44 protein-coding genes, 1 pseudogene and 1 other annotated feature (1 of these 46 running past the window's edge) are annotated in these 50322 nt (G+C 52.7%); of the genes and pseudogenes, 6 read left to right on the top strand and 39 right to left on the bottom strand.

Translation table 11 applies throughout. The annotated features are described in order from the left end of the window. The 3 genes from JOD24_RS05030 to JOD24_RS05020 all read right to left on the bottom strand — a co-directional run. Nucleotides 1–184, bottom strand: a 184-nt coding sequence (locus tag JOD24_RS05030) for a hypothetical protein (RefSeq protein WP_429246440.1), incomplete at its 3' end; no start/stop codon positions are given. Between the two features lie 96 nt (nt 185–280). After that, nucleotides 281–1129: a diaminopimelate epimerase gene (gene dapF / locus JOD24_RS05025; RefSeq protein ID WP_380164231.1), complete on the bottom strand. Its 849-nt coding sequence runs from the start codon at nt 1127–1129 to the stop codon at nt 281–283. Between the two features lie 137 nt (nt 1130–1266). Then, the gene (locus JOD24_RS05020) at nt 1267–3972 is read right to left on the bottom strand and encodes a calcium-translocating P-type ATPase, SERCA-type (RefSeq protein ID WP_380164233.1); all 2706 of its coding nucleotides are present in this window, start codon (nt 3970–3972) and stop codon (nt 1267–1269) included. 216 nt (nt 3973–4188) lie between these two features. On the opposite strand from JOD24_RS05020, the gene JOD24_RS05015 reads away from it, so the two are divergent. The 3 genes from JOD24_RS05015 to JOD24_RS05005 all read left to right on the top strand — a co-directional run bounded on the left by JOD24_RS05015 (nt 4189) and on the right by JOD24_RS05005 (nt 7628). Next, nucleotides 4189–5898, top strand: a complete 1710-nt coding sequence (locus JOD24_RS05015) for an Rqc2 family fibronectin-binding protein (protein WP_429246439.1) — start codon at nt 4189–4191, stop codon at nt 5896–5898. Nucleotides 5899–6021: 123 nt separating this feature from the next. Then, nucleotides 6022–7113 (top strand): N-acetylmuramoyl-L-alanine amidase, encoded by a 1092-nt coding sequence (locus JOD24_RS05010; RefSeq protein ID WP_380163974.1) that lies wholly within the window; start codon nt 6022–6024, stop codon nt 7111–7113. A gap of 140 nt (nt 7114–7253) precedes the next feature. Beyond that, nucleotides 7254–7628: a DMT family transporter gene (locus tag JOD24_RS05005; protein ID WP_380163976.1), complete on the top strand. Its 375-nt coding sequence runs from the start codon at nt 7254–7256 to the stop codon at nt 7626–7628. Between the two features lie 30 nt (nt 7629–7658). On the opposite strand, the gene JOD24_RS05000 is transcribed toward JOD24_RS05005, so the two are convergent. From JOD24_RS05000 to JOD24_RS04925, 16 genes are all read right to left on the bottom strand, one after another. After that, entirely contained in the window at nt 7659–8261 is a 603-nt protein-coding gene (locus JOD24_RS05000; protein ID WP_380163978.1) for a pentapeptide repeat-containing protein, read from the bottom strand. A gap of 59 nt (nt 8262–8320) precedes the next feature. Continuing rightward, nucleotides 8321–9259, bottom strand: coding sequence for a polysaccharide deacetylase family protein (locus JOD24_RS04995; protein ID WP_380163980.1), 939 nt, complete (start codon nt 9257–9259; stop codon nt 8321–8323). A 214-nt stretch (nt 9260–9473) separates the two neighbouring features. After that, nucleotides 9474–9884 (bottom strand): hypothetical protein, encoded by a 411-nt coding sequence (locus tag JOD24_RS04990; protein ID WP_380163982.1) that lies wholly within the window; start codon nt 9882–9884, stop codon nt 9474–9476. Between the two features lie 888 nt (nt 9885–10772). Next, nucleotides 10773–11363, bottom strand: coding sequence for an orotate phosphoribosyltransferase (pyrE, locus tag JOD24_RS04985; RefSeq protein WP_380163986.1), 591 nt, complete (start codon nt 11361–11363; stop codon nt 10773–10775). Then, nucleotides 11356–12105, bottom strand: a complete 750-nt coding sequence (gene pyrF / locus JOD24_RS04980) for an orotidine-5'-phosphate decarboxylase (RefSeq protein WP_429246438.1) — start codon at nt 12103–12105, stop codon at nt 11356–11358. The genes pyrE and pyrF overlap by 8 nt, the downstream gene beginning before the upstream one ends. Continuing rightward, complete coding sequence (gene carB, locus JOD24_RS04975; RefSeq protein ID WP_380163990.1) at nt 12102–15326, bottom strand: carbamoyl-phosphate synthase large subunit; 3225 nt, start codon at nt 15324–15326, stop codon at nt 12102–12104. The genes pyrF and carB overlap by 4 nt, the downstream gene beginning before the upstream one ends. 323 nt (nt 15327–15649) lie before the next feature. Further along, entirely contained in the window at nt 15650–16945 is a 1296-nt protein-coding gene (locus JOD24_RS04970) for a dihydroorotase (RefSeq protein WP_429246437.1), read from the bottom strand. Between the two features lies 1 nt (nt 16946). Next, nucleotides 16947–17864, bottom strand: a complete 918-nt coding sequence (locus JOD24_RS04965) for an aspartate carbamoyltransferase catalytic subunit (RefSeq protein ID WP_380163994.1) — start codon at nt 17862–17864, stop codon at nt 16947–16949. A gap of 157 nt (nt 17865–18021) precedes the next feature. Continuing rightward, nucleotides 18022–19386: a uracil permease gene (gene uraA, locus JOD24_RS04960; RefSeq protein WP_380163996.1), complete on the bottom strand. Its 1365-nt coding sequence runs from the start codon at nt 19384–19386 to the stop codon at nt 18022–18024. A 139-nt stretch (nt 19387–19525) separates the two neighbouring features. Next, nucleotides 19526–20059: a bifunctional pyr operon transcriptional regulator/uracil phosphoribosyltransferase PyrR gene (gene pyrR, locus JOD24_RS04955; RefSeq protein ID WP_380163998.1), complete on the bottom strand. Its 534-nt coding sequence runs from the start codon at nt 20057–20059 to the stop codon at nt 19526–19528. Nucleotides 20060–20223: 164 nt separating this feature from the next. After that, nucleotides 20224–21156, bottom strand: coding sequence for an RluA family pseudouridine synthase (locus JOD24_RS04950; RefSeq protein WP_380164000.1), 933 nt, complete (start codon nt 21154–21156; stop codon nt 20224–20226). After that, entirely contained in the window at nt 21156–21662 is a 507-nt protein-coding gene (gene lspA / locus JOD24_RS04945) for a signal peptidase II (protein WP_380164235.1), read from the bottom strand. Before lspA ends, JOD24_RS04950 begins: the two co-directional genes overlap by 1 nt. Before the next feature lie 331 nt (nt 21663–21993). Then, on the bottom strand, nt 21994–22365 hold the full coding sequence (locus tag JOD24_RS04940) for a hypothetical protein (protein ID WP_380164002.1): 372 nt from the start codon (nt 22363–22365) through the stop codon (nt 21994–21996). Between the two features lie 1555 nt (nt 22366–23920). Then, on the bottom strand, nt 23921–24616 hold the full coding sequence (locus JOD24_RS04935; RefSeq protein ID WP_380164004.1) for a TraR/DksA C4-type zinc finger protein: 696 nt from the start codon (nt 24614–24616) through the stop codon (nt 23921–23923). Between the two features lie 19 nt (nt 24617–24635). Then, a complete protein-coding gene (locus tag JOD24_RS04930) occupies nt 24636–24962 on the bottom strand; it encodes a DUF5665 domain-containing protein (protein WP_380164006.1) in 327 nt (108 codons plus the stop codon). A gap of 245 nt (nt 24963–25207) precedes the next feature. Beyond that, nucleotides 25208–25399 (bottom strand): alpha/beta-type small acid-soluble spore protein, encoded by a 192-nt coding sequence (locus tag JOD24_RS04925; protein WP_380164008.1) that lies wholly within the window; start codon nt 25397–25399, stop codon nt 25208–25210. Nucleotides 25400–25867: 468 nt separating this feature from the next. On the opposite strand from JOD24_RS04925, the gene JOD24_RS04920 reads away from it, so the two are divergent. Together JOD24_RS04920 and JOD24_RS04915 are read left to right on the top strand one after the other, a co-directional pair. Then, nucleotides 25868–26101, top strand: a complete 234-nt coding sequence (locus JOD24_RS04920) for a ferredoxin (RefSeq protein ID WP_380164010.1) — start codon at nt 25868–25870, stop codon at nt 26099–26101. 76 nt (nt 26102–26177) lie between these two features. After that, nucleotides 26178–27410, top strand: coding sequence for a cytochrome P450 (locus JOD24_RS04915; RefSeq protein ID WP_380164012.1), 1233 nt, complete (start codon nt 26178–26180; stop codon nt 27408–27410). Between the two features lie 714 nt (nt 27411–28124). Here JOD24_RS04915 and JOD24_RS04910 read toward each other — a convergent pair. After that, a complete protein-coding gene (locus JOD24_RS04910; protein WP_429246436.1) occupies nt 28125–29060 on the bottom strand; it encodes a TetR/AcrR family transcriptional regulator in 936 nt (311 codons plus the stop codon). A gap of 536 nt (nt 29061–29596) precedes the next feature. Here JOD24_RS04910 and JOD24_RS04905 point away from each other — a divergent pair. Then, on the top strand, nt 29597–30358 hold the full coding sequence (locus JOD24_RS04905; RefSeq protein ID WP_429246435.1) for an SDR family oxidoreductase: 762 nt from the start codon (nt 29597–29599) through the stop codon (nt 30356–30358). A 280-nt stretch (nt 30359–30638) separates the two neighbouring features. Here the strand turns inward: JOD24_RS04905 and ileS are convergent, their stop codons facing one another. The 19 genes and pseudogenes from ileS to murD form a co-directional block, all read right to left on the bottom strand. Further along, a complete protein-coding gene (gene ileS, locus JOD24_RS04900; protein WP_429246434.1) occupies nt 30639–33389 on the bottom strand; it encodes an isoleucine--tRNA ligase in 2751 nt (916 codons plus the stop codon). Between the two features lie 41 nt (nt 33390–33430). Then, nucleotides 33431–33654: a binding site (T-box leader), on the bottom strand. Between the two features lie 498 nt (nt 33655–34152). Then, nucleotides 34153–34683, bottom strand: a pseudogene (locus JOD24_RS04895) (DivIVA domain-containing protein); the annotation flags it as partial. Nucleotides 34684–34809: 126 nt separating this feature from the next. Continuing rightward, nucleotides 34810–35589 carry a YlmH family RNA-binding protein gene (locus JOD24_RS04890; RefSeq protein WP_380164020.1) on the bottom strand — a complete coding sequence of 260 codons (780 nt, stop codon included), beginning with the start codon at nt 35587–35589 and terminating at the stop codon, nt 34810–34812. Next, nucleotides 35589–35855 (bottom strand): YggT family protein, encoded by a 267-nt coding sequence (locus tag JOD24_RS04885; protein ID WP_380164022.1) that lies wholly within the window; start codon nt 35853–35855, stop codon nt 35589–35591. The genes JOD24_RS04890 and JOD24_RS04885 overlap by 1 nt, the downstream gene beginning before the upstream one ends. 4 nt (nt 35856–35859) lie before the next feature. Next, entirely contained in the window at nt 35860–36273 is a 414-nt protein-coding gene (locus JOD24_RS04880; RefSeq protein WP_380164239.1) for a cell division protein SepF, read from the bottom strand. Between the two features lie 25 nt (nt 36274–36298). Then, a complete protein-coding gene (locus JOD24_RS04875) occupies nt 36299–37006 on the bottom strand; it encodes a YggS family pyridoxal phosphate-dependent enzyme (RefSeq protein WP_380164024.1) in 708 nt (235 codons plus the stop codon). Further along, on the bottom strand, nt 36990–37826 hold the full coding sequence (gene pgeF, locus JOD24_RS04870; RefSeq protein ID WP_380164026.1) for a peptidoglycan editing factor PgeF: 837 nt from the start codon (nt 37824–37826) through the stop codon (nt 36990–36992). Before pgeF ends, JOD24_RS04875 begins: the two co-directional genes overlap by 17 nt. 61 nt (nt 37827–37887) lie before the next feature. Beyond that, on the bottom strand, nt 37888–38193 hold the full coding sequence (locus JOD24_RS04865; RefSeq protein WP_380164028.1) for a YlmC/YmxH family sporulation protein: 306 nt from the start codon (nt 38191–38193) through the stop codon (nt 37888–37890). A 99-nt stretch (nt 38194–38292) separates the two neighbouring features. Next, nucleotides 38293–39072 carry an RNA polymerase sporulation sigma factor SigG gene (gene sigG / locus JOD24_RS04860; RefSeq protein WP_380164031.1) on the bottom strand — a complete coding sequence of 260 codons (780 nt, stop codon included), beginning with the start codon at nt 39070–39072 and terminating at the stop codon, nt 38293–38295. Between the two features lie 447 nt (nt 39073–39519). Next, nucleotides 39520–40242: an RNA polymerase sporulation sigma factor SigE gene (gene sigE, locus JOD24_RS04855; RefSeq protein WP_380164033.1), complete on the bottom strand. Its 723-nt coding sequence runs from the start codon at nt 40240–40242 to the stop codon at nt 39520–39522. A gap of 55 nt (nt 40243–40297) precedes the next feature. Beyond that, nucleotides 40298–41206, bottom strand: coding sequence for a sigma-E processing peptidase SpoIIGA (gene spoIIGA / locus JOD24_RS04850; protein ID WP_380164035.1), 909 nt, complete (start codon nt 41204–41206; stop codon nt 40298–40300). 221 nt (nt 41207–41427) lie between these two features. Continuing rightward, nucleotides 41428–42537 carry a cell division protein FtsZ gene (gene ftsZ, locus JOD24_RS04845; RefSeq protein ID WP_429246433.1) on the bottom strand — a complete coding sequence of 370 codons (1110 nt, stop codon included), beginning with the start codon at nt 42535–42537 and terminating at the stop codon, nt 41428–41430. A gap of 40 nt (nt 42538–42577) precedes the next feature. Next, on the bottom strand, nt 42578–43813 hold the full coding sequence (gene ftsA / locus JOD24_RS04840) for a cell division protein FtsA (protein WP_429246432.1): 1236 nt from the start codon (nt 43811–43813) through the stop codon (nt 42578–42580). Between the two features lie 162 nt (nt 43814–43975). Beyond that, nucleotides 43976–44710, bottom strand: a complete 735-nt coding sequence (locus tag JOD24_RS04835) for a cell division protein FtsQ/DivIB (protein WP_429246431.1) — start codon at nt 44708–44710, stop codon at nt 43976–43978. A gap of 140 nt (nt 44711–44850) precedes the next feature. Continuing rightward, complete coding sequence (gene murA, locus JOD24_RS04830) at nt 44851–46122, bottom strand: UDP-N-acetylglucosamine 1-carboxyvinyltransferase (protein ID WP_380164043.1); 1272 nt, start codon at nt 46120–46122, stop codon at nt 44851–44853. 14 nt (nt 46123–46136) lie between these two features. Beyond that, the gene (gene murB / locus JOD24_RS04825) at nt 46137–47045 is read right to left on the bottom strand and encodes a UDP-N-acetylmuramate dehydrogenase (RefSeq protein ID WP_380164045.1); all 909 of its coding nucleotides are present in this window, start codon (nt 47043–47045) and stop codon (nt 46137–46139) included. 117 nt (nt 47046–47162) lie between these two features. Then, entirely contained in the window at nt 47163–48278 is a 1116-nt protein-coding gene (gene murG, locus JOD24_RS04820; protein WP_380164047.1) for an undecaprenyldiphospho-muramoylpentapeptide beta-N-acetylglucosaminyltransferase, read from the bottom strand. 187 nt (nt 48279–48465) lie between these two features. After that, nucleotides 48466–49563: a stage V sporulation protein E gene (spoVE, locus tag JOD24_RS04815; protein WP_429246430.1), complete on the bottom strand. Its 1098-nt coding sequence runs from the start codon at nt 49561–49563 to the stop codon at nt 48466–48468. 42 nt (nt 49564–49605) lie between these two features. After that, nucleotides 49606–50322, bottom strand: the 3' portion of a protein-coding gene (gene murD, locus JOD24_RS04810) for a UDP-N-acetylmuramoyl-L-alanine--D-glutamate ligase (protein WP_380164051.1). It continues 651 nt past the right edge of the window; the window shows 717 of its 1368 coding nt (coding positions 652–1368); its start codon lies beyond the right edge, outside the window; its stop codon occupies nt 49606–49608.

Here is a 50322-nt window from a genome sequence, read left to right as displayed (position 1 = left end):
TAACTTCAAATTGTAGTGCCTGTGGCGCATCCTTAACTTCAAATTGTAGTGCCTGTGGCGCATCCTTAACTTCAAATTGTAGTGCCTGTGGCGCATCCTTAACTTCAAATTGTAGTGCCTGTGGCGCAAAGGTCGCTTTGGCAGTACACGACTCCCTTCCGCCACCCATTTTCCGGTGAATCAACAGCCCTGGAGAAATGTAAAACCGGGAATCACCCCATCGAGAGCCGAAAAAGCAAAAACTTGTTTGATCGAAAGAAGATCAAACAAGTTTTTGCTATCAATGGATTCCTTTCGATCCCTCGTTCCACTCGCCTTCAAAGACCATCTGAGCGGGACCGGTCATATAGACCCGATCCTCCGCTTCCCGCCATTCGATTTCCAGATCGCCGCCCTTGAGATGCACCCGAGCCCGGCGATCGGCGATTCCGTTCAGGACAGCCGCGACGAGGGAGGCACAGGCCCCTGTCCCGCAGGCGAGGGTGGGACCGACGCCCCGTTCCCACACCCGCATCTCCAGTTCCTGGGGAGAGTGAACCGTCACAAACTCCACATTGGTTTTGTTGGGGAAAAGCGGGTGGTTCTCCAGCCGAGGACCCCAAGTCTCCACTGGAAATGCGGCGGCATCATTCACAAAGACCACCGCATGGGGATTGCCCATGGAGACCGCAGTCAAGCGGAAACTCTCTTTCTCGATCTGAAGGGGATGGTCCACCACCCGCTCCCCTTCCCTAGCCACTGGAACCCGATTCGCCTCCAGAATCGGCTGCCCCATATCGACGCAGATACTTTCCACCTGGCTCCCGTCGGTTTGCAGCCAGATCCGTTGTAGACCTGCCTGCGTCTCCACGGTGATCTCCTTTTTCGCCCCGGAAATCCGCTCATAATAATACTTGGCTACGCAACGAACTGCATTTCCGCACTGTTCCGCCTCGCTACCGTCGGCATTCAGAATCCGCATGCGAAGATCCCCCGTCTGGGACGGGAGCAGGAAAACCCAGCCGTCGGCCCCGACTCCAAAACGACGGTCACACAGACGGCGCGCCAGTTGGGGAGCCCCCTCTGGCAAGGCATCTGCTGTAACCACGATAAAATCATTGCCCAATCCGTGCATTTTTGTAAATCGCATCATTGACGGCGTCTCTACCAAGCGCCTATCTTCCTTTCCGGACAAGAAGAACCCGATGGCACCGAAGCACCATCGGTCTCTCCCCTTTCCTGGGATATGCATTGAGCATACCCCAGAGACACACTTTTTTCAACGACTCATCCAGGGTGAACCGGCTGCCGGATCGGACGGATGAGATCAATCAATCCCGCCAACAAGGTGGGCAACGTCGATGCCGCAACCACCAGAACCCATTCTCGGAAGCCGAGGGCCACTGTATGGAAGATCGGTTGCAGCGGAGGATAGTACATCACCACCAGCAACAACAGAGCCGAGGAGACGACAGCCAATAGCAGTGGAAGATTGTTCAAAGGGTTGCGATGAAAGACCGACTGGTTACTGCGACAATCAAAAACATAAACCAACTGGGCCAGCACCAAGGTGGCAAAGGCGATGGTCTGAGCCCGTACCAGGTCATCCGGCATCTCATGATAAGCCACCCAGAACGCGCCTAGGGTGAAGGTGCCGATCAGCAGACCCCGGGAGACGATTTTCCACCCGACCCCTCGGGCAAAAATACTTTCGCGGCTGTTACGGGGCGGTCGGTCCATCGTATCGTCTTCTCCCGGATCCACTCCCAGAGCCATGGCCGGGAGCCCATCGGTGACCAGGTTGACCCACAAAATCTGGATCGGGACCAAGGGCAAGGGCATCCCAGCCAACATCGCCAGAAACATGACCAGGATCTCGCCCACATTGCTGGCCAATAGGTAGCTGATAAATTTGCGGATATTGTCGTAGATATTTCGCCCTTCCTCAATCGCCGAGACGATCGTGGCAAAATTGTCATCGGACAAGACCAGAGAGGAAGCCTCCTTGGACACATCCGTCCCTGTCATCCCCATAGCGATCCCGATATCCGCCGCCTTGATCGCCGGTGCATCGTTCACCCCGTCTCCAGTCATAGCCACTACATCTCCGTCCTTCTGCAGGGCTTTCACGATCTTCAGTTTGTGTTCCGGGGACACCCGTGCATAAACCTGGATGTTTTTCGCCTTCTGTTCAAACTCCTGGTCGCTCATCCGCTGCAAATCATTGCCGTTGGCCGTGAGCCCTCCCTCTCTCAAAATCCCCAACTGTCGAGCGATAGCTACGGCGGTGGTCTGGTGGTCCCCGGTGATCATCACGGTACGAATCCCAGCCCGGCGACAGGTGCGGATCGCTTTTTTCACCTCTTCCCGAGGCGGATCGATCATCCCGGCCAGCCCGACAAACACCAACTCTCGCTCCGCTTCAGATTCCCCGCCGGGATCGGTTCCCTTCCATTCGCGATAAGCGAAAGCCAGGTTGCGAAGGGCCATCGCCGCCAGCTGATCGTTATGGGAAAGAATTTTCTCCCGCAACGCCTCCGTGAGGGGAACCGGGCGTCCCCCTTGCAGGAAGTGTGTACACCGGTTCAGCAACACGTCAGGGGCCCCTTTGGCCATCAACAGGCGCTGTCCTTTCCCCTTTTCCACGAGGACCGACATCATCTTCCGCTCTGAATCAAAGGGGAACTCCCGCACCCGCTTCCACTCTCTTCCCAGGTTTTCCCCGGTGTGCCCTCCCTTCGCCCCGACCACCATCAGTGCCCCTTCCGTGGGGTCCCCGTCTACCCGCCAACTCGCCTGTTTGCGTCTGAGCATGCCCTCCCGGTTACTTTCCCGGATCAGTCTCGCATTATTACAGAGAACCGCCACTTCCAATAGACGCTTTAATCCGAGGTCTCTGTCGGGATTCACCTTGTGGCCGTCAAAACTGAACTCCCCTTCCGGCTCATAGCCGGATCCTGATACCTCCAAGCGGCGCCCGTCCACCCACAAGTGAGTCACCGTCATCTTGTTCTGGGTCAAAGTCCCGGTCTTATCCGAACAGATCACCGAGGCACAGCCCAAGGTCTCCACAGAGGGAAGTTTGCGGACAATGGCCCGCCTCCGGATCATCCGTTGCACTCCGAGGGCCAGAGCGACGGTGACAATCGCTGGCAACCCCTCAGGGATCGCGGCCACCGCCAGACTGACACCGGCGAGGAACATTTTGTAGGCGTCATGCCCGTGAACGATCCCGGTCAACACCACGACCGCCGTCAGGAACAGAGACACGACGATCAACACTTTTCCCAGCTGTTCCAGCCGATTCTGCAGCGGGGTCTGCATCGACTCCGTGGTTTGGATCAGGTGGGCGATCTTTCCCATCTCCGTCTTCATCCCGGTAAACACCACCACCCCGATCCCGGTGCCCCGGACAGCCATCGTCCCTAGGAAGGCCATGTTTTTGCGATCTCCCAGAGACACTTCCTCGCCTCCGCGAATAGCGTCGCCGGTCTTGCTGACCGGTACCGACTCCCCGGTCAGAGCTGATTCTTCAATGTATAGATTCTCCCCATGGATCAAGCGCAGATCGGCGGGAATCCGATCTCCGCTCTCCAGGGAGACGATATCCCCCGGCACGATCTCCGCCGCCGGGATCCGCTTCCAGGAACCGTTTCGCTTCACTCGAGCCATGGGAGCGGACAATTCCTTCAGTGCCGTCAAGGATTTCTCTGCCCGGAATTCCTGAATAAATCCGAGGATGGCGTTCAACAGGACAATGGCAATGATGGCGATCGCATCGGTATATTCCCCCAGAAGTCCGGAGACCAGTGTAGCCGCCAATAACACCAGCACCATAAAGTCCTTGAATTGGTTTAACAACAAGGCCACCGGGGACAATCTTTTTCCCTCGGCCAACTGGTTGGGCCCCACCTTTTTCTGTCGTTTCTCCGCTTCCGAATCCTCCAGCCCTTCCGCTGGATCCACATCAAAGTGGGCAGTCAACCTCTCCATGTTCCAATCCAGATAACGGCTGCCTTCCGACACGTTCCCTCCCCCTTTGTCCCAAAAGCGTCTTATGATCACTCTATTCAGACAGGCTGTGAATCATGCCCAGAAGAAAAGGGGGGAAGGCGTGAGATCCATCTCCGGATCATCACAGGAGGTCTTCTTTCGTGCTATACTGATAGATAGATTTTTTGCCCGTTGCCAATGAGAGGTGAAGCACCGATGTCTATAGATGGAATCGCAATTCGAGCTGTGGTGCATGAGCTGGAGGAATGTCTGGTCGGCGGCCGGATCGCCAAGATTTATCAGCCGGGGGAAGCCGATCTGGTCTTGCACATTCGTACCAAAGGCAAAAATCGGCGACTGTTTCTGTCGGCCCACCCCGCCTATCCTCGCCTTCATCTGACAGAACAACCCCTGGACAATCCCCTGACCCCGCCGATGTTTTGCATGCTGTTGCGAAAACATTGTGAGGGGGGCGTAATCGAGGGGATCCGCCAGGACGGGATGGAACGGATCGTCCATATGGATCTTCGCTGCCGAGATGAGTTGGGAGACGAAGTGATCCGCCGCCTGGTGGTGGAAGTGATGGGACGACACAGCAACATCATCTTGATCGATCCCGCCTCAGGAAAAATCCTGGACGGCATCCGCCGGGTCACCCCGGATATCAGCCGTCACCGTCAAATCCTGCCCGGCCTCTTCTATCAAACCCCACCGGAACAAAACAAAAAAGATCCCTTGGCGACCGACCGGGGAGAATTTCTGCGCTCTCTCCACTTCAATCAAGGAAAGATGGATCGACAGATCGTGGCCCAGTTTGCCGGGATCGGACCCCAAACTGCCCGGGAGATCCTGCACCGAGGCGGTCTGGGAGATCGGGAACAGCTGGGGGCCGCCTTTCACACTCTGATGGAGGAGATCCGAGATCACCAGTACCATCCCCAGATCGTATATGCCCGCAAACCGTCTTTCTCTGTGATCCATCTCACCCATCTCCAAGGAGAACGGAGGACATTCGACTCGGTCAGCCGCTGCCTGGAATCCTTCTTTTACGGAAAGGCTGAACGGGACCGAGTCCGGCAACAAAACCATGATCTGATCCGCAATCTGAAAAACATCCTCGACAAAAATGAGACCAAGATTAAGAAGCTGACACAGGAATCAAAGGACAGCGAAAAAGCGGAGACCCACCGGATCTACGGGGAGCTCCTTACGGCTTATATGCATCAGGTGAAGCGAGGGGACTCGGTATTAAAAGCCATCAACTACTACGACCCTGAAGCACCGGAAGTGACCATCCCTCTCGACCCCCGGTTCACTCCGTCGGAAAACGCCCAGCGCTACTTCCGGCTGTACAATAAAGCCAAATCCGCCCGCAAATGGAACCGGGAGCAAATCGAAAAAACCCGCCGGGAAAATAAGTACCTGGAATCCGTTCTGGTCCAGTTGCAGAATGCGGGACCCCGAGAAGCGGAAGAGATCAAAGAAGAACTTCAAGAAGAGGGCTGGCTCAAGACGAAACCGCAAAAAAAACGTAAAAAACAAACCCGTAAACCCGAGCCGGACACCTACTTTTCTTCGGAAGGGATTCCGATTCTGGTGGGACGGAACAATAAGCAGAACGATCTGCTCACCCACCGGATCGCCTCCCCCACGGACACCTGGCTTCATACTCAAGAGATTCCAGGCTCCCATGTGGTGATCCGAGGGAAGAATTTCGGAGAGGCGACTCTCCGGGAAGCGGCGATGCTGGCCGCCTGGCACAGCAAAGCCCGGGAATCCAGTCAGGTTCCAGTGGATTATACCTTGGTCAAACATGTGAAGAAGCCATCCGGCACCTCGCCCGGCTTCGTTATCTACGAAGAACAGAAAACACTCTACATCACACCGGAGGAAAGCCAATTGCAAAAACTAAAAACCAAGGAATAACTTTCATGGAGGTGCGGATCGCCTCCTTTTTCATTTTCAAAAAAATTAAAGAAGGAAATTCCTACTCCTGCTAGAACGGAATAAATAGACAGTAAATTCCGTCTATTAGGGAGGGAATTTGTAATGCTCAAAAGAGGCAGCAAGTACTTACTGGTCATCATGCTGGTCACCACTCTTTTGATCTCCCCTCAGGTGTCGGCCACTGAGAATCCCCACTCTTTGCAGCGCGCTTTCGAAGAAGCGGCAGCGGAATTCGATGTGCCGGTCCAGTTATTGATGGCGGTCAGCTATGCAGAAACCCGCTGGAATGATCACCAAGGCCAACCCAGCCACTTAAATGGGTATGGGGTGATGCACTTAGTGGATCATCCCAACCACCACACTTTGGATCAAGCCAGCCGCTTGCTCGACGAATCACCGGAACGTCTCAAAACAGAGACTCCCCTAAACATCCGGGGCGGTGCCGCCGTTTTGGCTCGGATTGCCAAGAAGCAGAACAACCATCACTTGCCCGAGAAGCTTGGACAATGGTATACCGCAGTGGCGGAGTACGCTGGATATCAAGATGAAGCCGTCACCCGCCTTTACGTCGATGAAGTCTTCAAGGTGATACAAAAGGGAGCCAAGAAAAAGGTGAAAGGGGAAACTCTCCTTTTATCCCCTACACAGGTCAAACCCAACAAAGGAAAATATGAGAAAGCAACCACCCCCATCGGGAAAAAAGCCACCCCGGATTACCCCAACGCCCATTGGGTCGCCGCTCACGGCAATAACTACACCGCCGCCAACCGAGAGAGAGATGGGAACCAGATCCAGTATGTGGTCATTCACACGACCCAGGGTTCCTATGCTGGCTCGATCAGCTGGTTTCAAAATCCCAGTGCCAGCGTCAGTGCCCACTATGTCATCCGCTCCAGTGACGGAGACGTCACCCAGATGGTTCAAAACCAGGATATCGCCTGGCATGCGGGCAACTGGGATTACAATGTGCATAGTATCGGCATCGAACATGAAGGCTACGTCGAGGAGGCGGGATGGTATACAGACTCCCTCTACCGCTCTTCCGCCGCCCTTACCCGCTGGTTGTGTGACACCTACGATATTCCCCGGGATCGGAAGCACATCATCGGACACAATCAAGTTCCCGGCGCCACCCACACCGACCCCGGTCCATTGTGGGATTGGGACTGGTATATGAGTTTGGTCAATCAGTAAATCTTGTCCGACCTTGAACAAGCTCTTTCAGGAGGCGATCTGCCTCCTTTTTTAAATGAAAAAAACCAGGCGTATTGCGATAGCCTGGGGAATCATATACCATCTATTATGACTCGCAGACAACAAAGGACGTGAAATCAATGCCCTGGATGTATTTGATCTTTGCCATCCTTAGCGAAATCGCCGGCACCGTGTCGATGAAGCTGTCCTATGGACTTACCAAACTGTGGCCTTCTCTATGGATGGTGTTTTTTTATCTGTTGGCTTTTGCCAGTTTGAGTTTATGCTTAAAGCATATACCCGTCAGCGTCGCATACGCGATCTGGTCCGGCTTGGGCACAGCAGCCATTGCCATCGTCGGATACTTAGTTTTCCAGGAATCGATGACCTGGCTAAAAGCCGGTTCGATTCTGCTCATCGTTCTCGGAGTGATCGGGCTCAATTTAGGGGGAGGGTCTCCATCGGAATCATCAGATGCAGATCCACATCCGGTGGAGACCGTCGACGCGGAGTGAGGTGCCAAAGGGTCCAGCTCTCTTTGCTATTCATTCCACCCGTGCCCCTAGGGATTGTGCCAGGGCAATCGCCTGAGTCAAATCGATGCGCGTTCCCTCCAGGTTGAGCTCCTTCCACGGGACCCCCTCCATCACCGCCTCCCGCAGATCTGCTCCCTGCAGACAAACCCCATCCAGAGTAGCATAGGAAAGATCCGCTCGCCGCAGATCCGCACCGGTCAAATCGCATCGATATAGATCAGCCTCCCGGAAATGAACGTCGCCCAGTTGAAAACCACTAAGATCCTGATTCGCCAGTCGGGTGAAGGACCAGTCCCCGCCGGAGATCCTCATCCCCTCCATGCGGGCTTCCTCAAATCCGGAACCAGTCATTTTGCAGGATGCGAACCGAGATACATAGAGATCGGCCCCTTGGAAACGACAATTGAAAAACGCCGTCCCTTCATGATGGGACGCATTCAGCTTCGCTCCGGTAAAATCGCAGTCTTCAAAGACAGAAGATCGGGTCTTCCATTCCTTCAAACCGGCCTGCCCAAAACGACAACGGATAAACCGACACCCTTCCCATTCCGCCTCCTCAAATATCCGATCTTCCCAATCCTCATCGATGAACTCTTCTTGTTTCCACAACAAAGGGGGATCCCCCTTTCATTATGATAAATCCGGCTCCCAAAGGAGCCGGATTGCTTGCTTCAGTTTATGTAAGCAGGGATATCCAACAGTTGATCCACCGTCACAAACTCATACCCTTGTTGTTTCAGATCGCGGATGATCTGTGGCAGAGCCTGGACGGTTGCAGAACGATTGCCTCCACCGGAGTGCATCAGGACGATACTGCCTGGAACCACTTGCTCCTTCACCGTCGCCAGGATCTGTTGGGAGGAGCGTCCCGGCCTCCAGTCATTGGTATCCACGTCCCAGTTGATAATCCGATGTCCCGTCTGGGCGATCCGCTTTTCTTTTCCCTTCACCGCTCCGTAGGGTGGACGCATCAGGGACATCTCCTTGCCGGTCGCCTTTTTCACGGCTTGGACAGTGCGAATCAGCTCCGCATCGACAAGTTTGTCCGACTGACGAGGCAACTGCAGATGATTCCAAGTATGGTTGGCGATCACATGGCCTTCGGAGACGATCCGCTGGGCCATATCACCGTTTCGGTTCACTTCTTTCCCGACAACAAAAAAAGTAGCCGCCACTTTTTCTCGTTTAAGAATATCCAGAATTTGGGGAGTATAAATCCGGTCGGGACCATCATCGAAGGTGAGAGCCACTCGTTTCTTTTTATTCGGTCCCTGGTAAACCACCACAGGGAGATCCGCCTTCTTCTCCTCCTTCTTCGGATCCTTTTCCCTATTCTGGGCGATCTTCTCCTCATCGGGTGGTTTCTGCCCCTCCTGTTGCGATTTCTCTATCGGAGCTTCCTTTTCCGCCTCGCGTACAGTCTCTCCTTCCTTTTTCCCCGATGACTCTGACTGGGAAGATGCCTTGACCGTCTCTGTGGATTTCTCCTCCGGGACAGGTTGGAATCGTGTCCCCGCTTGACTCGCATAGGAAGCATTCCAGGCTGTGGAGAAACCGACCCAAGCAGCCATAAACAAAAAGAGCCCCGTGCGCAACAAGGTCCTCTTCATAACTGCGTCCTCTCCCATTCTCTCTCTGTTGATCCCACAAGTACTGATCCTCTCTGTTCAGCAACGAGAATTCCCTGTACTCATGAAAGGATCTTTTATTAAGAGAGTCTCACAGCTTCCAAAACTTTTCAAGGGGAATTTGACTCTGGACACGAAAAATATCGATTCTCCGCTGATCCATCTGCCATGAAACCCGTCGAAGCCTCATCCCCACTCAGGGAGTCTGTCGCTTCTTCAAGCTCGGGTGGTCCAGTGCAAACACCATCCCCACCATCAGGCCCAGGTTGAGCCAGGTCAACAGGCTGAACCAAATCCCGTCGGAAGAAAACAAAATCGACAACGTATGCCGGATATAAGGGATCACTCCATGGACATAAAGGATACCTACTTCTTGGGAATAGAGTGACAAATCCAACCCCCACCAGCTCACCCCCGCCGCGATGATGAGGGGAATCAGGTAGAGAGATTGCACCGCCGAAGGGGAGCGCCATACCCGCTTTCCCGCATAGAGTGCAAACATCGCACCTGCTGCCACATGAAGCGCCGTTTCCAACCAGAGCCCCATCAGCATCCAGACAAAAACCCCTGCCCCTAAGAGAGGGATGGCTCGAAACCAAGGGATCATCTTTTCAACTCCCGTTCCGTTACAGTGTTCATGGTTCAGTATACTGGGCACAGGATGGCAACATACCGGCGGAAGGGAACAAAAAACTGTCCCCGAGGATTCGCCTCAGGGACAGATGGGATCAGGCGTGTTGATCATCCATATTTAAGGCAGGAAATCAGGTCGGGATGGTGGGACTTTGATTCGCCTTTGCGCTCTTGGCAAGAGATCGTAGCCGTCCCACCATCCCCGTCCCCTCAAGCAATAGTTTACGATGGGGCAATGGGAAGAGCGAAAGATCGATTTAGTTTCCTTCACCTATTTACTGGTTAATCAACAGCCCTGAGTTGGGATGCAGCTCTCAGACGTGTTGATTCGCCCTATTTTGGGTGGGGAGATCGTGTTCACCCACGCGACCGTTGCCATCCGGCAAGGAAGTGAAAACTGGCCGCTCCAAATCTGACCATCGGGCAGGGGCAAAGCCTTACGGAAGCAACACAGGGAAGAGGTTGCCCCTAAACGCCCTCCCTCTAGACTCTCCGCTGGGTAGGATGGCAACCTTGCTATCGAGATTGTAGTGCCTGTGGTGCTACCTTCATCTAGAGCTTCAGCTCCTTTGGATTGTAGTGCCTGTGGTGCCACCTTAATCTAGAGCTTCAGCTCCTTTGGATTGTAGTGCCTATGGTGCTACCTTTATTCCAGGGCTTCAGCCCATCGAGATTGTAGTGCCTGTGGCGCATCCTTAACTTCAAATTGTAGTGCCCATGGCGCATCCTTAACTTCAAATTGTAGTGCACATGGCGCATCCTTAACTTCAAATTGTAGTGCCTGTGGCGCAAAGGTCGCTTTGGCAGCACACGACTCCCTTCCACTGCCCATTTTCTGGTTAATCAACAGCCCTGTGCAGCTCTATACTTTTTCCGTCTGCCGACTGCCTGGCTTTTCCACAGGCAGTCCCTGTTTGCAGAGAGGGCAATCGGCGGGATCAAAGCTTTCAATAGATTGTTGCAGCAAGGAACGGAAGGGAACCCGAAAAGGATTGTGACCACCACTGCGGTCGACGAGGGAGGCAATGCCCACCACTGTGGCATCTTCGGTTTGCACCAGGTCAGCCACCTCCCCCACGGAGCCGCCGGTGGTAACCACATCCTCCACCAACAGTACTCGCTCCCCCCTTTGGAGGGTGAAGCCCCGGCGCAGGGTCATCTTCCCATCTTTCCGCTCAGCGAACAGACAGCGTACTCCAAGGGCCCGTGCCGTTTCATGAGCGATAATCACTCCACCGAGGGCCGGGCCGACTACCACATCCACCCCTTCCTCCCGGAACAATTCCGCCAAGGCCCTTCCCGCCGCCTCAGCTTCCTCAGGATATTGAAGCAACTGGGCACACTGCATGTATTGGGCGCTGTGTCGGCCTGAGGAGAGGAAAAAATGCCCTCTCTTCAGCACCTTCCTTCGTTCCATCGCTTCTTCCAGTTGCCACCTTTGACTTTTATTCATCGTAATCCCTCTCCTTCCATTGGATCTGTTTCATCATCCCTTCATAGGTAGCCACTGGATCCGAGGATCGGGTGATGGAGCGCCCCACCACCAACAGATCCGCCCCGGCACGAACCGCCGCTTTCGGGGTCATCACCCGTTTTTGATCCTCCTGCTCCTCTCCTTCCAACCGAATGCCAGGAGTGACGGTCCACATCTCTCGGGAAACCCGCTCCTTGATCATTCCCGCCTCTTCTCCGGAGCAGACGACTCCGTCGATCCCGGACTGATGAGCGAGACGGGCCAGGTGAAGGACGGAATCACGGACCGAACCGGGAATGCACAGCTCGTCATTCATCATCCGTTGATCGGTACTGGTCAATTGTGTAACCGCCAGCAGACGGGGGCCCCCCCCTCCAGAAGAAGTCGTGGCTGCCTCCTGGGCCGCTTCCATCATCTCCCGGCCTCCAGTAGCATGGAGGGTGAGCAGGAGAACCCCCAAACCCGCGAGGGAGCGGACGGCACCTGCCACCGTATGGGGAATGTCATGTAATTTCAGGTCGAGAAAAACCGGATAGCCCTCTTCCACAATTCCCTTTACCCAGTCCGGACCCGCCGCGTAAAAGAGCTGCATCCCCACCTTGATGAAGGGTTTTTCCCTGTCTCTCCAGTGGGTAAGAAAACGATCCGCCTCCACCGGCGTGGAAAAGTCCAAGGCGATGATCACCTGGGAAGCGGCTTTCCTTTGGATCGGATGGATCATGCCTTCACCTGCTTCCTGCGGATCTCTTTCACCGGGGGATCCATGGGTTCTGCGGTCATGTAGATGGAGTCCAGGGTGGAAAGAAGAGCCTCCACTGTATCCAGGGAAGTGAGACAGGCGATGCCGTGCTCCACTGCCTCCCGCCGAATCCGGAATCCGTCCCGTGCGGGGGTTTTTCCCCGGGTCCAGGTATTCACAACCAAATCCACCCTTCCCTGCCGGATCCGATCCAGAATATGAGGGGAACCCTCCCGTAACTTGTTTACCCGCTCCACTGGGAGCCCGGCGCCCTCCAGAAGCTCCGCTGTGCCGCTGGTGGCGAGGATCCGGTACCCCAGCTGGTGGAAACGGCGGAAGAGAGGCACCGACTCCTCTTTTTCCTTATCGCTGATGGTGGCAATCACGGTACCAAACCGGGGCAGCGAGATCCCTGCGGCCAACAATCCTTTATAGACCGCCCGGGCATAATCTCGGTCCCGTCCCATCACCTCACCTGTCGACTTCATTTCAGGTCCCAAAGTGACATCTACTCGGCGCAGTTTGGCAAAGGAGAAGACCGGTACCTTCACCACTGTCTCTCCTTTCTCCGGCCATAATCCTTCCGGATACCCTTGCTCCGCCAGGGATTCTCCTAGCATGATCCGGGTGGCGACCCGAGCCATGGGGATCCCCGTCACTTTGCTGAGAAAAGGAACGGTACGGGAGGAGCGGGGGTTGACTTCCAGAACGTAAAGTTCCTCCTCATGCAGGACGAACTGGATATTGATCAGCCCTCGGATTTGAAGGGCCTGGGCCAGCTCCGTCGTCATGTGGACCAACCGCTGTTTCTGTTCATCCGTCATCGTGGGAGGCGGATAGACCGCGATGGAATCCCCGGAGTGAACCCCTGCCCGCTCGATATGTTCCATGATTCCCGGAATCAGGACCCCCTCCCCGTCGGAGACGGCATCGACTTCGATTTCTCTTCCTTGCAGATAGCGGTCGATCAGCACCGGGTGGCTGGGGTGGAGATGGACTGCTTCCGCCATGTAGTTCTTCAGTTCATGCTCACTATCAACGATTTCCATCGCCCGTCCTCCCAACACATAAGAGGGTCGGACCAAGACAGGAAAGCCCAGCTTCCGGGCCGCCGCCAGCGCCCCTTCTTCGGAAGTGACCGCCATGCCCGGTGGCTGGGGAATTCCCACTTCTCCCAATAGCCGTTCAAACTTTTTCCGATCCTCGGCGCGGTCAATCGATTCCAGGTCGGTTCCCAAGAGGGGGACCCCCTGCTCCTTCAAATCTCGCGCCAAGTTGAGAGCCGTTTGTCCCCCGAACTGAACCACCACCCCCAGGGGACGTTCCCTTTCGATGATGTTGAGGACGTCTTCGGTGTATAGAGGATCAAAGTAGAGGCGGTCGGAAATATTGAAATCCGTGGAAACCGTCTCGGGATTGTTATTGATGATGACTGCCTCCATGCCGGCAGACCGAATCGCTTGGATGGCGTGAACAGTAGCGTAATCAAATTCCACCCCTTGTCCGATGCGAATCGGACCGGAACCGAGCACCACCACCCGGGGGGGATCCATCGCCACCTTTTCACCCCTTTTTTGCCCATAGGTGGAGTAATAGTAAGGAGGGGTCGTCTCAAATCCTGTTGCACAGGTGTCCACGCTTTTGTAGACAGGACAGATACCCGCTTCCAGTCTCTGTCTCCGCACTTCGGACTCCTCCCGACCCGTCAGCCTGGTGAGGGTCGCATCGGTCAGGCCACTTCCCTTTGCCTGTTCGATCCAGGACAAATCCCAGGTTTTCATGGCACTTAGTGCCTGCTCCAGATGGATGATCCCTTCTATCTTCCGCAGAAAGAAAGGAGCGATCTGGGTCCAGGTGTGAGCCTCTGTCACTGAACCGCCTCGGCGGAACCATTCCGCCAACAGGAACAGGCGCTCATCATCAGGGACGGCCAGCCGTTTTTGCAACTCTTCCACCGGGATGTCCACCGCCTCTGGGAGTTGCAAGTGATCCACTCCGATCTCCAGAGAACGAACCGCCTTCAATAGGGACTCTTCCCAGGTCTGTCCGATGGCCATCACTTCTCCCGTCGCCTTCATCTGCGTCCCCAGCTTCCGATTAGCCCCTGCAAATTTGTCAAAAGGCCAACGGGGAATCTTGGTCACCACATAATCCAGTTCCGGTTCCAAAAGGGACCGGGTTTCTCCTGTCCCCTGATTGGAGATTTCGTCCAACTGGTAACCGATGGCGATTTTGGCAGTGATGCGGGCGATGGGAACCCCTGTCGCCTTGGAAGCCAGAGCACTGGAGCGGCTCACCCGAGGATTGACTTCAATCACATGATATTGAAGGCGGTCCGAATCGAGGGCAAACTGCACATTGCATCCGCCGCGAATATCCAAAGCACGAATGATTTTCAGGGCGGAGTTGTGCAACATCTGCTGCTCTCGCTGGGACAAGGTCTGGCTGGGAGCAAAAACGATGCTGTCCCCTGTGTGCACTCCGACGGGATCGAAATTCTCCATATGGCAGACCACGACCGCCTGGTCCGCGGCATCCCGCATCACCTCATACTCGACTTCCTTCAGCCCGGCGATGCTCTCCTCAATCAGACACTGTCCGATGGGACTATGTTGAATTCCGTTTTCCACCGTTTCCCGCAGTTCCGCTTCCGTTTCCGCCATCCCGCCGCCGGTACCGCCCAATGTATAAGCCGGGCGAACGATCACCGGAAAACCAGCCCTCTCAGCAAACCGAACCGCCTCCTCCACGGAGTGGACAATCTCACTGTCCGGAACCGGTTCCCCTATCTCATGCATCAGCTTGCGGAACTGCTCCCGGTCCTCGGCGCGGGTGATCGCTTGGAGGTCGGTTCCCAACAACCGCACCCCTTCCCGCTCCAAAACCCCGGCCTTTGCCAGTTCCACCGCCAGATTGAGAGCGGTCTGCCCCCCCAAGGTAGGCAACAGACCATCAGGACGTTCCTGACGGATCACCTGGGTGAGAAACTCAGAAGTCATCGGTTCGATGTACACCTTGTCCGCCACATCCGTGTCTGTCATGATCGTGGCCGGATTGCTGTTGACCAGGACCACCTCCACCCCCTCTTCGCGCAGGGATTGGCAGGCCTGGGTACCTGCATAATCAAACTCCGCCGCTTGGCCGATCACGATCGGACCGGAGCCGATCACCAGAATTTTTTTCAGCGTATGATCTTTAGGCATGTGCTGTCCCCTCCCAAAAATTCGTGGACATCTTAGCAGCTTCCATCTTGGACACAGAGCTGTTCATTAACCCATAAAGTGGATAATAGACGAAACGATCTTTTCGCTCTTCCCATGCTCCCATCGTAAAATATCGTTTGAGGGGACGGAAAAGTCATCTCCGTCCGACCCGTCTGTCGGGATTTGATATTCGCTAGCCATCGCGGTAAGAATTTCCCCGCAATCAAATGCTCCTCTTTATCTCGTCGGTATGGAAAATTCCTTTACCCCCTTTGTCCCCTTCCCCCATCAACTCCTCTGACTTCCCCCTGTGTTCGCGATGTTCACCCTAGCTCCGGATCCCTGTAAATGATCTCCCCCGCTCTCAGAGTGATCACTGGCCACCCTTTCAACTTCCATCCTATAAAAGGAGTGTTTTTCCCTTTGGAAGCAAACTCTTGCGGGTTCACGACACGCTCTGCCGCCAGATCCACCACCGTCAGATCGGCGATCCCACCCTCTTTCAGCACACCCCAGGGGAGACCAAAGGCACGGGCCGGGAATCGGGTCATCCGCTCCACTAGTTGAGCCAGGGTCAGCTCTCCTGTCAACACCAAGTGGGTGTACAACAGGGGAAAAGCGGTCTCCAGACCTACGATCCCAAAAGGAGCTTCCCGGATCTCTTTTCTTTTCTCCTCCGCCGTATGAGGGGCATGGTCTGTGGCGATAAAATCAATGGTTCCGTCCTTCAGTCCTTGAATCAAAGCCTCCCGATCCTGGGAAGATCGGAGCGGCGGATTCATCTTGAACAGCGGATCCGGCCCTGGAATATCTTCCTCACACAATATCAGATGATGGGGGGTCACCTCGGCGGTCACCCGCTGTCCCCTAGCTTTCGCTTCCCGTACCAGCCGGAGGGAAGACTCTGCACTGATATGACAGACATGGTAATGGACTCCGGTATCTTCCGCCAACAAGAGATCCCGACCCACATGGATCGATTCTGCTTCCCCCGGAATCCCCGGCAGATCGTGGCGGCGGGCGAAATCTCCGTCGTGGACGCAGGCGCCGGGGACCAGCAAATCTTCCTCTTCACAGTGGGCTACCACCGGAAGGTCGACAAGGGCAGCACGGCGCATCGCTGCCTTCATCACCCGCGGGCTCTGCACCCCTACTCCGTCGTCGGAGACCGCCAACGCCCCTGCTTCCTTCAGCCCCGCCATATCGGTCAACTCACTTCCCGAGGAAGCTTGGGTGATTGCGGCGATAGGTAGCACACGTACCCCGCACCCCTGTCGCTCATTCATCTGAAGAATCCGACGAACTCCAGCGGGGGTATCCGTTACCGGCCGGGTATTAGGCATGCAAGCGACCGTGGTATAACCTCCCCGTGCCGCCGCTTGGGTACCGGTGGCGATCGTCTCCTTCTCCTCCCAGCCGGGCTCCCGCAAGTGAATATGCAGATCGATCAGGCCTGGAATGACCAGTTTACCAGCCAAATCCAGCACTTCATCGGCTTCTCCTAGCAGGTCTCCTCCGATTCGCTCCACTTTTCCCTCCCGCAGTCTTACATCAGCGGTATACCTGGCGCCAGTGGCAAAATCCAGTAGCTGACCGTTTTTTAAAAGCATAGTTTTCATTTTACAAACCTCCTTCGATGGCTCGTTCCAATACTGCCATCCGGATCCAGACTCCGTTTTCCACCTGATCAAAAATTTTGGACCGGGGATGCTCCACCAGTTGCCCGTCGATTTCCACTCCCCGGTTGACAGGACCGGGATGGAGGATCACCCCATGGGCAGGCATTCTCTCCAACCGCTCCGAGGTGAGGCCGAATTGTCTGTGGTAATCTGCCGGTGAAGTGAACAATTCTTCTTGGTGTCGCTCCAGCTGAATCCGCAGCAACATCACCGCATCGGCTTGCCGCAGTGCCTCATCCAAAGGCAGGTACGGGGCCTCCTGCTCCAACGCTGGATCTCGCATCGACTCTGGACCACTCAACACCGGCTGGGCGCCAAAGGCCCGCAACGCACACAGGTTGGACCGGGCCACCCGGCTGTGGCGCAAATCTCCCACAATTGCCACTAACAAACCAGATAAAGCGCCAAAGTGTTGATAGAGGGTGTACAGATCCAGCAAGGCCTGGGTAGGGTGACCGCCTTCCCCTTCCCCCGCATTCACTAGAGCTATCCCAGGGGAGCGCTTCACCATCTCCGCCAATAGCCCCCCGCCGGAGTGACGGATGACCGCCACATCCACCCCGACAGCGGACAGGGTGCGAAGAGTGTCATAGAAGGACTCCCCCTTGACTGAACTGGAGCGCCCTTCATCCAAACACAGCACCTCCATCCCCAACTTTCGCTCCGCCACTTCAAAGGAGAGACGCGTCCGCGTGCTGGGTTCAAAGAACAAGTTGGCGGCTAACCGCCCCTCATATCCTCCTCTGTGGGCGGGAGAGCGGCGAAAGATGCTCGCCCGTTCAAACAACGCCTCCATCTCCCCCCGAGTCAGTTCCGTGTCGATCAGGTGGCCAGTTTGACCGGTTTGGATTTGAATCATGTGAACCCCTCCTTTAGTAATAAAAAGCTCCTTCCTAGGGAAGGAGTCGAGGATGTAAGCAGGTCTCAGCCCGGCCGGGCAAGGCCCGACCCATCCAAACACTTCCTTCCACAGCCTCACGGGGCTGGATTTAAAGGTTGTGCTTCATATTCAGTGATCAGGCAGCGGGAGTGGTCACCTCCGGCTTTCCCTTGTCTTCCCTGGAAGGGGGCAGGATCAGGTTGAGCAGAATCCCGGTGAGGGTGGCCAGTGCCATCCCTTCTACTTCAAAATTGAGACCCGTAAATTTGAGGGCCGCCCCGCCGACACCGATGACGAGTACTACTGAGGCGATCACCAGATTTCGTTTATCATCGAAGTCCGTCCGGTTTTCCACCAGCATCCGCAGACCGGCAGAGGCGATGATCCCGAAGAGCAGAATGGAGACCCCGCCCATCACCGGTGTGGGGATGGTGGAGATCAAGGCGGACAATTTTCCGATGAAGGAGAAACTGATGGCGATGACTGCCGCCCCTCCGATGACCCAGACGCTGAAGATGCGAGTGATGGCCATGACGCCGATGTTTTCTCCGTAGGTGGTATTGGGCGGTCCACCGAACAGAGAGGCAATGGAGGTAGCCACGCCGTCTCCCATTAAGGAGCGATGCAATCCAGGATCGTGGGTCAAATCCCGACCCATAATGTCACTGGTAACCATCAAGTGACCAATGTGTTCGGCCAGCGTCACCAAGGCGACAGGGAGGATCACCAGGGCCGCTGTCCAGGAGACTTCCGGTGTCGTAAATTGAGGCAGGGCGAACCAAGGCGCTTCCCGGACTGGGGAGAGATCTACCATCCCGGCGGCCAGGGCGGTCAGATAGCCACCAACAACCCCTAACAAAACCGGAATCAGATTGAGAAAGCCCCGCAAGAACAGATTGGCGATCACTGCAATCGCCAACGTGGCCAGAGCAACGCCGAAGTGTGGCAGCGAATATACTTTCAGTGTGACGGTGCCTGCCTCTTCATCGATGCTTTCCACTTGGCCGGGAAGCGCCTGAAAATCTTTCACATCCTCCGGCAAGGCCTGGGTGATCTGATGAGTACTAGCCATGTCCACAGCGGTTCCTGCCAGAGACAAGCCGATGACAATCACCACCGAACCGATCACCACTGGCGGCAACATCTGATGCAACCAGTCCGATCCGAAACGGGTAATGATCAGGGCAACCGCCCCGTAAACTAAACCGGCTAGAAAACATCCGAAGAGCGCAGCTCCCACCCCTTCGTTCGTTGACACACTGATGATCGGAACGATGAAGGCGAAGGAGGAACCCAGGTAAGCCGGGATTTTTCCCCGTGTGATGATCAAGTAGGCGAGAGTCCCCACCCCGCTGGACAAAAGGGCGACGGCTGGTTGCAATCCTGTCAATAACGGGACCAGGATCGTCGAACCAAACATGGCGAACAGATGTTGCAGACTGAGGGCGATCCATTTCCATGCTTTCGGCTTTTCGTGTACATCGAGAACTATGTTTTTCACGCTGTTTCCTCCTTTTCCGCATTAAAAAACCTCTCCGTCTACCGACAGAGAGGTGGATCCTCGTGCGCATTCCAAAGCACACCAGGTACCGCCGCCTCTTGTCGGTCTCACGGGACCGCCTTAAAGGGCGAACATCCTTTTATTTGGTGATAATCACATGTTCTTGCTGATCATACTCCGATACTGCCACATGGACGATTTCATTTTTAGATGTGGGCACATTCTTTCCGACATAATCCGCTCGGATGGGAAGTTCCCTATGCCCTCGGTCTACCAGGACCGCCAGCTGAATCATGCGGGGGCGTCCCCGGTCGATCAAAGCATCCATAGCCGCGCGGACGGTACGCCCTGTATAGAGCACATCATCTACCAAAATGACTGTTTGACCGTGGATCTCCACCGGGAGATCGGAATCCCGGACTTCGGGTTGCCCCGTTTTTTCCGTCAAATCATCCCGATACAAGGTGATGTCCAGTTCCCCGACGGGGATCTGTTCTCCCTCAATCTGATGAATCCGTTCCGCCAGCCGCCGGGCCAAGTAGATCCCCCGAGTGCGAATCCCGACGAGAACACACTCCTCCACTCCTCTGTTCCGCTCCAAAATCTCGTGGGCAATCCGAGTCAAGGCTCGTCGGATCGCAGCTTCATCGAGAATGGTCTTTTGATACGACATCAGGCTCCCCCTTTTTTTCATAAAAAAAGCACTTCCCGCCCAGATCGGCAAGAAGCGCACACGTCTCCCCATACGTTCCCTTGCCAGCCTCTCCGGACTGAATTAAAGGTTCCTGTTCAATTGCTACCATTATGGGGGATGAGCAATTGATTGTCAATGCCAAATTATAGGGACTCCCGCCGAAATCCCGCCACCAGGGACTGCATGTCCTCTGGCATCTCCACTTCTCGACAGATTCGCTCCCCAGTTCGGGGATGATCAAATCCGAGTAGGCGTGCATGAAGGGCTTGTCCCTTGATGGGAAAAGTATGAGAACGATGGCTGTAGATCGGATCTCCCACCAGCGGATGGCCAATCGATTTCATATGGACACGAATCTGATGCGTACGTCCAGTCTCCAATCGACATCGGATCCATGTAGCTCTGGAAAATCGCTCGATCACTTCAAAATGGGTAACAGCCGCTTTTCCGTGGCTGTGTTCCACCGCCATCCGCTTGCGATCATGGGGGTCCCGACCGATAGGAGCGTCCACGGTCCCGCGGTCATGGGGAATATTCCCTTGAACCAAAGCCGTATATTCCCGATCCACCGTATGATTCTTCAATTGGGTGACCAAAGAACGATGAGCCGCATCATTTTTGGCAACCATGATCAACCCGGAGGTATCCTTGTCAATACGGTGTACAATCCCTGGCCGCAATTCTCCGCCGATCCTGGACAGGTGGTCACAATGGGCCAACAAGGCATTGACCAGGGTGCCTGAGGGGTTTCCTGGAGCAGGATGGACCACCATGCCCCGAGGCTTGTTCACCACCATCACATCCCCGTCCTCAAAAACCACCTCCAGCGGAAGCGCTTCCGGTTTCACTTCTGGCTCTTCTGGCGGCGGGACGGTTACCTCCACCTGCTCACCACTCTGTAAGCGATAGTTGCTTTTTACCAACCGGCCCTCCACTCGGACCCGATGTTCCCGAATCCATGATTGGACGACCATGCGGGACCAATCCGCTTCTTTTCCCGCCAGAAATTTATCTACCCGTTCGCCGCGATCGGACTCCTCCACTTGCCAGGAATGAATCTCTCCTTCGGCAGTCATCAGAGATCCTCCGCACCTTTCGCGAGGGGCTCCTCTTTTTCCTCGGGTTGCCGCAGAGTATAGAGGAGCATGATGCCGACACCTACTACAATGGAGGAATCCGCCACATTAAAGATCGGGTAATGAATCCATCGGAAGTCAAGGAAGTCCACCACTTCACCCCACCGGATTCGATCCAGCAGATTTCCCAAAGCCCCTCCAAGAATCAGGGCAAGGGACCAGGACAGAAGGGGCTGACTCTTTTTCAACCGGACGAGATAAACCAAAATCCCCACCACGACCAACACAGTAACCAAGATAAACAGCCACTGTTGATTCTCCAGAATCCCGAAAGCTGCCCCGCGATTCCGATGAGAGGTGATATGAAAGACATCTTCCCACAAGGGGATGGTCTGATAAAGGTCCATTTTGTGAACAACCAGCCATTTTGTCCATTGATCCAAGGCCAGAATGACAAATGCAACAAGAATGTATCTGAATATGGTTGGCTCCCCCTTCACCGACATCCGGATACCGTCTTCTTCCAAGACCACATTGTAGCACAGTCCTCAGGGGCACACAACTGAAGGGATTGGAAGCACTGGAAGGGTAGTAATATTGCGCTTTAGGAGTTCGGTGGGATGGGGTTCATATTTCGCTTCTGTTGTGCTGAGTGAACCCACCCTCCCTGCATAGACCGGAAACGGAGTGACCCAAGCGAGACTTGTGCTGGTGAGTGCGTAGCGAGACCGAGAAGCCAAGCGATCTTGGGCACTACTTATATCCTCAGGGTATGACGACTTTTTCACAACGTTTCTGGCAAATGATAGAAAGATCTTGGTTCTTCCCATAGGTCATCTAAGCACGCTTCTTTGCCATGTTTATTAAAAATGCCGTGATAAAAATAACCATACCTATATAGATAATAATGTAACTGGATTTAATATAGTCGTAACCTAGACCGATCCATATAAGTAAGCCGACTCCCAGGAGTAGATAAGACCATAAAAGCGACCCTAACATCACCTTTTGTGAAACTGCGTCTGTTCTTTCATCCCGATCGGGCACACCATTTTTTTGCAATTTTCTCTTCCTGATCACTGATATAATGAAAACCGCTAAGACTCCAATCAATACAGGAGGAAAAATGTCTAAACGATTTTCCATAACATATACAACTAAAGCACCCGCCAAGAAAGAAACAAAGAAATAAAGATCCCTTTTACTCAATTGATTCCCTCCCATCTGGATCTAACCAGAAAATATTTTCGACTGTCATATCAACGTATACTGCGATTTTGCAAGCCCGTTCGAGGCTTGGATTATAACGTTTTTTTCAATAGAAATAACAGTCTGCCGGGTTATTTGTAAGTCCTTTGCCATCTGCAATGGTGTGATCTTTTTTTACTCCCAACTTTCCTCGACCCGATTATTTACCAAATGAATGGCCCCTGCTCACACCTCGACGTAAGGCAACCTTTACACCAGGATATAGCAAGGTATCATTTTTATAAAGATTTAATGTAAGAGAAGCTCTTCGCATTATCCAGGGCTGTTAATTAACCATAAAGTGGATGGTGGGACCAAAACGACTCTTTCGCTCTTCCCATTTTTGCCCCCATCAAAAAATATCGTTTGAGAGGACGAGGATGGTGGGACGGATCCGATCTCTTGCAAAAAACGCAAAGGCTCTTCACCGTTCCACCATCCCGACCTGGTTTCCTACCTAAAATAGGGCTAATCAACACGCCTGGTCCTGTATATAAATACTCACTTTCAGGCGTGTTGATTAGCCATATTTTGGGTGGGGAGATCGTGCCCACGCGACCGTTGCCATCCGGCAAGGAAGTGAAAACTGGCCGCTCCAAATCTGACCATCGGGCAGGGGCAAAGCCTTACGGAAGCAACACAGGGAAGAATGTTGCCCCTAAACGCCCTCCCTCCAGATTCTCCACTGGGTAGGATGGCAACCCTTAATCTAGAGCTTCAGCTCCTTTGGATTGTAGTGCCTGTGGCACAAAGGTCGCTTTGCACCCATAGGGCACAAGTCTCGCCAGGGTCGCTTCCGCTCCCAGGTCTCGCTTTGGCAGCACACGACTCCCTTCCACAACCCATTTTCCGGTTAATCAACAGCCCTGACTCACTTTATCTCTCAAGGATCTCACCGCTATTGGATTGAATTTCGCCTTTTGCTTCCTCGAAGTTACTAGAGTTATAAATGAACTCTTTCACTTGTTTACGCTCTTCCGGGGTGCCCTTGGGAAGATCCACTTCCTCTTCGCTACATGCTGGACAGCTTACCTGTTGCAATTTTTCTTGCTTCGTCTGAGCAAGTACGTTTGAAACGACCACCTACAATACCATTATGGAGTGCCGTTGAACTGTAGGTTATTTATTATTAAGACCCATGGTATTACCTTGGCGTTCGTATATGGAGTTATAATTCTATTTCTCCCATATTAAAAGAAAAGAGCCAGGTTCATACCTGGCTCAACTTACATACGACATCAATGGATTTTTCACAGATTCCAGTCGCTATAGTAGGCATGCTCTTTTCCCTTGGGTTCCTCTTTATTATTAAACCAGCGGAACCTATCCAACTACCCATGGTTGAGTGCCGTTTGAGTCTAGTGCCCCTTCAGGCAACTTTGATCTTGTTTTTCAGCAAGGCGGAGGCAGGATGGTGGGGCGGCTCCGATCTCTTGCAAAAGAGAACGCAAAGGCGAATCAAATCCCACCATCCTTACCTTTCTGTGATTTTCCACACAATGTTCTCTGAGGGGCACTAGGAAGACCGTTGATCCTCCTCTTCTTCTTTGCGCCGGGTGGCGTCATTGCGAGTAATCTCCGCCGGGTTGTCCACCGGGCGTCCGTCCATCCCCGCCAGGGCGATCTCCTCCACATCCTCTACATAGCCTCTTCGCTCATCGTGGTCGATGTTCAGTTCATTATAATTGCGCCCTTCCCGGAAAAAATCCGGCGGGTTGGAAGTTCCATACTGGGCCACCTCTTGCCAAGTATCTTCAGCATCGTAGAAATTGGCATCCGTCTGATCGTGAAAATGATCCCCATAGGGCGGGGCAATGATCTTTTCCTCTGCAGGGCGTCGACGGGATAGATGCGGATCCGGTTTATGCTCCTTGCAATAGAGGGTCTCGGGGATCGCCTCCAGACGGTCAAAGGGAATCTCCTCTCCACAGACGGCACAAGTGCCGTATTGACCCGATTCCATGCGGAGCAGAGCTTGCTGTATCTCTTCCAGATGCTCTTCATCCTGCTCATTGAGGGCGACATCTTTCCCTCGTTCAAAGAGCTCCGTTCCGAGATCCGCCGGGTGGTTGTCATAGCCTGCCAGCTCCCCGACAGAGTCGTTCATTCCCTCTTCCAACCCGTAATGATCGTTTTGTTGCTTCTTTTCGGTTAAACGGGCCTTCTCCTGCTGCAGTTGCTGTTTCAGTTGTGCCAGTTGTTGATCTGTCACCTGGAATCCCCCTGTTCACTCAATACTTTCTTCCATCCAGCTCCAATTCCGCTTGAACAATCCGGACAATCTCCGCAATAAAATCTCCCACCACAGGTAGATTTAACGCTCCTAGCTTTTGTAAAAAATATACGATCATTGCCGTAAAGAGGGTGACCCCAATGGCGATCCCCACCCCCCGGGCAATCCCGGTCAAGATATTGATCAAGATCAGACGCCCAGGGGAGTTCAACAGTTGAACATAGTCTGCAATTTCCCCCACCTCCATCCTGCGTCCGATCTCCGTCAGCCGTTGCTCCACACGTTGTAGCCCTTCCCGGGTCTCCTTAGGTTCTTGTTCGCTCATCAATGGTCCCCCCGCTGTCACTCCTCTTTTCAATGTGCCCCGGCTACAGCTTTTTCTTTCGAAGATGTCCGGATCCGCTCCGATCCCGCAAGAAAATGAAGACGGGGCTCTTAAGAATCTGACCCTCGGGCAGGGGAAAAGCCGGGAGATCAGTAACCCCCTTGCTATGAGGATCGCTTTCGGGTTTACTCTTGCTTATACACGCACTGGAAACAGCTGATGGGACGGCACCTTCCGAAGACGGTTCAATCCCAATCGATAGGCTGATCAGAGAGGTTTGCCTCCGCCAGAGCCACCATTCTCTTGGTCATCTCCCCACCGATCGACCCATTGGCCTGGGCGGTCGCTTCCGGACCGGGAATCACTCCAAGTTCGCTGGCGATTCGCTCTTTCCATGCGGCCCACCAAACTTCAGCATCTGCTGTTTCATGATTCAAAAAATCTACTCCCGGTCGCTTTCTTCTCGATTGAGACGGCAATCGGTATCCCTCCTTCGTTCTTCTTCTCTTCAAAGACAGGATTTGCTCCTGAACGCCTTTTTATGCCAATTGGGCAGAGTATAACGCCTCATTCCTCACTACGGTTCAAAATCCCCGCAGCATTTCAATCCTCCTATAGGATTAGAATAAAAAAGGTACTCCCGAATTCCAAAAATTTTCGGGAATACCTTTCTGCGTCTCAAAGGATTAACGGATGGCCGTTTTCAGGGGATCCTGACAGGGGAGTCCCTTTCCAAAAAGAGAACCCCATGAATTTTCTTAAAAACATGCGCATGTTCATAGCTGAATGACTTGATAGTCGGTTATAGAACCAATCGGTCATTTTTTGGTGTTGCACTCTTCCCCAAACAATAATAAGGTAAATTTGTGTTTGTAAAATTCGCAATGTCGGAGGTTTTTTTTGCGATGGCTAAATATGCAATCGTTAATCAAGAAACATGCATTGGCTGTGGAAATTGTGAAGAATCCGCCCCAGATATTTTCGATTTGGATGAAGAGGGTTTGGCATTTGTGAAATTGGATCAGAATCAAGGAACTGTCCCGGTACCTGAAGAGCAAATGGATCGCCTGCTGGAAGCCATCGAAGACTGCCCCACAGACTCGATCCGGATCGCTGATCAGCCTTTTACCAAGGGTTAAGATTACTGCAAACCGCTACTCGGCATAGAACGAACATGGGATACATTACGGACATTTTAGAAAGGGGCTTACCGCTATGAGCGAAGAAGTCATTTTATTGAAGGAAATAAAAAGTTTCCAATCCAGATCCGAAGAGTTTTTCCCGATGGAGTGGTACAAGGAAATGCTCCATCATTCTCCGGTTTATTACCATGAAAAGACGAATACTTGGCATGTCTTTAAGTATAAAGATGTTCAACAAGTTATGAGCAACTACGAATTCTTTTCAAGTGAAGGCCCCAAAACGACCATTTCAGTGGGAGCGAACAGCAAGGAAGGAACTCCCCCTGATATTTTAAAATTAACCAATATGGATCCCCCACAACATCGAAAGAGCCGATCTTTGTTAGCGGCTGCTTTTACGCCCCGCAGTTTACGAAGTTGGGAACCTCGCATTCAACGGATTATCACTGAACTGGTGGATGATATCCCCCCCGACTCCACTGTAGATCTCGTACAGAAATTCACAGCTGCTGTCCCCAGCTTGGTGATCGCAGAATTATTTGGCGTCCCTCTGAAAGACCGACATCAATTTAAAGATTGGGTGGATGTCATCTTCCAACCCTACAGCAAAGAAAATCAGGAGGAGATGGAGCGCAAGAAACAAGCGGCTGCCAAAGAATATTATCAATATCTTTATCCTGTCGTGGTTGAGAAACGAGCCCATCCAGAGGATGATATCCTCTCCGACTTGATTCAAGTGGAAGTAGATGGTGTGAGATTTACCGATGACGAAGTCATTCGAATCTCCATGCTACTCCTAGGCGCAGGGGTGGAAACCACCAGTCATGCACTGGGAAACACTTTTTATTCATTTCTTTACGATGATCCATCCCTGTATCAAGAACTTCGAAATGATTTGGAATTGGTTCCAAAAGCGGTGGAAGAAATGCTTCGCTACCGTTTTCATATTGGAAAGAGAGATCGTACAGTTAAACAGGACAATCAATTGTTGGGCCCTGAGCTGAAAAAGGGGGACGTCGTCGTGGCCTGGATGAGCGCGGCCAATATGGATGAAGAGGTGTTTGAAGACCCCTTCTCCATCAATATTCACCGGCCAAACAATAAAAAACATTTGGCATTCGGCAAAGGCCCGCACTTCTGTTTGGGTGCCCCCCTCGCACGTTTGGAGATGACGACGGCATTAAGGACCTTTTTACAACACTTCTCCCGCATCGAACCGGTGGAATCCTTCGACTTGGAGCAAAATCTAACCGCTTCTGCTCCTGGACAATCCCTCACCCATCTGCCTATGAATGTGTACAAATAAGGGTACCCACAAGCACATCACTGGGAGCTACAGCCTCAATGCACGGAGCTTGCCCCTGCCCCTAGTTTTAACACAAGAAAAAGCCGACTGTGTTCACAGCAGCCCTCTCAATGTGTCCCCTCGGAAGTCAAGGAAAACTTTTTTCTTGCTCCCAGGGGGATTTTTATAGAGATCTGGATCCAGGTCCCTGTTGATTAACCAGAAAATGGGCGGCGGAAGGGAGTCGTGTGCTGCCAAAGCGACCTTTGCGCCACAGGCACTACAATTTGAAGTTAAGGATGCGCCACAGGCACTACAATCTCGATGGGCTGAAGCCCTGGAATAAAGGTAGCCATCCTACCCAGCGGAGAATCTGGAGGGAGGGCGTTTAGGGGCAACCTCTTCCCTGTGTTGCTTCCGTAAGGCTTTGCCCCTGCCCGATGGTCAGATTTGGAGCGGCCAGTTTTCACTTCCTTGCCGGATGGCAACGGTCGCGTGGGTGAACACGATCTCCCCACCTAAAATATGGCTAATCAACACGCCTGATCTGGATCCTATTTTTCAGCTCGAGCAGGGGAGAGCCTTCCTCTCGGATCCAGAATAAAAGCAAATCGACTCCAGTCAACGGTGATTTTCATACCCGATACACTGAGGGATCCGAAGCTGAATCGTGAACTCCCACTAAAGTTCATATAGAATGACTTGAACTCGCCGAAGGAACCCAGCCCGCCATTCTCAAAGCCCCTTCCCTCCACTATTCAGACTCGAATTTACTTGGCTTGTGTTTTCATTGATCTGAAGACTGTCGGCAAGCTGCTTTCTCATCTCCTGCAACGAATGGATTGGTTCCAGTTGATGAAGCATTCCCTTGAGAAGAACGGTTCTCGGTTTCATGGTCATCAGTTCTTGTTCTATGATCGCCAGGGATTGAAGGGCTTCTTCTTTTTGTATTTCAGGAAGCGACTCAGCCTTTAATTGATTTTTCATCTGCTTGATCAAATCCAGAGGATGTACCTTCTCTTTATCGACTTCTGCCAAATATAAAGACCATAAATGTCCGTTGATCAACGGTTTCACATCACTCGCCAAAATCCCTTGGACCATAAAGTCCATTTGCATCAGTAAAAACGGAACGACTTTTTTTATATGGAGTGGGACATGATGCAAAATGATCAGTTCCATGTACTGTTTGATGATTCCCAACAACAGAAAGGCCACATCTGCGGCATGGGATTTCATTTTATCTCCATAAATTCGGATCACATACTGTTCAAACCATTTCATTTGTGCGATATTCTGCCGATGGAGATAGCGATAAATATTGGGGTCCTCCAGATCACTAATTTCCTGCACTTGCATCTTGTAGAACTCTTGATTTTCAATATAATGACTTAATTTGATTTCAATCTCCTTCATGAATTTCTCCTTTACAGACAGAGAATCATCTTCCTCGATCTGCAAAATCTGTTCTTCAATAGAATGGAAGTAGTATTGGAATATATTTAAGAGTAAGTCCTCCTTGGATTTAAAGTATACATACAGACTCCCTTTTGAAATGCCACAACTATCGGCAATTTCCTGCATCGATGTCCGATGATAGTGTTTGGATGAGAACAGCCTCATCGCAGTAATTAAAATGTGTCTTTTTTTATAAAAAGCTTCCTTTCTCATCAGATCACCACCTTTTATGCTGGGTCGTATCATCATATGATAACATAGCTTGATAAAAAGGATTTTTTCGATTCCAGTTTCAACCTTTCCATACCTCTTTAAAAGCAAAAAATTGTCGTTTACTGACCACCGTGCTATAATGAATAGTGAGTGCGTACTCGATCGTAGCAGGTTCATTCAGTTACCATGGGGAGAGATCGGTGTGAGCGGCGCTTTCGGAACACGCCCAAGTACATATCTGGTACCGTACCGATGTAAAAAGAACCAAGAGCCTGTTGTGACCGGAAAGTTTCACCCTCTCGCTTGTAAGCGTTCCCACCCTCGCTTTACCTAAGAGATCGGATCCGTCTCCCTCCTGCCCTTGCCGGATTGAAAAGACATCGTCCTTCTTTGAAGTATCAACCACATTTCAAAGACCAAACTAAACGCAGTAACCTCTAAGGCGTTTCCTCCCGTGCTCAAAATTTTCCTGGGATGATATTGACACGGGAGTCGATTGAATCCAGTTCATTTTTGCATTTAAGGAGGCACTTTGTATGAAACTTCAAGATCGAGTGGCAGTCGTGACAGGAGCCGCATCTGGTATGGGAAAAGCCATTGCAAAATTGTATGCCCAAGAAGGAGCCAAGGTGGTTGTAGCCGACCTCAATGTGGAGGGGGCTAAAACCGTTGTCAATGAAATCGAGAGTCAGGGTGGGACCGCTACAGCGGTAAAAGTAAATGTGGCCGAGTTGAAAGATATCGAAAATATGATTGATACCGCTGTAAAAGAATACGGAACCCTGGATATCCTCGTAAATAACGCCGGAATCATGGATAGCATGGAGCCGGTGGGCGAGATCACTGATGAAAAGTGGGATCTCCTCTTCGACATCAATACCAAAGGAGTCATGCGAGCGACACGCAAAGCATTGCCCATCTTTTTGGAGAAACAACGAGGGGTCATCATCAATACCGCTTCCACCGGAGGCTTAAACGGAGCACATGCTGGCGTGGCCTATACTGCATCCAAGCATGCGGTCATCGGGATCACAAAAAACACCGGCTTTATGTATGCGCAAAAGGGCATTCGTTGCAACGCGATTGCCCCCGGAGGAGTGGAAACCAACATTGGTTCCACCATGAAAAACATCAATGAATTCGGTGTCAGTCGCACCAAACTGGCCCAGTCCGTCATGCCGCGGGGCGGAAAACCGGAGGATATCGCACAGGTGGCCCTCTTTTTAGCCTCTGATGACGCCAGCTTTGTTAACGGTGCAGTGATCATAGCGGATGCCGGTTGGACCGCCGCTTTTTAAGAGCCAAAAACTGTGGATCAACCCAGGGGTGCTGATTAACAAGGAAATGGGAGGAGGAAACAAAATTGACCTTTCGCTCTTCCCATTGTCCCATCGTAAAATATAGCTTGAGGGGACGGGGATGATGGGACGGCTACGATCTCTTGCAAAGAGCGCAAAGGCTCTTCACCGTCCCACCATCCCGACCTGATTTCCTGCCTAAATATAGCTAATCAACACGCCTGGGATCAACCATTAAAAAAACCGCCGATCTCATCGAATCGGCGGTTTTTATGTTCTTTTACTCAGACACATGCTTCTCCACAATTTCGGCACAGCGATGGCAAAGGTCGGGATGTTGTTCATTTCGCCCCACCGTGGGGGTGATCATCCAGCAACGTTGGCATTTTTCTCCCTCTGCTGGTTTCACCTGCACCTGCAAGCCATCCCCTCCCTCAACTGGCTCCAAGAGCTGAACCTCGGAAACGATGAACAACTCTTTCAAATCCACCCCGCTGTTTAACAAGTGAAAGTTTTTCTCAGAGGGAACCAGCTCCAGTCGCGCCCCGAGAGAGTTGCCGATCACCTTCTCATTTCTCGCCTCTTCCAAAGCCTTCAGCACCACATCCCGCAACTCCACGAGCGCATCCCACTTGCTTTCCAAGTGGGTGTCCAACAGATCCCTTTCCACCTGCGGAAAATCGGTCAACAGAACACTCTCCGCCTGGACTCCGGGAATAAACTTCCACACTTCCTCTGTGGTATGGGGAAGAATGGGATGCACCATCCGCACCAGCCCCAACAAAATTTCATACATCACCGTTTGGGAGGAGCGCCGCTTTTCATCCCCTGACGGGAGAATGTAAAGCCGGTCTTTTAATACATCCAGGTAGAACTGGCTGAGAAAGACAGTGCAGAAGTGGTGGATATGTGTATAGACAGAATGGAACTCATAATTTTCATAGCCTGTAACGACCTGTTCCACCAGCCGTTGCAACCTAATCCAGGCATAACGGTCCAATTCATCCAGGCGTTGAGGGTTCACCCGATCGGTTGCCGGATTGAAATCGGACAAGTTGCCAAGGAGAAAACGGAAGGTGTTTCTAATTTTACGGTACACCTCAGAAGTTTGTTTCAAGATCTTTTCCGAAACCCGGACGTCCCCCTGATAATCGACAGAGGCTACCCAGAGACGGAGGATATCGGCACCGTAGGTCTTCATCACCTGTAGAGGGTCCACTGTATTGCCCAGGGATTTGGACATCTTACGCCCTTCCCCATCCAACGTAAATCCATGGGAGAGGACTTGCCGATACGGAGCTGTCCCCCGGGTAGCGACCGCGGTAGACAGAGAGGAGTTAAACCAACCCCGGTATTGATCCGATCCCTCCAGGTAGAGATCTGCCGGCCACTGAGCCTCCTCCCTCTGCTCCAGTACAGCGGCATGACTGCTACCGGAGTCAAACCAAACATCCATCGTATCCGTCTCTTTGCGGAATTGATCCTGTCCACATTCTGAACAGACCGCCCCTGCTGGGAGCAGCTCCTTCACATCCTTGGCATACCAAGCATTGGAACCTTCCTCAGCAAAAATGTTGGCTATGTGATCGATGGAGGCATCAGTGACATAAGGATGGTTGCAAGAACGACAGTAAAAGATCGGAAGCGGCACTCCCCACACCCGTTGCCGGGAGATACACCAGTCGCCTCGATCTCTTACCATATTGGCCAGTCGAACTTCTCCCCAAGCAGGGGTCCATTTGACATTCTGGATCTCTTCCAACAACTGATCACGGAAACCATCAATCGAGACAAACCACTGTTCCGTCGCCCGGAAAATAACCGGCTTCTTCGTCCGCCAGTCATGGGGATATTGGTGGGTGATAAAGGAGAGCTTCAACAAATCTCCTTGTTGATCCAGTTTTTCCGTGACCACTTTGTTGGCTTCATCATAAAACATTCCCTCAAAACCAGGCGCTTCTGCGGTAAAGCGCCCTTTTTCATCTACGGGACACAAGACGCCCAGATCATATTTCTTTCCCAACTCAAAGTCTTCCGCCCCGTGACCTGGCGCCGTGTGCACACACCCTGTTCCAGCATCCAAGGTCACGTGATCGCCACAGACGAGCGGGCTTTCCCGATCATAAAAGGGATGTCGGCAAAGGACTCCCTCCAATTCCGCCCCCTTAAAAGTCGCGACGGTCTGATAAGATGTAATCCCTACGGTCTTCATCACATCATCCACTAATTCCTCGGCTAACAGAAGATGTCGCTCCCCTGTTTTCACCAAGGCATAGGTGAAATCGGCATGGACAGCGATTCCGAGATTGGCAGGGATCGTCCAAGGCGTGGTCGTCCAGATCACCACCGAAGTGTTTTCCACTGGAAAAAGTCCGCGACTCTCTTGGACCGGAAAGGTGACATAGATGGAAGGTGAGCGCTTCTCTTTATACTCCACTTCTGCATCTGCTAGAGCAGACTCCGAAGAGGGGGACCAGAAAATGGAGCGATATCCCTGATACACATAACCCTTTTTCACCATTTCGCCAAAAATGCGAATCTGCTTCGCCTCGTATTGGGGCGCCAATGTCACATAGGGATGCTCCCAGTCCCCGAGAACACCTAATCGTTTAAACTGGTCTTTCTGCCGATTTACAAAGGAGAGTGCATACTCTCTGCACGCTTCTCTCAACTGGACAGGGTCCAGATCCCGGCGGTTCAGTTTTTTCTTTGTGATTACCGCGTGTTCAATCGGCATCCCATGTGTATCGTATCCGGGGATATAAGGGGTATCAAATCCTTGTAAAGATTTAAAGCGGATGATCATATCCTTCAACACGCGATTCATGGCGTGCCCGATATGGATGTTTCCGTTGGAATAGATCGGCCCGTCATGTAAAACAAATTTCGGCTTTCCCTTGCGATTTTCTAACACTTGATGGTAAATGTTTTTTTCATCCCACTCGGCTTGCATCTCCGGCTCCCGGTTGGGCAGATTGCCCCGCATCGGAAACTGAGTCCGTGGAAGGTTCAATGTCTTTTTATAATCCATTTCCCTCACTCCTTCCAAAATAAAAAAACTCCTCAATCCCGGAAAGGGACGAGAAGTTACCCGCGGTACCACCCTAATAAGCCCTTCGCTCAGAACGGAAGGACCCGCTTGATGATCCGTAACGGGGATCGGGCGGCCTCCCCTACTCCTGTTTCAGGGGGCAGCTCCCGGGTGATCTTCGACAGAGGCATCGTGTTAGGCTTTCACCCTCCCTAACTCGCTGAACCGAAACCCTGCTGTCTACTCTCCCGTTCTTCGCCTGTACAGCGAAACCCCGTGTCACTTACACAGGGTCTGCCATGGTTTTCAGGGACAGGGTGCTCCCGCCCCAACCCGTTTTCAACGCACTTCAGTTCGGTAAAACTGAGCCTCAAATTCGGTACATAATACCAAATTAACCCAGTCATGTCAAGGCGAAAAATCAAAACATCGCTTTGCGCTTCATTTTACGGGATGTACGACGCAAATCGTGATGAGGCTCCTCTTCTTCTCCCATATATACCCTCTGATCGTAGGAAGGGTTTGTATCTTCTAAATGGGAGTGAGAGACAAAGGTATCCTGGCTGTAATCCTGGGCTTGTCCATATTCATCCGTAGGTTGTTGCAACATCATATTTTCGTTCCGGCCTTCTGCATATTGGTTCAGCTGTTTGCCGGCCTCTTCCAAACCATCTTCCAGTTCCTCGAGAGACTCCCAGTCGGTGCTGTCGAGAATATCGAGGTGAGACTGTACTAACGTGCGGAAGCGAGCCCGGTACACCGTCGCCTTTTGTTTGAGATCCATCAATTCGGTATGGACATCGCGGGCTTTCTGCAAAGCTTCGTTGATGATCCGATCCGCATTTTTTTCCGCTTCTTGGACGATGAGTTCCGCTTCTTTCTTCGCATTCAAACGCACCTCTTCAGCCACTTCCTGAGCCACACGAATCGACTTGTGGATGCTCTGCTCCATGGAAGAGAGCGAAGAAGGGGAAGGTTGCTGTTGAATCGGCGCCGGCGGTTCCGCATGTTGCGGATAATGAGATTGCGTCGGTTGTGGCGGTTGCGGCGGTTGGGATTGCGGTGGTACTGGAGGAGGCGTATGTTGGCTGGGAGCAGACAACTGCTCATCCATCACTTGCTCAAGCTCTTGTTGCAATTCCTCCACCTGTTGTTCCAGCTGTTGTTTCTCGCGGATGAGAAACTCGAAATCTTTGATAATCTGATCGAGGAAGTCGTTGACCTCGTCTACGTCATAGCCGCGAAAGGAGCGCTTAAACTCTTTATTGTGTATATCTAAAGGACTAAGCGGCATGCTGACACCTCCTCAGGAATTGGCCTCGCCATTTTCTATTCTACAATGTTAGCAGAATTCCTGCCGGTTGGCTACACCAACTTGTCCCAGTTTATCAGTTTTCCAGACAAGTGGCCTTACTTTCAATCAAAGGAACCGGATCAGCTCCATTCTGCAACGACCTTTCTTGGTCTCACCCAAAACCTCCCCGATCCGAACTCGTCCCTGTCCGCGTAGGGAGATCATGTCCCCCTCCCGGACCGTCTCTGCAGGATTCTCCGTCGGTTTCCAATTGATATGGCACTTTCCGTTCTTGATCAAAGAAGTCGCCTTCGCTCTCGACAGACGGAAGGCCTCCGCCACTAGCGCATCTACTCGGAGAGAGGCGACGGAAACGGTCACCACCTCCGTCTTCTGTTGCGGCGGTTGGATATCCTCCCGTTTGATTTCCATCATCCGCACCGGGATTCGGCCCACCCGATTCAGTTGCATCTGGATGTAGTCCGAAATTTCCCCGGCAATGATCACCTGACAATGCGTTTGCCGAGGCAGAAGATCTCCTAGCACTTCTCGTTTCACTCCCAAGCCCAGCAGTGAACCCAGCACATCTGGATGTTGCAATGGACTGGAACGATCTACCGATTGCAACTCGAAAAACGACAAACCGTTGTCCCCATCCTCTTGCCAAGGCGGAAAAATACGCGCCCGCTTCCGCTCGGCACTGAAAAAGCCCCCGTCGAAAGTAACACCGAGTTCGGGGGCCCTTTTCACCAGCATATCGGTGATCGCTTGTTCCCTTGGATTGAGAAAAGGAGTCAAAACAGGGCGGAAGCGACTTTCCGCCTGTTCCGTCCAATCCAGCACCCGCTCCACAAAAGGGCGTTCCTCCGACCGAAAATGACGGAACAAATCTTCTTTATGCGCCATTAAAAAGCACCTAAGATCAGTTGCAGGATAAAAAAGACCCCTTGTTCTACAAATCTCAACGCGATTAAAGCGATGATCGGAGAGATATCAATCATGCCCAAAGGCGGGATAAAGTTACGGAAAATAGACAGATAGGGTTCCACCAGTCTGGCGAGGAAGAGAGCGATCGGCGAGTCCCTCCCGTTGGGGAACCAGGATAGTAGAATATATCCGAAGATCATAAACTGATATATGGTGAACAATGTATTAACGATTTGAAAAATCATGAGGTCACCTCAACAAGTCATTGGCATCATCGGGAATCAGTTCGCTGATGGACCCCTGGATATCCACATTGGGGGGGCTCGCAATGATGGTTTCCGGGCTCAGTTTGCTGATGTTTCCGTTTAAAGCGTAAACTGTTCCGCTCAAAAAATCAATCACCCGGAAGGCCTCTTCTTTGGGAAGACGTTGCAGGCTGACCACTGTGGTGCGGTTGTTTTTCAGATGGTCGGCGACATTTTGCACTTCATCAAAAGAGCGTGGTTCCGCCAGCATCACCCGCACTTGTTTTTGTGCGGAATGCAAGGAGACCACATTTCCCTTGCCCCGGACGCCCGACGATTGCTCTTCGTCGGACTCTGTGGCAAATCGGGCTTGTCCCTCCTCTTCGTTGATTCCAAAGAACATCATCACACGCTCCATGAAATTCAACGGAACCGCCTCCTCCTCACCGCCGCCCGGGAGGCCTACCCACCAAAACAGAACCTAGGCGGACAAAGGTTGCACCTTCCTCGACGGCCACCGTATAATCCCGCGACATCCCCATGGACAGATGAGGAAGATCCAGGCGGGAATCCCCGAGCTTCCTGATCTCTTGTCGAAGGCTCCGCAACTGTCGAAAAACGGGGCGCACTTCTTCCGGATCTTCCGTAAAAGGAGCCATCGTCATCAAACCTACTAACTCAAGCCCAGGGAGTTCCGCCACTTCGCGGGCAAAATCGATCACTTCTGTCGGCTTCAATCCGTGCTTCGATTCTTCCCCCGCCACATTGACTTGCAGGAAACAGCGGGTCCGTTGCCCCAAGTCTTCCGAACGACGGTTCAATTCCTGGGCGAGAGAATAGCGATCCAAAGAATGAACATATGTAAAGCGCCCTGCCACTGATTTTACTTTATTGCGCTGGAGATGGCCAATAAAATGCCAAACGCCCCGCTCCCCCAACTGTTCCCACTTGGGGATGGCTTCCTGAACACGGCTCTCCCCGATCTCAGTCAGACCGACATCCAGCGCTTGGCGAGTGGTCTCTACATCGACATACTTGGTGACGGCAATCACATTTACTTCTTCCAGATTTCGTCCAGCACGATCACATGCTTTGCGAATGTTTTCCTTTACCTGATGCAAGCGCTCTCTGATCTCATCCATCATCGTCATCCTTTCCCATTCCGATAAAAGAAACCATTCGCCCGGTTCGACCCCTGTCCCGGCGATGGGAATGGAAGAGTTCCGGATGGCAGCTGGTGCACCAGCCCGTAACCAGAACATGACGTTCTGACAAGCCTTCCTTCAGCAACAGACGGCGGTTGGTCTCCTTGAGATCCAACTTCCATTTACCTTCTCCCGTCCGATTCAAGATTTCCGGACAGGGTTCAGGAAACAGCTGAGCCACAGGTGTCGCCACCTGTTCGTCCACCTCATAGCAACAGCCGCCAATCGATGGTGCGATGGCTGCCCGGATATTCTCCCTCACCGCCCCGTGCCGAACCAGTTCACGGATCATCCGGGGTCCGATCCCACCCACAGTGCCCCGCCAACCGGCGTGAGCCACCCCGACGATCTCCGCGTCGGGACTGTAGAAGAACAGAGGGACGCAATCTGCATAAAAAGAGGTTAGAAGAATGCCCTGTTCCTGGGTGAATAAGCCATCCGTTGCAGAAAGGGCGGTTTCCATACTCCTGCCGCCTCGACCGCATTGGTCAGCGGTCACTTCCCGGATGTTCACCCCATGCACCTGTTCCCCGCAAGTCCATGCAGAAAACGGAACACCTAATTGTGCCATCAGCCGTTTCCGGTTGTGGATCACCCGTTCTGCAGGGGTATCCGTGTGCAACGCATAATCGGTACGTTCTGGGTCTTCTATGGATTCTCCATCTCTCGCGCTCATTCCTGCCAAAAGCTCCGGAAAATCCCTTTTCCATGGAACGAGAGCAAAGGTTGGAACCTCCATGTCTCTTTGTAGCTGAAACGGTTCCATCGGATTCCCCTCCCCCACCATATTACCACAGCCCTGAAAGGAGACAAAGCGATTACCGTAGTCATCCCTTTTCCGAACCCAGATGGGGGGACAAAAGAGGACGCGGCTCGGGGACTTCTTCCTCCTGTCGCCAGGGTTCCAAGCGGACCAGGATCACATCCGCTCCGATCCGTACAATCTGGCTCCAGGGAATCACCCATTCCTTGCCACCGGTAAACAGGCCAAACAGACGGGATTCCCCGGGGATAATGAGAGACTTCACCTTCCCCAGTCTAAGATCAATCTCCAGATCGTAGATCTGTCCCAGCTTACGCCCATCGCTGACATTGACAACATCTTTGGCTTGCAATTCCGATATCTTGATCATGGCCCCCACCCTGTCATTTCAGTCGTTTACTTTCCATTATATGAGACAGGACGGGGATATACCCTGGCCCATTCAAAAGAAAACCGCACAGAAGTGCGGTTAGAGAATATATTTATTCATCTGTTGAATCGCCGCTTTCTCCAGACGAGAGACCTGCGCCTGGGAAATGCCGATCTCTTCCGCCACCTCCATCTGTGTCTTTCCTTCAAAGAAACGCATGGATAAAATCATTTTCTCCCGATCGTTCAGCCGACCCATCGCTTCCCGGAGGGCAATCTCTTCCACCCAGTGCAAGTCCTTGTTCTCGTCATCCGCCAATTGGTCCATCACAAAGATGGGATCGCCTCCATCCTGGTAGATCGGTTCAAAAAGAGAGACCGGATCTTGGATCGCATCCAGCGCGAACACCACTTCTTCCTTGGACACGTTCAGCTCTTCGGAGATTTCATGGATCGTCGGTTCTCTAGAATGGCGGTAGGTCAAGGAATCCCTCACCTGAAGCGCTTTGTAGGCGACATCCCGCAGAGATCGGGAGACACGGATCGGATTGTTATCCCGGAGATACCGACGAATCTCCCCGATGATCATCGGTACCGCATAAGTGGAGAACTTGACATTTTGGCTCAGGTCGAAGTTATCGATCGCTTTCATCAATCCGATGCAACCCACCTGAAACAGGTCGTCCACATTTTCCCCACGATTATTGAAGCGCTGAATCACACTCAGGACCAGCCGGAGGTTGCCGTTGACCAGCTTTTCCCGGGCGGAGCGGTCTCCCTCTTGCTGCAGGGAACGAAAAAGGGCGCGCATCTCTTCGTTCTTCAGCACAGGTAACTTCGAAGTATCAACTCCGCATATTTCCACTTTGTTTCGCGCCATGGATTCCCCTCCTACGGACACAATTATTGTTAAGTATCTCCTGAGCAGGAAAAATTATAATGGCCGAAACAAATCGGATCTGCCCATCCCAAATGAAAAAAGGAGGGAAATCCCCTCCTGAAAGGTTTTATCATCCATCGGTTTTCAGAACTTATTTTTCTCCCTTTTGTCCATCGTCAACCCCCCGACACTCCAATAACTTTTCAAGTGCTCATGGAGAATGACACGATCCTTTTGCGAAGGTCAGGGCTGTTGATGAACCATAAAGTGGATGGTGGGAAGAGCGAAACGATCCTTTCCCTCTTTCCATTACCTCCATCGTAAAATATCCCTTGAAAAGACGGGGATAGTGGGACGGCTACGATCTCCTGCAAAGAAGGCGAAGGCATCTTCAAAGGATTCTTCCCTGCCATCACCCATCCATAAGAAAAGCCGCTGTGCCAGCGGCTACACCATCTTATTAAATTCTTTGCGAAGGCGTTTGATAATCCGCTTCTCCAGGCGAGAAATGTAAGACTGGGAGATTCCCAGCAGGTCGGCCACATCCTTTTGTGTCTTCTCTTCCCCGCCATTGAGGCCGAAGCGAAGCTCCATAATCTTTCGTTCCCGTTCAGACAGCCGGGACAGCGCGGTTCGCAAAATCTTGCGATCCACCTGCTCTTCAATATTGCGATAAATGGTATCATTATCGGTCCCCATTACATCGGAGAGTAGTAGCTCATTGCCGTCCCAGTCCATATTGAGAGGTTCGTCAAAGGAAACCTCTGACCGAATTTTGTTATTGCGTCGCAGAAACATCAGGATTTCATTTTCGATGCAACGGGAGGCGTATGTGGCTAGCTTGATCTTCTTGGAAGGGTCAAAGGTGTTGACGGCTTTGATCAGGCCGATGGTGCCGATGGAAACCAAATCTTCAATATTGATCCCCGTATTTTCAAACTTGCGAGCGATGTAGACCACCAACCGGAGATTGCGCTCAATCAACATGGCTCGAACTGCCGCATCCCCACTGGGCAATCGGATCAACAGGTGCTCTTCCTCTTCCCGGGTCAGAGGGGGAGGCAGAGCCTCACTTCCCCCGATATAATATATTTCTTCTCCTTTTAACCCGATCTGAATAAGGATACGGTACCACAGCAATTGGAACGCCAACTTCCACTTCAGGACCATAGGATTGACCTCCTCCTTCCATCGTTCAAAACCAGCCTGGGATTCGACGGTTTTTTTATCCTGCAACCGACATGCAGGCGGGATGCAAAATCGCTTGGTACGTCCCATCCGTGGATAATCGCTTACTGTCCAGTCCGATCAACACGCTCCCCGCTTCGCGCCATCTTCCCTCCTGAAATACTTCCACCCGGTCAGGCTTCAGAGCGAGCATCAAGCCACCGTCACTGGCTGCTCCGCGAAAGGGTACAAACCGAATCCGTCTCATCCACTCTTCCGATAAGTCCGTTCCCCATTTTGCCCAATTTTTCTCCTGCGTCATGGCGACCAAGGGAGAGGGAAGAAAAGGAGCCAACGGTTCCAATTCCACCATCATCACCGGAATCCGGCTGATTGGATCTCGCAATTGATTGCCCGTATCGATCAGGCCGACGCATTCCACCTTCTTTCCATCGATCCAGATCCCCACTGGGGCCAGGAACTGATTCACACTTTGACGTTCTTGAATTGACCCGAAGGATATCCGGGCATACAACCAAACCAAAGGAAATGCCAACAAGACGAACACCCAAGACACAGGAGACCCCCACCCGTAAGATTGGGTCAGCAACATCCCATCAGATGCTTGGACCCCTTCGGAAAAGAAATAATGGAGTGCAAACATCCCACCACCGGTAACAAAGGAGATCAAGTAGAAAACTCCTAAGTTTCGCAAAAAAGCGAGTAAACCGCGAAAGCCCATGGCCACCCACACCATCAACACGGAAAACAGCATTTTTCCGATAAACGTGTAAGTCAGAAGTAAAGGCTGAACCAGGTGGCTCACGGCGTAGCAAGCACCGAGAAGTGCTGCTACCAGGATCCGCCAAATAGAAGTCTGCTGGCGGCGAATCGCAGAGGTCAACCACAACAGCAAAAAATCGATGCACAGGTTCAGGGCGAAAACCATGTCGGCATATATCACCATTTTGGGTTCCTTCCCCTATTCCAGGTAATATCAACTTGATATCAGCGTGACATCAGTATATCTCAATCCATTTTCAATGTCTGTCTAATCTTGCAGACGCTGAGTGACTTTTTTTGTCAATTCTTGGCGCAAAAAAAGGAGGCCTCAGCAAATTCTGAGCCCCCCAAAAGTATGGAACCTTGTTCATTCTTGAGTCCCCCGGCTCCTTTCGAAATCGGGGGTTACTTCTTCCGACGATGCCGCAGAAACGTAGGAATCTCCAGCCCCCCACCGTCGGATTGGGGTTTGACGAGATCGATCTGGCTCGGTTTATCCGCTGGGCGGACGTCCCGGTCCAATCCAAACTGGGGTTTTCCTTTCGCTTGTTCCGGTTCCTTCTGGTGATCAAAACCGGTGGCAATCACCGTCACCAAGATCTCATCCTTCAGCTCCTCGCTAATCACTGCCCCAAAGATCATGTTCACTTCCGGATCGGAAGCTGAGGCGACAATATCTGCTGCTTCGTTCACTTCGTACAGGCTCAGATTGGTGCCACCGGTGATGTTCATCAGCACACCTCGCGCCCCATCGATGGATGTCTCCAGGAGAGGACTGCAGATCGCTTTTTTGGCCGCTTCTGTCGCCCGGGACTCACCGGTGGCCATCCCGATCCCCATCAAAGCTGAACCCCGCTCGGTCATAATCGTTTTTACGTCGGCAAAGTCTAGGTTGATCAGTCCCGGAACCGCGATCAAATCGGAGATGCCCTGCACCCCTTGGCGCAGAACATTGTCCGCCTCCCGGAAAGCTTCTAACATAGGCGTGTTTTTATCCACAATCTCCAGCAACCGGTCATTGGGGATGACGATCAGGGTATCCACTTTATCCTTGAGTTCGGCGATCCCTTCATCTGCCTGCAGGGAGCGCTTCCTCCCTTCAAAAGTGAAGGGACGGGTCACTACACCGACGGTCAGCGCTCCCTGATCCCGAGCCGCTTCGGCAATTTCCGGAGCGGCCCCCGTGCCTGTGCCGCCCCCCATCCCCGCAGTGACAAATACCATATCGGATCCTTTGAGGACATTTTCGATATTTTCCAAGCTTTCCTCAGCGGCTTTCTTTCCCACATTGGGATCGGCTCCGGCACCCAGTCCCCGAGTCAATTTTTCACCGATCTGGAGTTTGACCGGTGCATGGGAGCGGTTGAGCGCCTGGGCATCGGTGTTCACAGCGATGAACTCGACCCCTTGCACCCCGCTTTCAATCATACGATTGACAGCATTGCTTCCACCGCCACCCACACCGATCACCTTGATCTGAGCAATTTGTTCGACTTCCATATCAAACTCCAACATCGATTGTCCCTCCATTATCTGTTAAATCTCTGTGCCACCCTCAAATGAACTGCCCGATGAAATCCCGGATCTTCACCCAGGTTGAGGGTTTGTTTTTATTTCGCTTGGATGAGTGACTCCGGTTGTCATACTCGGGGAGCCGGTGCAACCAGCGCCGCTGGATATAATGAACCATCCCCACCCCGCCGGTAAAGGAAGGATCCTCCGCACCCACATGCTGTGGGGAAACGAACCTGACTGCATGTCCCAGTTGGGCACGGGCCGCATCAAGAATGTGAGGGGTGGACATCACCCCGCCAGTCAAGACATACCCTCCGGCGGGTTCTCCGGGATAACCGAGGGATTCCACCTGTTCGCGAATCAGCTGGAAAATCTCCTCCACCCGGGGTTCGACAATCATGGCCAACTCTTCCTGGGAGATCTTTCTCTCCCGATGGCTGCCAATCGTAGGAACTTCGAAGTGGACCTCCTGGTCCGCCTCCTCCACGAGAGCCACGCCATACTTCCGTTTTATTTTTTCTGCAGTCTCCGTTTGGGTTCGCAGTCCGTAGGCGATATCATTCGTGATAAAATCGCCGCCGATAGGAAGTTCCCCGGCAGCGGCCAGTTCCCCTTGGTCAAAGACAGCCAGAGATGTAGCTCCACCTCCGATATCCGCCAAAACGACCCCCATATTTTTTTCGTCAGCAGAAAGACAGATCTCACCGGCAGCCAAGGGAAGCAAAAGGATTCCATCCACCGTCAGATTCGCCTTTTCCACACATCGGAGAACATTGTGGATGATCGTTTTGGAACCGGTCACGATGGTGGCTTCCACTTCCAGCCGTACTCCCACCATTCCGTGAGGGTCCTGAATATCTCCAAGGCCATCCACCACATACTGCTTGGGAACCACTTCGATGACCGCACGCTCCGGGGGCAGGGCCACGACTCGGGCAGCTTGCATCACCCGGTCCACATCCTCTGGAGCGATCTCCTTATTCTCGCCGGAGACGGCGACCACCCCATGGCTGGGATGCAAAGAGACATGGTTCCCCGCGATTCCCACAAACACACTGGATATTTCTATACCCACCATCCGCTCTGCATGTGTAACAGCTTCACGGATCGACTGAATCGCTTGGTCAATATCAGTGATCGCCCCTTTCTTCGTCCCCTTGGAGGAAGCGGAACCGACGCCGACAATCTGGATGTTCTCCCGGGTGACTTCGGCGACGATCACGCGAACTTTGGATGTGCCTATGTCCAGGCTGGCTATAAACTCTCCACTGCTCAAATCCTGGGCACCTCCTTGCCCGAGAATTTTTTACATGGTGGTGGAAATGGATTTTTTCTCTGAAAAAAATGGGGAGAAGCGAAGGGGAGAATTCCGCTTGTACCAAAGTTATTCAACGCCAAGGAGTTTTTACCCTTTTTCCCTCCCACTTTTTCTTCCACCTCATTCCTCTGCATCGGAGAGTTGATCCCCGGGTACATACCATGTGCTCTCCAACAGATGGAGAGTTCCCGGAGGACGGTCCATGAAATGGGGGTAGTATTTCATCTTTTCGCCAAAGTCCCGGGCGCGGACACGAATTAAATGATCGCGCAGGGTATATACCTTGACCAGATCAGGATATGTATCGTTTCCGCCAGGTCGGATCTCTGAGATCTCGGCAGAGACTCGGGGCGGAAGTTGGGCCAGTCCCGTAGCGATCGATCGCCGTTCTGAACTTTGATTCATCCCTTTCACCAACGGACGGTCCACCTCTCCCTTCCATGGACTCTTCTTCAGAATGGAACCGTCGGACAGCAACGGATAGATCTGGCCCCCTTCTGCTAGATAGCCCACCCGGTTTACCTCACGCAACCGGATTTGTACCTTTCCGGGAAAGGATTTAACCACGGATGCCTCTTTGACTTCCGGCAATTCCTGCAGGCGCTCCTCCGCCCCCTTTGCATCCCAATGGAACCAGGAAGCCCCTTTCATCAAACGGGTGATCTTCATCACCTCTCCATCACTCAGCCACTGATTTCCTTCAATGTGGATCTCCCTGACTTCACTCAAAGGAGACTTCAGGAACAAAACCAGAGAAATTCCCAGAAAAAACAGAAGGATAAACAGAATGGCCGCAACTGAGGGGGGTTTTCGCCCCCGGCTCGGAGAGCGCAAGGGCGGGACCCGTTGTTCCATGGGGATCCAACTCCTTTACATACCCCCAAAAGGGAAATGCTGATGCAATCTCACCCTATGTTATCACAATGTACCAGTTCTACGGGACAGGGTCGACAAAATCCCAAAAAAGCAGCGGCACAAATTTGTGCTGCTGCCAGTTAAAGAGAGGCTACTTTTCCATGATAGCGTTGAATCTGTCCACCTAGATGCTGAAAGGTGGCATCCAGCCGTTCATATCCTCGGTCTATATGGTTGAGTCCATATACATGAGTAGTTCCATTGGCGGCCAATCCAGCGGTCACCAGTGCCGCCCCCGCCCGCAGATCGGAGGCTTCCACAACGGCTCCGCTCAGATAAGGCACCCCCCGGATCTCCACTTGGTTGTCATGGGCGGTCAGATCCGCTCCCATCCGGGTCAGCTCATGGACATGTTTCAAGCGCCCGTTAAAGATCTTCTCGGATAATTGACTCTTCCCTTGGGTCAAGGATAACAAAACGAGAATTTGGGGTTGCATATCCGTGGGAAATCCGGGATAAGGTTCCGTCACCACATCCCCTACCGCCTTTAACTGAGCGCCTCCTTGAACCCACAAGGCATCCCCCTCGCTTTTCAACTGGGCACCTGCGCGCTCCAACAACTGGAGGGTGGATCGCATATGGTCTGGAATGACATGGGTCAACAGGATCTCTCCACCTGTGACAACGGCGGCGACGGCTAACGTGCCGGCCACAATCCGATCCGGAATAATTTCGTATGAGACCGGATGTAGCTGTCTGACACCGTGGATCACCACCTGGCCAGTGCCCGCCCCGTGAACGTCAGCACCCATCCGGTTCAAGAAACGTTGCAAGTCGACAATTTCCGGTTCCCGGGCGGCGTTTCGAATCACGGTTTCCCCTTCGGCACAAGCCGCCGCCATCATGATGTTTTCCGTCGCCCCCACACTGGGCAGATCCAAGTGGATATCTGCACCTGTCAACTTGCGGGCAGAACAACGGATATGGCCCTGATCCTCCTGGATCTCGGCTCCCAACAGCCGCAACCCTTTCAGATGAAGATCGATGGGGCGGGCCCCGATTGCACATCCTCCAGGGCGAGTGACAATCACTTCCCCCGTCCGGGCGAGAAGTGGCCCCATCAAGAAGATGGAGGATCGCATCTGTTGCATCAACACTTCGGGAATCCGTGTCGTTTTGAGAGTAGATGTCTCCAATTTGACATGGTTTCCGTCCCATCGCGCTTTGACACCTAGCGCTCTTAAAATGCGATCCATCACATCGATGTCGGAAAGGCGGGGGACATCCCGGATTTCATGGAATCCCCCAGCCATCAGCGTCGCAGCCAGGATGGGAAGAGCTGAATTTTTGGCACCTTGAACCCGTAGGGTGCCGTACAGAGGTTTCCCGCCTTTAATGACAAACTGCTCCAATGTTCCACCTCCGTCTACCCCTCGCCCACCACCTGAACTTCCGGTACCAGAGTAACCCCGTACTTCTGCTCAATGGTTCTGATGATGTGCCTAATTAGGGTGAGAACATCGTTTGCCGTCGCGTTTCCGCGATTGACGATGAAATTGGCATGCCGGGTGGACACTTCTGCATCGCCGATCCGGTAACCTTTCAGCCCCGCAGCTTCGATCAGACGGCCGGAATGATCCCCCGTCGGATTCCGAAAGACACTTCCCGCACAACGATCTTGCAGGGGCTGGGACTGTCTGCGCTGCTCCTTGTACCGAGCCATGGTGGCCAACACTTCCTCCCGATTTCCTTCCTTCAGTTGAAATGTGGCCTCTGTCACCACCCCGCGCTTTTCCTTTTGCAGGATGGAAGTGCGGTAGCTGAATTGAAGTTCTTCGTTATCCAATACAGCCCATTCCCCATTTTCCAGAAGAACTTCTGCCTTTTCCAGCACTTCACAGACTTCAGACCCGTGGGCACCAGCATTCATGAACACAGCTCCCCCGACAGTACCGGGAATTCCACCGGCAAATTCCAGTCCGGTCAAGCCCTGTCTGGAGATCATCACCGACAATTTGACAAAGGAATACCCGCCTCCCGCCGTGACGCGGTCTCCCTCCACTTGCAAATGGTCCATTCCGTTTCCCATTTTGATCACGACACCACGGATTCCACCATCCCGTACCAACAGGTTGGATCCCCTGCCGATCACCCGCCAGGGGAGGCCGTGTTTGTGAATCACGGACATGGCCCGCTCCAGTTCACCCTTGTCCGTGGGGTAGACCAAAAGATCAGCGGGACCGCCCACTTTCCATGTCGTATGACGGGATAACAGTTCATTGATGCGTACATCCCGGATATCGGCTTGCTTCATTTCCTGAGCGATCGATTCCAAAATAGGTTCCTCCCTTTGCCGATATTCACCTCAAAAATGAGTTCCGGGCGTGATATATGATAGTCTATGCCCATGAACCATTTGTGTGACGGAAGTCCGCATCCCCCGGAACCCGTTTCAACTTTTTCCGCCGGATAATTGTTCCAACTCATCGACGATCACCTCCGCTGCATCCGGTCGCCCCAGTTTACGCGCTGCTTCACTCATCTGCTGACGACACTCGGAATCCTCCACAATCTCGCGGATGATGCTCCACAGCTTCTCACCAGTCAACTCTTGTTCCAGGATCATACGGCCAGCTCCCTGTCCCTCCAACCAACGGGCATTGGCCTCCTGGTGATTGTTGGTGACATAGGGAGATGGAATCAGGATCGACGGAATTCCAAGTGCAGTCAGTTCCGCCAAAGTGGAAGCGCCTGCTCGTCCGACCACCAAGGAAGTGGCCGCCAGTACATCGGGCATATTGAAGAGAAAAGGCCGAATGGTCAGATTGGAAATCTCTCCGTCGTTTTCTATCTTAGCAGTAACCTCATCATAATGCACTTCGCCTGTCACATAGACGAAATGGAGGTGGCTTGCTTCCCGAATCCAGGGCACCATCTCATTGACAGCGTCATTGAGCGGTTTGGCCCCCCGACTGCCGCCGAAAATGAGCACCAAAGGCTTGTCCTCTCCTGCGATACCGAGAGCTTCTTTGCCCTTCTCCGCCTGGGCATGGGTGACTTCGGTCCCCCGGGGGTTCCCGGTGTGGAAAACACGCTTCGCCTTGGTTAGATGCTTCTCCGATCCGCTCAAACTGATCGCCACCACATCCACATAGCGGGAGAGAAAACGGGTGGTCAGTCCCGGCAACACATCAGGTTCCACAATTAATGTCGGGACTCCCAGCTGAGCCGCTGCATATAGGGCCGGACCGCTCACATACCCGCCAGTTCCCACCACCGCCTCCGGTTGAAATTGACGGATATACTGCTTAGAATCCCGGACGGCACGAACAAATTTGGTCAAGGTCTGCAGATTATCCAAAGAAATCTTGCGGCGAAAGCCCTGGATTTCCACCTGGAAGAATTGGATCCCTTCCTCTTTGGGAACAATTTTGGCTTCCAATCCGTTTGGCGTTCCGATATATCCAATCTCCGCTTCTGGATTGCGAAGGCGAAAAGCCTTGGCAATCGATAACGCGGGGTATATATGTCCACCCGTTCCTCCTCCGGAGAGCATGAGTCTATTCATGATATCACCCGTTTCCCTCGAAATATTGTGATTTACATCATTTTTGGACGGGCGGGAGGGTGGGACTTGGATTCGTCTTTGCGCCCTTCAGGCGCAAAACTCACCGGGATCCACTTACTTCATCTGCATGCTTTGTAAAAGCTCAGATCTACCCCATTCTCCTGTCCCACCGGACTGAATCCGCGTGTCATTCGGTGTATCGGGACAAGTTTAACAGAATCCCCACCGCCGCCAAGGTCAGAGTGAGAGAAGAACCACCATAACTGAGAAAGGGCAGGGTGATCCCGGTCACCGGAAAGGCTCCCGTCACCACCCCAATATTGATCACAGCCTGAATCACGATCATCCCCGTCACTCCGGCAGCGATCAAACTGTGAAACTGATTTGGAGCCATTATCGCCACTCGGAGCCCCCTCCATACCAGCACGGCAAAGAGGATGATTACCGTTCCGGCACCGAGAAAGCCCATTTCTTCTGCAAGGATGGAGAAAATAAAGTCCGTGTGCGGTTCAGGCAGATACAAATGTTTTTGCCGACTGAGTCCCAGCCCCAATCCCATCAAACCTCCCGGTCCGATGGCAAACAGAGACTGGATCACCTGATAACCGGCTCCTAAGGGATCTTGCCAAGGATCGAGAAAGGCAGTGATCCGCTGAATCCGGTAAGGTGCCGCCAACACCAAACCAGCAAAGCCGAGGACTCCCGCCAGGCAAAGGCTGAACAGGTACTTCATCCTCGCTCCTGCCGTATAGATCAACACAGCAGCCGTGCCCATCAGAACCGTCCCCGTCCCCAGATCCGGTTGCATCATAATGAGGGCAAAAGCGACCCCAGAGTAGACCAGCGGCATCAGCATCCCCCGAGTGAAGGTATCCGTCTGACGGGCATGATCTGACAGATAACGTGCCAAAAACAGAATGACGGCCAACTTCATAAACTCCGAAGGTTGAATGCTGAAGGCTCCGATCCCTAACCAACTGCGGGCACCCCCGCGCACCATGCCAACACCAGGGATGAGAACGAGCACCAACAGAAAAAAACAAACGATGAGCCCCGGTTTGGCCCAGCGATAAAAGAGTTCGGGATCCAGCCTGGATACGATCCACATCAAAAAAACGCCCAAAGCGGCAAACAGCATCTGACGTTTCGCATAGAAGAAGCTGTCATCAAACTTATGATGGGAATAAGCGGCACTGGCACTGTACACCATGATGACGCCGATCGTCAATAACAGCAGGATCACGATGATAATCACCAGATCCGGTGTTCTCCGCGGTTTGGCCATGGACGTTTTCACCTCAGTGAAGAGTTTAGGGGCAAGCCCTGTTTAAAGATTATGCACGGCTTGTTTAAAAATGCTTCCCCGTTCTTCAAATGAGGTGTACAAATCCCAACTGGCACAGGCTGGGGACAAAAGAACAACATCTCCAGTAGTGGCGAGATGAGAGGCTCGGGTCACCGCGTCAGCGATTTCCTCTGCTTTCTCCCGCAAGGAAACCCCAGCTTCCTCCGCCCGTTTTAGTAGAATATCCCCCGCTTCCCCATAGGTGACAATCCCTTTGAGCCGCTGTTGGAACACCGGAACCAACTCGTGGAAATCGACACCTCTGTCCAAGCCGCCAGCGATGAGAATAATCGGATCCGTAAAGGATTCCATCGCTGAAGTAGCTGCTTTTCCATTGGTCGCCTTTGAATCATTGTAGTAGCGTATCCCATCGACGGTGGCCACAAATTCCAACCGATGCTCCACCCCGGTAAAAGTCCGCAATTCCTCCCGGAGAGCATCTGCGGAACAACCTGCCGCCAAGGCAATCGCCGATGCCGCCAGAGCGTTCTCCATATGAACCCCTGGTAGCTGGACCTGGGAGACGGGTAGCAGGGAAAGCTCCTCCCCGCCAGGTAAGCGGGCGGTCACCCACCCCTTCTTCACCATCAAACCCCTCTCTACCTCTTCCCGACGGCTGAACCACCACACATCCCCTCTCAGCTGAGGAGCCAGCTCGCGGCACACCTCGGAGTCCCGGTTCAAAACAGCAATATCTCC

The organism is Kroppenstedtia sanguinis, assembly GCF_050433445.1.
GTDB classification, from domain to species: domain Bacteria; phylum Bacillota; class Bacilli; order Thermoactinomycetales; family DSM-45169; genus Kroppenstedtia; species Kroppenstedtia sanguinis.
This window is presented reverse-complemented; position numbering and strand designations above follow the sequence as displayed.

Bases quoted from the DNA above. Each gene is read 5' to 3' on its own strand.
- spoVE (WP_429246430.1), bottom strand. From the start codon at position 49,563: ATGGCCAAACCGCGGAGAACACCGGATCTGGTGATTATCATCGTGATC.
- pyrF (WP_429246438.1), bottom strand. From the start codon at position 12,105: ATGATCCATCCGATCCAAAGGAAAGCCGCTTCCCAGGTGATCATCGCC.
- JOD24_RS04835 (WP_429246431.1), bottom strand. From the start codon at position 44,710: ATGGAACAACGGGTCCCGCCCTTGCGCTCTCCGAGCCGGGGGCGAAAA.
- ileS (WP_429246434.1), bottom strand. From the start codon at position 33,389: ATGGATTATAAAAAGACATTGAACCTTCCACGGACTCAGTTTCCGATG.
- ftsZ (WP_429246433.1), bottom strand. From the start codon at position 42,537: ATGTTGGAGTTTGATATGGAAGTCGAACAAATTGCTCAGATCAAGGTG.
- JOD24_RS05015 (WP_429246439.1), top strand. From the start codon at position 4,189: ATGTCTATAGATGGAATCGCAATTCGAGCTGTGGTGCATGAGCTGGAG.
- JOD24_RS04910 (WP_429246436.1), bottom strand. From the start codon at position 29,060: ATGAGAAAGGAAGCTTTTTATAAAAAAAGACACATTTTAATTACTGCG.
- JOD24_RS04865 (WP_380164028.1), bottom strand. From the start codon at position 38,193: ATGATCAAGATATCGGAATTGCAAGCCAAAGATGTTGTCAATGTCAGC.
- JOD24_RS04880 (WP_380164239.1), bottom strand. From the start codon at position 36,273: ATGGAGCGTGTGATGATGTTCTTTGGAATCAACGAAGAGGAGGGACAA.
- sigE (WP_380164033.1), bottom strand. From the start codon at position 40,242: ATGGTCCTGAAGTGGAAGTTGGCGTTCCAATTGCTGTGGTACCGTATC.
- sigG (WP_380164031.1), bottom strand. From the start codon at position 39,072: ATGGCGCGAAACAAAGTGGAAATATGCGGAGTTGATACTTCGAAGTTA.
- JOD24_RS04965 (WP_380163994.1), bottom strand. From the start codon at position 17,864: ATGATTCAAATCCAAACCGGTCAAACTGGCCACCTGATCGACACGGAA.
- JOD24_RS04950 (WP_380164000.1), bottom strand. From the start codon at position 21,156: ATGACTGCCGAAGGAGAGATTCATTCCTGGCAAGTGGAGGAGTCCGAT.
- JOD24_RS04995 (WP_380163980.1), bottom strand. From the start codon at position 9,259: ATGAAGAGGACCTTGTTGCGCACGGGGCTCTTTTTGTTTATGGCTGCT.
- JOD24_RS04905 (WP_429246435.1), top strand. From the start codon at position 29,597: ATGAAACTTCAAGATCGAGTGGCAGTCGTGACAGGAGCCGCATCTGGT.
- spoIIGA (WP_380164035.1), bottom strand. From the start codon at position 41,206: ATGGTGATATATGCCGACATGGTTTTCGCCCTGAACCTGTGCATCGAT.
- murG (WP_380164047.1), bottom strand. From the start codon at position 48,278: ATGAATAGACTCATGCTCTCCGGAGGAGGAACGGGTGGACATATATAC.
- pgeF (WP_380164026.1), bottom strand. From the start codon at position 37,826: ATGGAACCGTTTCAGCTACAAAGAGACATGGAGGTTCCAACCTTTGCT.
- JOD24_RS04890 (WP_380164020.1), bottom strand. From the start codon at position 35,589: ATGGCGCATAAAGAAGATTTGTTCCGTCATTTTCGGTCGGAGGAACGC.
- JOD24_RS04875 (WP_380164024.1), bottom strand. From the start codon at position 37,006: ATGACGATGATGGATGAGATCAGAGAGCGCTTGCATCAGGTAAAGGAA.
- carB (WP_380163990.1), bottom strand. From the start codon at position 15,326: ATGCCTAAAGATCATACGCTGAAAAAAATTCTGGTGATCGGCTCCGGT.
- JOD24_RS04990 (WP_380163982.1), bottom strand. From the start codon at position 9,884: ATGATCCCTTGGTTTCGAGCCATCCCTCTCTTAGGGGCAGGGGTTTTT.
- JOD24_RS04885 (WP_380164022.1), bottom strand. From the start codon at position 35,855: ATGATTTTTCAAATCGTTAATACATTGTTCACCATATATCAGTTTATG.
- JOD24_RS04930 (WP_380164006.1), bottom strand. From the start codon at position 24,962: ATGAGCGAACAAGAACCTAAGGAGACCCGGGAAGGGCTACAACGTGTG.
- JOD24_RS05010 (WP_380163974.1), top strand. From the start codon at position 6,022: ATGCTCAAAAGAGGCAGCAAGTACTTACTGGTCATCATGCTGGTCACC.
- JOD24_RS04920 (WP_380164010.1), top strand. From the start codon at position 25,868: ATGGCTAAATATGCAATCGTTAATCAAGAAACATGCATTGGCTGTGGA.
- lspA (WP_380164235.1), bottom strand. From the start codon at position 21,662: ATGTCGGTGAAGGGGGAGCCAACCATATTCAGATACATTCTTGTTGCA.
- pyrE (WP_380163986.1), bottom strand. From the start codon at position 11,363: ATGAATAAAAGTCAAAGGTGGCAACTGGAAGAAGCGATGGAACGAAGG.
- JOD24_RS05005 (WP_380163976.1), top strand. From the start codon at position 7,254: ATGCCCTGGATGTATTTGATCTTTGCCATCCTTAGCGAAATCGCCGGC.
- dapF (WP_380164231.1), bottom strand. From the start codon at position 1,129: ATGCGATTTACAAAAATGCACGGATTGGGCAATGATTTTATCGTGGTT.
- JOD24_RS04915 (WP_380164012.1), top strand. From the start codon at position 26,178: ATGAGCGAAGAAGTCATTTTATTGAAGGAAATAAAAAGTTTCCAATCC.
- JOD24_RS04970 (WP_429246437.1), bottom strand. From the start codon at position 16,945: ATGAAAACTATGCTTTTAAAAAACGGTCAGCTACTGGATTTTGCCACT.
- JOD24_RS05020 (WP_380164233.1), bottom strand. From the start codon at position 3,972: ATGGAGAGGTTGACTGCCCACTTTGATGTGGATCCAGCGGAAGGGCTG.
- pyrR (WP_380163998.1), bottom strand. From the start codon at position 20,059: ATGTCGTATCAAAAGACCATTCTCGATGAAGCTGCGATCCGACGAGCC.